Here is a 56659-nt window from a genome sequence, read left to right on the forward strand (position 1 = left end):
GGCCAGCCGGGCTTCGACATCGTCACCTGGTATGCCATCGGCGCCCCCGCCGGCACGCCCGCGCCGGTGGTGGCCCGCATCACCGCCGCGGCGCAGCAGATGCACGGCAATGCCGAGTTGCAGACCCGGCTCGCCGCGCTGGGCCTGACGCCACGCGCCCCTGGCACACCGGAGCAGACCCGTGCGACGGTGCATGCCGAAATGGCCCGCTGGGCCGAGACCGTCGCCCGCACCGGCATGGAGCGGCAGTGACGGCGCCGGCCACGGCCGGCCTGCTTGAAGGATACGATTCTTGACCGACCGCACCGCCCCCGTCGCCCACCCGATCAACAGCCTGATGCAGCAGCGCTGGAGCCCGCGCGCCTTCACCGACGCGCCGGTGACGGCGGCGCAGGAAGCCAGCCTGCTGGAAGCCGCGCGCTGGGCGGCTTCCTGCTTCAACGAGCAGCCCTGGGTCTTCATCACCGCCCGCCGCGACGCGGAGCCGGAGGCCTTCGCCAGGCTCGCCTCGCTGCTGAGCGTGAACAACCAGGCCTGGGCACCGAAGGCCGGTCTGCTGATGTTCTGCTTCCACCGCACCACCTTCGCCGCCAATGGCACGCCCAATGCGGTGGCGATGTACGACCTCGGCCAGGCGGTGGCGCAGATGGCGCTGCAGGCGGTGGAACTCGGCCTCGGCAGCCACCAGATGCGCGGCATCGACCTGGAGCGGGCGCGAACGGAGCTCGGCGTGCCGGAAGGCCATGAGCCGGTCGCCGCCATCGCCTTCGGCACCGTCGGCGCGCCGTCCCTGCTGCCGGAGAAGCTGGCGGAGCGTGAGGTTCTGCCGCGGCTGCGCAAGCCGATCGCGGAATTCGCCCATGCCGGGCAATACGGGACGCCGGTGAAGCTCTGAGGCCGAGCGCCAAGGCCGCCGGCGCGGGCGGCGGCCTTGCCCCGACGCGAAGGCTGGTCGGGGCGGGGGGCTTGCCCCTACCCCACCGCCTCCCGCACCAGCGCCCCGCGGATCTCGCAGAAATCAGCGAAGGCTTCCACGAAGCCGGTGCATTCGGCCTCCCCCACCATCAATGACAGCGCCACCATGCCGCGCCGCGCGATGTAGTAGCCGCGATCCAGCAGGTCGAGGAACAGCAACTCCTTCAACGCCTGGTTGCCCGCGGCGGCCTCCGCGGCGTCACGCGGGGCCTGCGCCATGAAGTGGAAGGCCATCATGCTGCCGCGGCCGGTGACGCAGATCGGCAGGTCGCCGGCCGCTGCCTGCAACGCCGCGCGCAGCGCCTCGCCGCGCGCGTTGTGGGCATGCGCGACCGCCGGCGTGTAGATCTCGCCCAGCGCGGCAAGGCCTGCCGACATGGTCAGGGTGTTGTTGTTGAAGGTGCCGGCATGCGCCACCGCATCCGGCCGGCCGGGGTCGAACATCGCCATGAGGTCGGCACGGCCGCCGAAGGCGCCGAAGGACATGCCGCCGCCGACATATTTCCCCAGCGTCGTCAGGTCCGGCATCACGCCGGTGGCTTCCTGCAGGCCGCCGGGGGCGAGGCGGCTGGTCATCACCTCGTCGAAGATCAGGATCGCGCCGGTCTCCTCCGCCAGGGCGCGCAGCCCTTCCAGGAAGCCCTGGCCGGCCGGGATGCAGCCGCCGCTGCCCAGCATCGGCTCCAGGATGATGGCCGCCAGGTCGCCGGCATGGGCGCGCGCCAGGGCCTGCGCCGCTGCCAGGTCGTTATAGGGCGCCAGCAGCACCGGGTGCGGCACGTTCAGCGGGTTGGCGCCGGGGCCGCCCAGGCCGAAGGTCATCAGCCCGCCATGGTAGCCGCCCTGGAAGCCCAGGATGGTGCGGCGCCGGGTTGCGATGGTGGCGCAGCCGAGTGCCAGCAGATTGGCCTCGGTGCCGGAATTGGTGAAGCGCAGCTGTTGCAGGGCGGGAAAGCGGTCCCGCACCATCCGCGCGAAGCGCGCCTCGAAGGGGTTGTGCGCCGTCAGGTTCACCCCGGTGTCCAGCGCCCGCAGCACGGCGGCGCGGATCGCCGGGTGCGAGTGGCCGAACAGGCCGGCGGTGTATTCGCCGATCATGCTGACATAGCTGTGCCCGTCCAGGTCGCGCAGCCGGCAGCCCTCCCCGCCCTCCGCGGTGAAGGGAAAGGGGCCGTGATAGAGCACGCTGCGGGTATTGCCGCCGGGCATCACCTCCGCCGCCTGCGCGTGGCGCGCGGCGCTGGCGGGGCGGCGGGTGGCGTAGCCTTCCCGCGCCTCGACCAGCGCATCCTCGAGCAGGGCGTTGCGGCCGGACATGGGCGGTCTCCTTGCTTGGCCGCCCAGGCTAGGCGGCCAGCGCCGCCGGCTCAATCCGGCGCCGCAGGCTCAGTCAACGATGAACAGCTTCGCCCCGCCCGTGGTGTGGCTGCGATGCGGCTCGGCATTCTCCGCCACCTGGTAGGAACAGCCGGCGCGCATGGTGAAGACGCGGCCATCGGCCAGCTCCGTCACCAGCTCGCCCTCCAGCACCAGCAGGACATGGCCGCGGGAGCACCAGTGGTCGGCCATGTAGCCGGGCGAATACACCACCATGCGGACGCGGATGTTGCCCACTTCCAAGGTGCGCCACAGTGCGAAGCCGGTCTCCCCCGCATGGCGGGTTTCCGGCCAGCCGGACCAATCCGCCACCTGGAAGGGCACGCCCTCGATGATCATGATTCGCCCCGCCTCCTGAACACCAGATGGATACCAGACGGTTGACGGCGATGCCAGTCAGGGAAACTCTAGGCAGAGACGATGCCAACGAAGCATCGGAACCGGAGTGCTCCCATGCTGCCACCTGGCCTGCGCTGCTTCCTCGCCGTCGCCCAGGCCGGCTCGATGCGGGAGGCCGCGCAGCGCCTGCGCCTGGCCCAATCCGCCATCAGCCGCCGCATCCAGCAGCTGGAGGAGGATCTCGGCGTGCAGCTGCTGGAACGCGGCGCGCGCGGCGTCGGGCTGACGCCAGCGGGCGAGATCCTGCTGCACCATGGGCGGGAAGCGACGCAGCTGACGGAACGGCTGCGCGCCGACCTCGATGCGCTGCGCGGCGTGCGCCGCGGCCATGTGGTGCTGCGGCTGGTGGAAAGCTTCGCCGCCAGCGGCCTGGCCGGCGCCCTGGCGGCCTTCCGCAGCGCCTATCCGGCGGTGACCCTGGATGTGGCGGTGGTGGGGTCGGAGGCGATCCTGGCCGCGCTGCACGACCGCACCTGCCACCTCGGCATCGCCTTCAACCCCGGCGCGGATCCGGAGGTGGAGGTGCTGGCCTCGGCGCCGGAACCACTGGCGGTGATGCTGGCGCCGGGCCACCGGCTGGCCGATGCCGCCAGCCTGACGCTGGCCGATCTGGCCGGCCTGCCGCTGGTGGCGCCGTCGCATCTCGGCAGTTCGCGGGCGCTGTTCGACACCGCCTGCCGCGCCGCCCGGGCGCCGATCCGCCCGGTGCTGGAGACCAATTCCGCGCATGTCGCCGCCGCCTTCGTGGCCGATGGCAAGGGTGTTGCGGTGATGGTGCCGCGGGTGCTGGCGCTGCACCTGGCGCTGGGCAAGGTGCGCGCGGTGCCGCTGGCGGACCCGCTGCTGAATGGCGGCCGTGTCGCCCTGCTGGCGCGGCGCGGGCGGCGCCTGCCTGCGGCGGCGGAGGCGCTTTCGGCCAGCCTGGCGCGGGCGCTGGAACAGGCGGGCTGAGCGGGCGCCGCGCCGTAGCGGATCAGCCGGCGCCCATCGCCGCGGCGAAAGCCTCCCGCTCCGCCGCCGTCATGTGCAGGCCGAGGCGGGAGCGGCGCCACAGGATGTCGTCGGCCGTCATCGCCCATTCCTCCCGCACCAGCCAATCCACCTCGCGCTGCGTCAGCCCGGCGCCATGGTCGCGGCCAAGATCGGCAAGGCTGGCGGCATCGCCGAGCAGCGCCGGCAGGTCGCTGCCATAGGCGCGCACCAGCCGGGCGCAAAGCGGCGCCGGCATCCAGGGGAAGCGGGCCTGCATCGCGGCCTCGAAGCCCGGCAGGTCCAGCCCGCCGAAGGCACCGCCGGGCAGCGCCGCGCTGGCGGTCCAGGCCGGCGCGCTGCGCCCCAGCGTGCCGGCGATCCGGTCCACCGCTTCCTCCGCCAGCCGGCGATAGGTGGTGATCTTGCCGCCATAGATGCTGAGCAGCGGCGCGCCCGCCGCGTCCAGCTTCAGCACATAGTCCCGCGTGATGGCGGAGGGATCGTCCGATCCGTCGTCATACAGCGGCCGCACGCCAGCATAGGACCAGACGATGCCGGCCGGCGTCACGGCGCGGCGGAACTGCCGGCTGACGGCGGCGCAGAGGTATTCGGCCTCCGCCGGCGTGCAATGCGCCGTGGCGGCATCGCCCTCATGCGGCACATCCGTGGTGCCGACCAGGGAGAAGCGCCCCTGGTAGGGGATGACGAAGACCACCCGGCGGTCGTCATGCTGCAGGATATAGGCCTGGTCGCCCGCATACAGCGCGGGCAGCACGATGTGGCTGCCGCGGATCAGCCGGACGCTGCCGGCCCGCCGGGCATGGGTCGCGTCCTGCGCCGCCATCACCCAGGGTCCGGCGGCATTGGCCAGCGCCCGGCAGCGCAGCGTCTCCTCGGAGCCATCCGCGCCACGCAGCCGCACCGTCCAGCCCTCGCCGTCCCGCGCCGCCCCCACGAAGGCGGTGCGGGTGCGGATGGCCGCGCCGCGTCGCGCCGCATCGCGCGCGTTCAGCACCACCAGCCGCGAATCCTCCACCCAGCAGTCGGAATAGGCGAAGCCGGCGGTCAGGGCCGGTGCCAGCGGCGCGCCATAGGGGTGCTGCCGGAAATCCAGCCCCTCCGCCGCCTTCAGGCTGACCCGCCGGGCCAGGTGGTCATAGAGGAATAGCCCGGCGCGGATCATCCAGCGCGGCCGCATCGCCGGCCGGTGCGGCAGCACGAAGCGCATCGGCCACACGATATGCGGCGCGATGCGCAGCAGCACCTCGCGCTCCGCCAGCGCTTCCCGCACCAGGCGGAATGCGTAGTGCTCCAGGTAGCGCAGCCCGCCATGCACCAGCTTGGAGGAGTTGGAGGAGGTGCCGCCCGCCAGGTCGCCGCGCTCCACCAGGCAGACGGACAGGCCGCGCCCGGCCGCATCGCGGGCGATGCCGACGCCATTGATGCCGCCGCCGATGACGAGAAGGTCGCAATCCGCCGTCATCTCAACCGCACCGCCCATCCCCGACCCGCCCCGGGCCGCCGCCGTCCGGATCCCCCCGCTGGGGGATCGCCCGTGCCGGACGACCCGCCAGCGCCGGCGCAACCCCGCGCCCGCGCGGCCGGGTGTGCTACGCGGCGCTGCCGGCGTCCAGTTCCGGCAGCAGCAGCTCCGCCCGGAAGCCGCGCGGCTGGCGGTTGGCCAGGCGCAGCTGGCCGCCATGCGCCCGCGCCACGCCGGCGACGATGGCGAGGCCCAGCCCGTTGCCCTGCGCGCCCCGGCCGGCGGCGCCGCGCTGGAAGGGCCGCGTGGCCAGCGGCAGCTCCGCCTCCGCCATGCCGGGGCCGTCATCCTCCACCGCCAGGCTGATCTGGCCGGGCCGGACCGACAGCAGCAGCCGGGCGCCGCCGGCGTGCTTCACTGCATTGTCCACCAGATTGGCCAGGGCGCGTTCCAGCCCGCGGGGCTGGCCGAGCACCGCGCAGTGGGGCGGGCCCTCGAAGCGGACATCCAGCCCGGCATCGGCGAAGCCGTCGCAGACCGTCTCGGCCAGCACGGCCAGGTCCAGCCGTTCCGCCGCCTCCGGCCGCAATTCCGTCTCCAGCAGGCCGAGGGCCGATTCGACCAGCAATTCCATGGCCCGCACATCCAGCATCAGCCGGGCCCGCAGCGCATCCGGCGGCATCGCATCCACCCGCAGATGCAGCCGCGTCAGCGGCGTGCGCAGATCGTGGCTGATGCCGGCCAGCAGGCGCCGGCGCTCCTCCAGGTCGCGCCGCAACCGCTCCAGCAGCCGGTTGATCGCCGCCGCCACCTGCCGCACCTCCGTGGTCCCGGTCTCCGGCAGCACTGGCGCGTCCGCCCGCCCCTCCAGCCCGACGCTCTCGGCCATCCGCGCCAGGCGGGTCAGCGGGCCGGTGACGCGCCGCGCCGCCCAGAGCGGCACCAGCACCAGCGGCAGCCCGACCAGCAGCAGGAAGGAGGTGGAGGGCAGCAGCGGGCTGGGCCTGGCTTCCGCCAGCCGGGCGCCGGAGATGCCGAAGCGCAGCAGGCTGCCATCCGCCAGTTCCAGCCAGAGCTGCAGCGGCGGCGGCTCCGCGCTGCCGCCCCAGGGCCGGCCTGGCGGCTCCGCGGCGAAGCCGGCGCGCCGCACCAGGCCCTCGCGCAGCAGGGCGCGTTCCAGCCCCTGCCCGATCGGCGAATGCGGCGGATCCCCCGCCGGGGCTTCGGCCAGGGGCAGCAGGTCGAAACCCTGCCGGGCGGCGGCGCGGCGCAGCGCCGGGCGGTCCTCCGGCGCCGCGCCGAGCAGGCCGCGCAGGGTGACGACCACCTCCGATTCCAGCTGCCGCACCGGGCCCGGCAGCAGCCCGGCCGGATCCAGCCAGCGCCAGGCGCCCAGCAGCAGCAGGTTGGACAGCAGCGCCACGGCACCGACCACCAGCGCCACCTGGCGCGCGGTGCTGCGCGGCGCCAGGCGCGCCAGGGCGGCGCGCATGTCAGCCTTCCGCCAGGGCGGTGACTTCGGGCGTGAAGACGTAGCCGCCATGCCGGACGGTGCGGATCAGCGTCGGGTCGCGCGGGTCGGGCTCGATCTTGCGGCGCAGGCGGCTGACCAGGATGTCCATGCTGCGGTCCGCCGGCCCGGCATTGCGGCCATAGAGCTGGGTCAGCAGATGGTCGCGGGAGAGGATGCGCTGCGCCTGGCGGGCGAAGATGCCCAGCAGGCCGAACTCGCCGCTGGTCAGCGGCACGCGGGTGCCGTCCGGCATGTGCAGCGCGTGCCGCCGCAGGTCCAGGCGCCAGCCATCGAAGCACAGGATGCAGGGCGCCACGCTGGCGCGGCGCGTGGTCATGTCCGCCCGGCGCAGCAGGGCGCGGATGCGGGCCAGCAGCTCCGGCGGGCTGAAGGGCTTCACCACATAGTCGTCGGCGCCGATCTCCAGCCCCTTCACCCGGTCCACCTCGCTGCCGAGGGCGGAGACCAGCAGGATCGGCAGCTCCGCCGTCTCCGGCGCCAGCCGCAGGCGGCGGCAGATGGCGATGCCGTCCTCCTCCGGCAGCATCACGTCCAGCAGCAGGACATCGATGCGCTGGCTTCGCAGCAGGCGGTCCAGCTGCCGGGCGTTGCCGGCGCAGGAGACGGTCAGGTTGCGGCTCTGCAGGAAGCCGGCGACCAGGGCGGCGATCTCCCGGTCGTCCTCGACGATCGCGACATGCGGATGGCGGGCCGACGGGCCCGGGGCCTCCGGCGAGCAGGGGTCGAAGGCGGGGTCGGCGGACAGCTCGTTCATGCGCCGAGCTTAGGCGCAACTTGCGTTACGCGCGGCTTGCGGCACGTATCGATTGGTTGCAGCGCGCCGCGCCGCGACACGGTCCAGCCGCCGCGCCGCGACACGGTCCGGCCGCCGCGACACGGTCCGGCCGCCGCGCCGCGGCGGGGCCTCATCCCGGCTCGGGCGGCGGCTCCCCCAGCAGGCGGCCGGCGATGGTGGCCAGGCCGCGCAGCGGCACCGGCAGCCAGGCGGGGCGGTTGGCGATCTCGTAGCCCACCTCATAGGCCGCCTTCTCCAGCAGGAACAGGTCGAGCGCCGCGGCGGCGCCCGCCGGCACCGGCCCGGCCTCGGCCTCCCATGCCTGGTTGTAGGCAGCCAGGAAGGCGAGCTCCGCCGCCTGCCGCCAGCGCCGGATCAGCGCCGCGCGCCGCGGCGTGGGCGCGACGGTGGCGGTGGCCGATTCCTCCGTCGCGGCCGCCACCGCGGCGGCATAGTCCAGGCTGCGCAGCAGCCCGGCGACATCGCGCAGCGGCGAGGATTTGGCCCGCCGCGCCTCCAGCGGCCGCGCCGGCTCGCCCTCGAAATCCAGGATCACCGCATCGCCCGGCGAGACCAGCACCTGGCCCAGGTGGAAATCGCCATGGATGCGGGTGGCGGCCATGCCGTCCGGCAGCGGGGCGGCATGGTCCAGTGCGCGCACCAGGCGGTCGCGCCGCTCCAGCAGCCAGCCGGCGAGGTCCGCCGCCTCCCCTTCCAGGCCCGGCCGGGCCAGCTGGTCCAGGGCGCGGTCCAGCATCGCCCGCGTCTGGTCGATCCAGGCGGCGACCATCGGCCCGTCGGCCGCCTCCGGCGCGAAGTCCGGATCCTCGGAGGGCCGGGCCAGCACCAGATGCAGCTGCGCCAGGCGCCGGCCGACGGCCTCCGCCAGCGGCAGGTAGCCGGCCAGCGGCTCATCCGGCTCCGCCTCGGTCAGCGCGGCCTCGTCCACCGTGCGGGCCAGCCAGTCCAGCGTCCAGCCCCAGGCGTCGCCCTGGTTGCGCACGAAGGCCTGCAGCACCATCAGCGTGTGCGCCAGCCCGTCCTTGTCGGTGCGCACCACCTCGCCCAGCAGCGCCGGCGTGCCGGGATAGCTCTGGTCGGTCAGGTAGCGCGCCATCTCCGCCTCGGGATGGCGCCCGGGCAGCACGCGGCGGAACAGCTTCAGCACCACGCATTCGCCGATGATGACGGTGGAGTTGCTCTGCTCCACGCCCAGCCGGCGCACTTCCGGCACCTCCGCCAGCGCCATCTCGCGCAGCACCGCGGTGGCGGTGAAGCGGATCTCGCCCTGCGGGGTGGCGAGGGACTGGCCCTCGCGGCAGGCCGCGAGCACGGCGCGGACGAAGCCGTCCACCGCCATGGCATCGGTCAGCAGGCCGACGCGCGGCCCCTGGCGAAGCCGCGCCAGGGCCAGCTGGCCGGCAGGCAGCGCCTCCTCCTCCACGCCGATGCGGGCCATCGGCAGCGTCCAGCGCCCGCCGCCCTCCGGCACGTCGAGCTCCGCCATCAGCATCAGCGGCTGCCGGCCGAAGGGCACAGCGTAGACGAAGCGCGGCGGCGCCGCCATGGCGTGGTCCTTCAGGCCGAACCAGCGGCGCCGGCGCAGCCATTCCGGCAGCACCTCACGCTCCAGCACCCGGCGCGCCTCGTCGATCAGCGGCTGGGCGCGCTGGCCGGCCAGGTCCGCCGGCGCCACCAGCGTGCGCAGCTCGGGCAGCGGCTGCGGGGCCGGGCTGTGCCAGGCGGGAAGCTGGGCATCCTCGGCCAGCAGGAACCACAGGAAGCCATAGGGCGGCAGGGTCAGCCGATAGGGCGTGCCGGTGACCGGCGGGAAGGGCGTGCCGCCCAGCATCTCCACCGGCACCCGCCCGGCCAGGCCGGACAGGTCCAGCTCCACCGCCTGCGCGGCGCGGGAGAGGTTGAACACGCACAGCACCACGTCGTGCTCATGTTCCCGCAGATAGGCCAGGACCTTGCGGTTGCCCGGATACAGCAGCCGCATGGTGCCGCGCCCGAAGGCACGCGAGCGCCGGCGCACCGCCAGGATGCGGCGCGTCCAGTTCAGCAGGCTGTGGGAGTCGCGCGACTGGGTTTCGACATTGACGGTCTGGAACCCGTACATCGGGTCCTGGATCACCGGCAGCACCAGCGCCGCCGGATCGACGCGGGAGAAGCCGCCATTGCGATCCGGCGACCATTGCATGGGCGTGCGCACGCCGTCGCGGTCGCGCAGGAAGACATTGTCCCCCATGCCGATCTCGTCGCCGTAGTAGATCACCGGCGTGCCGGGCATCGACAGCAGCAGGCCGTTCATCAGCTCGATCCGCCGGCGGTCGTGCTCCATCAGCGGCGCCAGGCGCCGGCGGATGCCGAGGTTGAGCCGCGCCCGGCGATCCGCCGCATAGACCGACCACAGCGTGTCGCGCTCGGAATCGGTCACCATCTCGAGCGTCAGCTCGTCGTGGTTGCGCAGGAAGACCGCCCATTGGCAGCCCTCCGGGATCTCGGGTGTCTGGCGGAGGATGTCGGTGACGGGAAAGCGGTCCTCCTGCGCCACGGACATGTACATCCGCGGCATCAGGGGGAAGTGGAAGCACATGTGGCATTCGTCGCCATCGCCGAAATAGGCCTGCACATCCTCCGGCCACTGGTTCGCCTCGGCCAGCAGCATCCGGTTCGGATAGGCATCCTCCAGCGCCGCGCGGATGCGCTTCAGGATGTCGTGCGTCTCCGGCAGGTTCTCGTTGTTGGTGCCGTCACGCTCCACCAGGTAAGGCACGGCGTCCAGGCGCAGCCCGTCCACGCCCATGTCCAGCCAGAAGCGCATGACGCGCAGCACCGCTTCCAGCACCCGGGGATTGTCGAAGTTCAGGTCCGGCTGGTGGCTGTAGAAGCGATGCCAGTAGTAGGATTGCGCCACCGGGTCCCAGGCCCAGTTCGACTTCTCCGTATCCAGGAAGATGATGCGGGTGCCGTCATAACGCTTGGGGTCGTCCGACCAGACATAGAATTCGCGCTGCCAGGACCCCTTGGGCGCGTTGCGGGCGCGCTGGAACCAGGGATGCTCGTCGCTGGTGTGGTTGATCACCAGCTCGGTGATCACCTTCAGCCCGCGGGCATGCGATTCCCGCACCAGGCGGCGGAAATCCGCCATGATGCCGTAATCCGGGTGGACATCCGTGTAGGCGCTGATGTCGTAGCCATCGTCCCGCCGGGGCGATGGATAGAAGGGCAGCAGCCAGATGGCATCGGCGCCGAGCCCCGCCACATGGTCGAGCCGCGCGATCAGCCCGGCGAAGTCGCCGATGCCGTCGTCATTGCCGTCCATGAAGGATTTGGGATGGAGCTGGTAGATCACGGCATCGCGCCACCAGAGCGCCTCGCGCTCCGTCCCTGGCTTTCCTGCGCGCCTTCCGTTGGCCATGCCGTTCCCCTTGGTCAAGCGGCGGCAACGCGAGGCCCGCCGCATCGTTCCGCCATGCCGGCCCGCCGGCCACCACGGTGGGCCGGGCCGCCGGGGCCGAACTTCCTGGCGGATGTGTCGCCCCTCGGGCCGGCCACGGCAAGTTTCGGGACCGTGATCAGCCGCCGGCGTCACCGCCAGGGCGGGGCGGGGCGGCGACGAAGCGCCGAAATGTCGTCCAATGTCTCGCTATTCTGGACGGCGCGGGGCAGCCGCGTCAGCTGTTCGGGAAGCCGATGAAGACATAGCCGACCTGGCGGATCGTGATGATGCAGCGCTCACCCAGCTCCGGCGCCAGCTTCTGGCGCAGATGCAGCACGGCATTGTCCACCGCCCGGTCGCCGGGCCGCCAGGCACGGCGGAACACCTGCTGGGTGAGGGCTTCCCGCGTCTGCACCTCCCCCGGCTGGGCGGCCAGCGCCGCCAGCAGGTCGAACTCCGCGCCGGTCAGCTCCAGCAGGCTGCCATCCGGGCGTACCACCCGGCGTTCCACCGGCTGCAGGCGCCAGCGATCGCGCCGCGGCGGCGGCAGGGTGGCATGGCCGGGCCGGCGGATTCGGGCGCGCAGGCGGGCCACCAATTCACGGCCGGAGACCGGTTTCACCAGGAAATCATCGGCGCCGAGTTCCAGCCCCAGCACCCGATCCGTCTCCTCCCGGTTGCCGGTGACGATCAGGATCGGCGCATCGGTGCGCGCCCGCAATTCCGGCAGGTGCGGCAGCGTGTCCACCGGACCCAGCCGCTGGTCCAGGATGATGGCGTCCAGCCGCTGCGTCTCCACGATCGCCAGCGCCGCGGCGAAGGAATTGGCGACCAGCGTGCGCAGGCCGTAGCGCGCCAGATAGGCGGCCATCTCGTCCGTCAGTTCACGCTCGTCATCCGCCAGCAGCACCAGCGGGGTCAGCGCCTGGCCCAGGGCCGGCTCCTCGGCCCGCGCCTCGGTCAGGCCCGGGCGCGCGGCGGATGTCCGCATCGTCATGCTTTGTCTCCCGGGAAGCGCGGCGTTTCCGCAAATGGAGACACGCGCCGACGCAGACATCTACCCGAGGACGCGGCGCGACGTCGAGCGGCAGTCTCAGCAAAAGCGAGATTTGTTACCACCAAACGCGACAACACGACGACGGGTTAACGTTTCATTCATTGGTCCGCCAACACGGGGCGGTCCGATCCTTCGGCTTCCGCCCAACGCCTCGAACCGAGACCTGTAGGACGGAGCCGCCCCCATGAACATGCCGATCGGCCTGCGCAGCGCGACCCAGCCCGGTGCCCTGCGCCTCGACAGCTCCGCCCAGAGCCTGTCCCTGCCCGCCCTCGCCACGCCCTACGCCGTGCTGGTGGTGGATGACGAGGTTGAGGTGCTGGAGGAGCTGGCCAGTTCGCTCGGCCGCCGCGGCCTGACCGTGCTGTCCGCCGGCTCCGCCGATGCGGCGCTGGCGGTGCTGCGGGGCCGGCCGGACATCGCCGCCCTGGTCAGCGACATCCGCATGCCGGGCATGGACGGCCTGGCCCTGGCCGAGGCGGCGCTGCGCGGCCGTGGCGAGGCGGAGGCGCTGGAGGTGGTGCTGGTCACCGGCTACGCGGCCTCGGCGCATGGCATGGCGGCGGCACGCATCGGCGCCTTCGGGCTGCTGCAGAAGCCGATGCGCGGCGCCGACCTGGCGCGCATGGTGCAGGATGCGCTGAGCCGCGCCACGCTGCGCCGCGGCAGCGCCCGCCCCTCCTGGAGCATGCCGCCGATCTTCGGCCTGCCCGACCGCCCCGCCTTCGCGCAGGAGGCGGAGCCGCTGAACCCGACCCGCGCGGCGGAGGCGCTGCTGCACACCCTGGCGCAGCGCCTGGATGCGGCCGGCAACGGCATCGGCCAGATCGCACGGGACCTGCGCGGTCCGCTGGGCGACCTGCTGCGCGCCGCCCCGCAGGTGGAGGCCGCGGCCGGCGAGCCGCGGCGCCTGTTGGCACTGCTGGACGACCTGATGGACATCGCGGCGCTGGAAGCCGGCACCGCCCAGGTCCAGCGCGCCCCGATCTCCGCCCATGGGCTGCTGGGCGCGGTGGCCACGCGGCTCGGGCAGATCGGCCTGCGCTGCGGCCGGCGCATCATCCTGCAGCCGGATGCCGACCCGGCCTTCATGCTGGACGCCAACCGGCTGGTCCGCGCCATGCACCTGCTGGCCGGGCTCGCCATGGGCAGCCAGCCCGCCGCCGCGCTGGCGGATCTCGCCATCGATGCCGGCGGCGGCCAGGCGCGGCTCGATCTGGTGATCCGGCCCGCCGAGCCGGGCCTGCCGCAGATCGACGAGACCGAGACCAGCCAGCGCCTGCCGATCGCCATCGCCCGCCGCCTGGCGGCGCTGCAGGGCGGGCGGCTGGACGCCTGGCCGCTGCCGGAAGGCGGGCTGCGCGCCCGGTTGCTGCTGCGCGGCGGCTGACCGCGGCCCGTTGCTCCGCGGCGGGCCGAGGCCCGCCGCCGGTCCGACCCTCCCCTTTTCGTGGCGCGCGCCCGGCATCCACCAATGCCGGGGATGGCGAGCCCTGCCCTGATGGATGCCCCTGCCATGCTGACCGAATCCAGCTGCCTGCCCGAACCGCACCCCGCCGAGGAAGGCGCCCCCCGCCTGGCCCGGATGGCCCGCCGCACCCTGCTGGCGCTGTCCACCGCCGCCCTGGTGCTCACCCCGGCCTGCGGCGTCGGCACCGGACCCGGCGCGCCGGTCGAGACCTCGGAGGATCCGGCGGTGCAGTGGCGCGCCTTCCGCGACCGCTTCGTGGCGCCGGATGGTCGCGTGGTGGACACCGGCAATGGCGGCATCTCGCACAGCGAGGGCCAGGGCTACGCCATGCTGTTCGCCGAGGCCTTCGAGGACCGGCCCGCCTTCGAGCGCATCTACCACTGGACGCGCACCAATCTGCGCCGGCCGGACGGGCTGCATGCGTGGCGCTATCGCCCCGATGCCCGCAAGCCGGTGGAGGACACCAACAACGCCACCGATGGTGACCTGTACATTGCCTGGGCCCTGCTGCGCGCCGCGGAACGCTGGCTGGAGCCCGGCTGGCGCCGCGAGGGCCAGCGCATGGCACAGGCCATCCTGCAGAAGCTGGTGGTCGAGGTGGATGGCCGCACCCTGCTGCTGCCCGCCGCCTTCGGCTTCCAGCACGCCGACCGCGTGGTGCTGAACCCCTCCTACTACGCCTTCCCGGCCCTCGCCGCGCTCAGCCGCGCCGTGCCGGACCGCGCCTGGGGCCGGGTGATGGATGACGGCCTCGGCGTGCTCCGGGCCACCCGCTTCGGCCGCTGGGGCCTGCCGGCGGATTGGGTGGAGATCGGCCGCGGCGGCAGCACGGTGCAGCCGGCGGAAGGCTGGCCGGCGCGCTTTTCCTTCGACGCGGTGCGGGTGCCGCTGCACCTGGCCTGGAGCGGCCTGACCAACGAGCCGGCGCTGCGGGCCGCGACCCAGTTCTGGAACGACCCCTGGATGCCGGTGCGCCCGGCCTGGACCGACCTGCGCAGCGGCCACCTGGCGCCCTATTCCGCCCCCGCCGGCATCGAGGCGGTGGCGGATGTCGCGACGGCCACCGGCATGAACCGCCTCATGAACCGCCCGCTGCCCGCCATCGCGCGCAGCCCGGACTACTATTCGGCGGCGCTGGCCATGCTGGCCCGGCTGGCGCTGCGGGAGAATCCGCGCGCCCAGTTCGCCACCGCCCAGGGCGCCGCGGCCTGATGCCCGGGGCAGGCCCGCCGCCAAGGCGACGAGGCGGCGAGCCAGGCGCGGCGCCGGCGACTGCGGGCCTGAAGCCGGGCCCTTCAGGCCCCGCGGATCAGTAGATGTCCGGCTCCGGCGTCGGCGCCCCGGCTTCCAGGAAGCGCAGGTCGCAGCCCTCATCCGCCTGGGTCACCTGCTCCAGGTACATCGCCGTCCAGCCACGGGCGTAGCGCGGCGCGGGCTTCTGCCAGGCCGCCCGGCGACGCGCCATCTCCGCCTCCTCCACCAGCAGGTCCAGCCGGCGGCCCGGCACGTCCAGCCGAATCAAATCGCCATCCCGCACCAGCGCCAGGGGCCCGCCGACATGGCTCTCGGGCGCCACATGCAGCACGCAGGTGCCGTAGCTGGTGCCGGACATGCGGCTGTCGGACAGGCGCACCATGTCGCGCACCCCCTGCTTCAGCAGCTTCTGCGGAATCGGCATCATCCCCCATTCCGGCATGCCAGGCCCGCCCTGCGGCCCGCCGGACTTCATCACCAGCACGCTGTCGGCCGTGACCTCCAGATCCGGGTCGTCGAGCCGCTTCTTCAGGTCGGCATAGTTCTCGAAGACCACGGCCGGGCCGGTATGGGTCAGCAGCCGCGGGTCCGCCGCGCTGGTCTTGATGACGGCGCCGCGCGGCGCCAGGCTTCCCTTCAGCACCGCCAGCCCGCCCTCCGCCTGCAACGGGCGGTCGAGCGGCCGGATGATCTCCTCGTTGAACACATCGGCGTCCGCGATGTCCTCCCCCAGCGTGGCGCCGGACACCGTCTTCGCCGTCAGGTCCAGATGCGGGCCGAGCCGGTTGAGGAAGGCGCGCGACCCGCCGGCGAAGAAGAAATCCGCCATCAGCCAGGTATCGCCATTCGGCCGCAGGTTGGCGATCAGCGGCACGCGGCGGCTGATCGCGTCGAAACGCTCGAGATCCAGCTCCAGCCCGGCGCGGCGCGCCATGGCGATGATGTGGATGATGGCATTGGTCGACCCGCCGAAGGCCATGGTGGCGGCCACCGCGTTGTCGATGCTGCCCTGGCTGAGCAGTTTGCCCGGCGTTTCGTCATCCCAGACCATGTCGACGATGCGCTTGCCTGATTCGGTCGCCATGCGCGGATGCGCGCTGTCGGCGGCCGGAATCGAACTGGCGCCCGGCAGGGTCAGGCCCATCGCCTCCACCGCCAGCATCATGGTGGCCGCCGTGCCGGCGGTCATGCAGGTGCCGAAGGAGCGCGCCATGCCGCCCTCCATGTCCTTCCACTGCGCCGGCGTGATCGTCCCCGCCCGCAGCTCGGCATGGTATTTCCAGGCGTCGGAGCCCGAGCCGAGCGACTTGCCGCGCCAATTGCCGCTGTTCATCGGCCCGGCGGGCACGAAGATGAAGGGCAGCCCGGCGGAGAGCGCGCCCATCACCAGTCCCGGGGGCGTCTTGTCGCAGCCGCCCAGCAGCACCAGCCCGTCGCAGGGCTGGCTGCGGGCCAGTTCCTCGGTCTCCATCGCCAGCATGTTGCGGTACAGCATGCTGGTCGGCTTCATGTACTGCTCGGTCACGGGATGCGCCGGCAGTTCTACCGGGAAGCCGCCGGCCTGCCAGACGCCGCGCTTCACCTCCTCCGCCCGGGTGCGGAAATGGAAGTGGCAGGGGCTGAGTTCCGACCAGGTGTTGATGATGCCGATGACCGGCTTGCCGCGGAAATCGGATTCGGAAAAGCCCATCTGCAGCATGCGGGAGCGGTGGCCGAAGGCACGCAGATCATCCACGCCGAACCAGCGGTGGCTGCGCAGCTCCTCCGGCCGTTTCCGCGTGGCACCCGTCCCGCCTGCGCTCATCATCCCGTTCCCTTCCCTGGCCGGCCGCGACCTGGGCCGGCGGCACCTCGCCGGCGGCAAATCTGCCAGCGCCGCGGCGAGGCGAGAAGCCCGCCGGCGGGCCGGCGGGGTGGCCCAGGGGTCGGCTTGACCCCGCTCCGCCGCCACCACAGGGTCATTCCGCCCCGCCGCCGGAGATCCCATGGCCTTGCTGCTGCCGCGTCGCCCGCTCAAGGCGATGTTCATCCACCAGAACTTCCCGGGCCAATACGCCCATCTGGCGCCAGCCCTGGCGCAGCGCCAGGGCGTCAGGGTGTGGGCCCTGGGCGAGAAGACCGGCTACGCCGCGCCGGGCGTGCAGTATGTTCCCTATGGCGCGCCGCGCGGCGCCGGGGAGCAGACGCATCGCTACCTCCGCTCGCTCGAAGCCTCGACCCGCCGCGGCCAGCACCTGGCGAATGCGCTGGTCAAGCTGCGTGACCAGGGGGTGCGGCCGGACATCATCGTCTGCCACCCCGGCTGGGGCGAGGGGCTGTTCCTGAAGGACGTCTTCCCGCAGGCGCGCACGCTGTTCTACTGGGAGTTCTACTACAACTCCACCGGCCAGGACCTCGGCTTCGACCCGGCGCAGGCGGTGGGGCTGGACGACGCGGCGCGGGTGCGGCTGCTGAATGCCACGCAGCTGGTGTCGCTGCAGGCGGCCGATTGGGGCGTCAGCCCGACCCGCTGGCAGTGGAGCCGCTACCCGGACTGGGCGCGACGGCGCATCAGCTGCCTGCATGAGGGCGTGGACACCGACCGCTGCGCGCCGAACCCCGCCGCCGTCTTCCGCACCCCGGAGGGCCGCGAATTCCGCCGCGGCGACGAGGTGATCTCCTACGTCGCGCGCAACCTCGAGCCCTATCGCGGCTTCCCCAGCTTCCTGCGCGCGCTGGTCCGGCTGCAGCGGGAACGGCCCGGGCTGCATGCCGTGGTGGTCGGCGGCAACGAGATCTCCTACGGCAAGAAGCCGGAAGGGGCGGAGAGCTGGAAGGCGAAGATGCTGGCGGAGCTGGAAGGCCAGCTCGACCTGTCCCGCATCCACTTCACCGGCCGTGTCGCGCATGACGCGCTGCACGACCTGTTCCGCGTGACGCGGGCGCATGTCTACCTCACCTATCCCTTCGTGCTGTCCTGGTCGATGCTGGAGGCGATGGCCTGCGGCGCCCTGGTCGTCGGCTCCGCCACCCCGCCGGTGCAGGAGGTGATCGAGGATGGGCGCAACGGCCTGCTGGTGCCCTTCTTCGATCCCGACCGCCTGGCGCGGACGGTGGCGGAGGTGCTGGCCCGACCGGAACAGCATGCCGGCCTCGCCGCCGCCGGCCGCGCCGACATCATCGCCCGCTACGATCTGCGCCGGCACTGCCTGCCGCGGCAGCTCGACCTGGTGGAAAAGCTGGCAGCGGGCGGGGAGCCGGAGCCGGAACAGGAGGCGGCGGTGCCGGCGCGCCTTCCCGGCCGCTCGACCTTGGATTAAGCACAGCCCTGGCGCCAAGCTTCCCCGCCGCACCCGCCCTTCGCCTGAGAGTCTGTGAATGCATGCCCGAAAGCGCCAAGGTCACAGGACGTAGCCCGGCGGTATCGGCGGGCCTCCATGCAGCAACTCGATTCTCCCACACCCTCTGACCAGCCGAGGACCCCCGATGCCGGATGGAGACGCCGAACGGCGCGCGCGTGATCTGCAGGCGCTGGCCGAAAGCGGCGTCTTCGATGCCGGCTGGTATGCCGCCCACAATGCCGACGTGGCCCATGCCGGCGCCGACCCGGCGGCGCATTACCTCGAGCTCGGCTGGTCGCAGGGCCGCGCGCCCTGCTTCTACCTCGATCCCGGCTGGTACCTGGCGGCGCACCCGGATGTGCGGGATGCGGGGTTCGATCCGGTCATTCACTATGTGCTGCATGGCGACCAGGAAGGCCGCCGGCCGAGCCCGCATTTCGACGCCGCCTGGTACCGCGCGCGCCACGGCCTGGCTCCGGCGGAGCGCGCGCTGGCGCATTTCCTGCGCCACCGGGAGCACGGCGCGGCGCCGATCCCGGAATTCGACGCCGAATTCTACCTGGCCACCTATCGCGACGTGGCGCGGGCCGGCGCCGACCCCTACCAGCACTATGTAACGCTCGGCTGGCAGGAGGACCGGGAGCCGGGTCCGGAGTTCGACAGCCGCTACTACGTGCAGCGCCACATGGGCGGCCGCGCGACGGAAGCGCCCTTGCTGCACTGGCTGCGCCACCGGCACGAGCCCGGCGTGCACCCGCGCATGCCGCAGGAGACGCCAACCATCCCGCGCGAGGTGCGGCGCAACACCCGCCCGGCGCCGGAATTCGAGGAGGTGCGGCCCCTGCCCGACGGCGCCCGGCCCCGCGCCCAGGTGCTGGCCTACTACCTGCCGCAGTTCCACGCGATTGCGGAGAACGACGCCTGGTGGGGCCGCGGCTTCACCGAATGGACCAACCTGCCGCGCGCCCTGCCCCGCTTCGCCGGCCATTACCAGCCCCGCGTGCCGCGCGACCTCGGCCACTACACGCTGACCGACATGGCGGTGATGCGCCGGCAGATTGAGATGGCGAAGCGCGGCGGCGTCGGCGGCTGGATCTTCTACTGGTACAGCTTCAACGGCCACCGGCTGCTGGAAAAGCCGGTGGACGCCTTCCTGGCCGATCGCAGCCTGGACATGCCCTTCGCCCTGATGTGGGCGAACGAGAACTGGACGCGGCGCTGGGACGGCGCCGAGAACGACATCCTGATGGGCCAGGATTACCGGCCGGAGGACGAGCCCGTGCTGGTGGCGGAGTTGGCGCGCCACTTCGCGGACCCGCGCTACATCCGCGTGCAGGGCCGCCCGGTGCTGATGGTCTACCGCGCCGGCCTGATCCCGGCGCCGAAGGAAACCATCGCCGGCTGGCGCCGCCGCTTCCTGGAAAGCCATGGCGAGGACCCGGTCTTCGTCATGACCCAGTCCTTCGACGATGTGGACCCGACCGAATTCGGCTTCGATGGCGCCATCGAATTCCCGCCGCACAAGCTGGCCCGCCGCTGCACGCCGATCAGCGCCAGCCTGGACTACCTGGACCCCGACTTCACCGGCACCGTCTTCGCCTATGAGGACGTGGTCCGCGCCTCGCTCGATGAACCGGCGCCGGACTTCCCGCTGATCAAATGCGCCGTGCCGGGCTGGGACAACGACCCGCGCAAGCAGGGGCAGAACACCGTCATCATCCACGGCGCCCGCCCCGCCAGCTACGAGGCCTGGATGGCGGAACTGGTGGAGCGTGCCACCCGGACGCCCTTCTTCGGCCAGCCGATGGTCTGCGTGAATGCGTGGAACGAGTGGTGCGAGGGCGCCTATCTGGAGCCCGACCTGCATTATGGCGGCGCCTTCCTCAACGCCACCGCGCGGGCCGTGGTCGGCGCCCGGCCGGCGGAAGCCCCCGGCCTGCTGCTGGCCGCCGCCGATGCGGAGGAGACGGAGGCGGCGCGAAGGCTGCTGGATGCCGTGGCCGCGTTGCGGCGACAGACCGGGGTGCAGGTGCAGGTGCTGCTGCTGGCCGGCGGGCCGCTGGAGGAGGATTTCGCCCGGCTCGGCCCGCTGACCGTGCTGGCCGGCCCGGCGGAGGCCGAGGCCGCGCTTTCGGCCGCCGCCAGCGAGGGGCTGCGGCGGGCGCTGATGACCACCGCGGCCGCCAGCCGGCTGCTGCCGCTGGCCGAGCCGCGCGGCATCGCCACCACCCTGCTGGTGCAGGAGATGCCGGGCGAGTTGCGCACCCGCGGCCTGCTGGGCGGGCTGCGCGGCCTGCTGCGCCAGGCCGAAGCGGCGCTGGTGCCGGCGCAGGCGGTGCAGGAGGCGCTTGCGGCGGAGTTGCCGGCGGCGCTGGCAGCGCGGCTGCACCTGCTGGAGCCGGGCCTGCCGGTCGGCTTGGCGCCGGCCGGGGCTGCGGCGGAAGCGCGGGCGCAACTCGGCCTCGCGCCGGAGGCACGGCTGCTGCTGGGCGCCGGGCCGGGCGACCTGCAGCATGGCTTCGACCTGTTCCTGCAGCTGTTCCGCCGGCTGCGCGCCGCCGACCCGCAGCTGTCCGCGGCCTGGGTCGGCTCGCCCGACCCGGTGCTGCGCGGCTGGCTGGGCGCGGAGCTGGCGGCGGCACGGCAGGCCGGTTTCCACCTGGTCGAGCACCTGGCCCGCCCCGGCGCGCTGCTCGAAGCGGCGGACCTGCTGGCCGTGACGGCGCGCGAGGCGCCACTGCCCTTGGTGGCGCAGGAGGCGCTGGCCGCCGGGCTGCGGCTGCTGGCCTTCGAGGGCGCCGGCGGGGCGGCCGCGCTGGCGACCGCCTTCGGCGGCGCCGCCGTGCCGCTGGGCGACATGGAGGCGTTCGCCCATGCCGCCGCCGGGCTGCTGGAGACGCCGGATCCGCCGGCGGTACGCGCCGCACGGCGCCAGGCGGCGCGGAAGCGCTTTGATCTCGATGCCTTCGCCGCCGCGCTCGGGGCGATGGTGCTGCCCGGGCTGCCGGACCTGACGGTGGCGATCGCCGGCCATGGCACTGGCCGGATGCTGACCAGCCGGCTGGATGCCGTCTTCCGCCAGGACCTGCCGGTGCGGGCCGTGCTGGTGCTGGATGATGGCGCCGACCCGCGCGTGGCGGAGAGCGCGCTGACCGCGGCCGGGCGCTGGCAGCGGCGGATCCAGCTGGTGCCGGCGGCGCCGGGCGATTGGCGCGCGCAGGCGGCGTCGCTGCTGGCGGCGAGCGAGTCGGCCCTGCTGTGGCTGGCCGATCCCGAGCTCGCGCCCGGTGCCGGCTTCCTCCGCCGCGCGGTGGCGGCGCTGGCGGCGGCGCCGGAGGCCCCCTTCGCCATGGCGCGCGAGGCTGGCGCGGCCCGGCCGGGCGCCACGGTCTGGCGGCGGGAGGCGCTGGCCGCGGCGCTGGGCCGGCCGGCACCGCTCGAGGAGCCGGCCGCGCTCGATCTCCAGGGCATCGCCCTGCTGCGGCTGGCACCCGCGCCGCCGCCGCAGCCGCTGGTTGCACCGGTGGCGAAGGGCGAGGCGGCGCCAGGTGCGAAACCGCGCAACCCGAGCCGCGCAAGGCGACACAAGCTGCGCTGACGCGACGAGTCCGGCGAGAAGAGATTGTCCTTATCGGAAAGAAACGGTGGCCGGCCGCGCTGGCAGGACTGTCTCGCCCGTCTCGTGAGACTGGACAGCCTGGGGAGGATGACGGATCATCGACTCGCGCGCCAGGGTTGAGATCTTGCCGGCGTCGGCGTCCCTGGACGCGGCGGCTGCCATGCCCGGGGCCTGATCGACGCCCTCGGGTTGTGTCATGGATTTTTCCTGTGCACTGCGTCAGGCGTCAAATTTTCGTCTTTTGTTTGTATTTACCGTGGTTTAGAAGGCGATGTTGCGACGTCGTCTGGGATTGCTGCGTAGCCAAATTGGTTGACTTCCGGGCCGTCTAGTTCCTAATACAAGCCGCTATAAACGGGCCGTGTTTGACGGCCCACTCCCCTGCGGAGGCTTTGATGTCCGGCTTCGCTTCGATTTCCGGTGGTTCCGGCGACGACCTGCTTGTCTCCAGCGCTGTGGGCGGCCAAGCCGACCTCATCCGCGGCGAAGGTGGCAATGACACGATCTATGGCCTGGGCGGCGAAGACACGCTCGTCGGCGGTCCCGGCCAGGACGTGATCTATGGCGGTCTCGGCGCCGACCTGCTGCGCGGCAATGGTGGCGCGGACGAGTTGTTCGGTGGCCTCGGGACCGACACGCTGATCGGCGGCGGCGGCGCGGACACGATGGATGGCGGCGGCGGCGCCGACTCCTTCGAGTTCAATGACGGCTTCGGGCACGACCTGATCGTCGGCTTCCAGCTGGGCACCGACACGCTGCAGATCGCCAGCAACATCAACGCCACCGGCGTTGCCGACCCGAACGACCTGCTGCCGCTGGTCTCGGCCGACGGCTTCGGCAATGCGGTGATCACCCTGGGTGGCGACACCATCACGCTGCAGGGCATCTCCGTGACCGACCTGACCAACAATATCGGGTCGATCGTCCAGGTCGTCTGATCGAGGCCCCTTGATCCCGGCCTTCGCCTGAACCCGGCGCGCCCCATCCGGGGCGCGGTTTCCTTTCCGTGCGGCCAATTCGGGCCGCGCCTTGCGAGAATCGCATATGGGGCCGGCCCTCACGTCTGGCGGCCCGGATCCGTCGCCGCAATGGCTTCGCCTCGGCGGCGAGATCCTGGCGATCCTGCTGCCCGAGGCGGGTGCCACCTTGGGCACGGAACTGCGCTTCGGCACCGGGAGCATCTTCCGCCCCCTGTCGCAGCTGCCGCTGCCCGATCGCGGCAGCCTTCTGCTGGCCCGTGACCTGGGCGATGGCGACCTGTTCCTGCGGCAGGGCGAGGCCGCCTTCCAGAAGCTGGGGCCGGCGCAGTCGGCCGGCCATCTCCTGCCGCTGCTGGCCGCGCCCCGGCTGTTGGCGCTGCTGGCCAGCAAGGCCGCCGGCCCCCTGCGCGCCGCTTCCGACCCCGCCTTCGCCCGCGACCTGATCGCCCTGGTGGCCCAGCTGGCGCAGCCCGCGCCGGAGGCAACCCGGCCCGTGGCCCTGCTCGGCCAGGGCCGCGCCCTGTGGCGGCTGGAAGCCGGGGGCTGGCTGCTGACGCCGCAGGGGCTGCTGCGCGCGCCGGACCCGGAAGGCGGCCTCAGCCCCCTGCCCGCCCAGGCCGCCGGCGCGCTGCTGCTGCGCAGCGAAGGCCCGCCGCTGCGCCTGCCCCCGGCGCCGCCGGCGCCGCCCACCCTGGTGGAGATCGCCCGGCGCGAGGCCGGCAGCCGCCGCGGCCTGCTGCAGCAATCGTTGATGGCGCTGCGCCGCCACACCCAGGAGCCCTGGTGTCGCGACACCATCCGGGACGCGCAGGTGCTGGCCATGGCGCCGACCCGCGCGGCGGCGGAGCCCGCCAATGCGGTGGCCGCCGCCGTGGACCGCGCGCTGTCGGACCATGCCGGCGGCGTCTTCCTGATCGGCTGGCTGCACGATCCGCTGCGCCTGACCCGCGGCATGACGCTGCGCGGCCCCTTCGGTGGCACCCTGCTGCCGGCCGAATCGCTGTTCCGCGTCAGCCGCCCGGATGTCGTGAAGCGATTCGAGCAGGCGCCCTTCGGCGGGCCGGACCCACGCCCCGGCTTCGTCGTGCACCTGCCGAGTGCCGGTCCCGGCCCGGTGGCGCAATGGCGGGTGGAACTGGCGCTCGGCTCGGGCGAGGCGATCGAGCTCGTCGCCGGCCCCGCCCTGATCCCCCCGGCCCAGGCGCGGGAGGCCGTGCTGCGCGGCGTCAGCCCGCTCGATGTGGGGCCGGACCTGCTGGACCGCTGCCTGACCCCGGCGGCGGAGCGCCTGCACCGTGCTGCCTCCGCCGAGGCGCTGGAGATCGACGTGGTGCATATCGGCACGCCGGTGGCGGCCCCCACGGTCAGCCTGGTGATCCCGCTGTACCGCAATCTGCGCTTCGTGAAGCACCAGCTGGCCGCCTTCGCGCGCGACCCGGCGCTGCGTGGCTGCGAGATCATCTATGTGCTGGACAGCCCGGAACAGCGCGGCGAGGCCGACCACCTGCTGCGCGGCGTCTGCGGCCTGACCGGCATGGCGGTGACCCTGGTGCTGCATGGCCGCAATGCCGGCTACGCCACCGCCTGCAACAGCGGCGCCGCCCAGGCCACCGCGCCCTTCCTCCTGATGCTGAACTCGGACGTGGTGCCGGACCGGCCCGGCTGGCTGGCGCCGATGCTGGCGCGACTGGATGCCGACCGGCGCATCGGCTGCGTCGGCCCGAAGCTGATGTTCGACGACGGGTCGCTGCAGCATGCCGGGCTGTACTTCGCCCGCGGCCCCGGCGACGACTGGTACAACAGCCACTACTTCAAGGGCTTCCCGCGCCACTACCCGGAAGCCTGCCGGGCGCGGGAGGTGCCGGGTGTCACCGGCGCCGCCATGCTGATGCGCCGCGCCGCCTGGGACGAGGTGGGCGGCTTTTCCGCCGACTACATCGTCGGCGACTACGAGGACAGCGATCTGTGCCTGCGGCTGCGCCAGGCCGGCTTCACCCTGTTCTACGAGCCGGCGGCGGAACTGTTCCACTTCGAGCGGCAGTCGATCGCCCAGCATGGCGGCTATGCCGGCACCGTCGCCGCCGCCTACAACCGGCGCCTGCACCACCGCCGCTGGGCGTCTTCCATCGCGCAGCTGATGGCCGATTTCCCGCGGATCGGGGAGACCTTCGCCGCCGCCTGACGGCCCCGCCGGCAGGACACGCCCCAGAACGGGTGAAGTTTCTGGAATATCGGCCCGAACCGGTGATCCAATCGGCGGGATTGACTATAGCGTAGCGGAGCCATGCGCCTCCTCGTCTTCTGCCATAATCATCCTGACCTGCAGCCGGGCGGCACCGAAGTGGTGGCGCGCGGGCTGTTCCGTGCGCTGCGCGATACCCATGGGGTGGAGGGCCTGTTCCTCGGCGCCGTCACCGCGCATCACCGGGAACGCCGCCCCGGCACGCTGTTCCAGTCCATCGGGGCGCAGCCTGACGAGATGCTGGTCTGGCTCAGCCATTTCGACCGCTTCCACCTCTCGCAGGTGGACAGCTGGGGCCTGCAGGAGCTGGTGGCCTTCGTCACCGACTACCAGCCGGATGTGATCCACTTCCACCACCTGCTGTATTTCGGCATCGAGACGCTGGACATGGTCCGCCGCGTGGTGCCGAAGGCGAAGATCGTCGTCACCCTGCACGATTTCTTCGCCATCTGCCCGCAGGAGGGCCAGTTGCTCACCACCGACGGGCGGCTGTGCAACGGCCCCAGCGCCGATGGCTGCAAGCGCTGCTTCCCCGGCCGCGGCAGCACCGACCTGGTGCTGCGGGAGATTGCGGTGCGCGGCGCCATGGCCGGGGTGGACCTGATCCTGTCGCCCTCCGACTTCCTGCGCGACCGCTTCATCGCCGCCGGCTGGGATGCCGGGCGGATCGAGGTGCTGCGCAACGGCATCGCCGGTGGCCTGGCGGCGCCGCCGCGCGTCACGCCCGATGGCCGGCGCGACCGCTTCGGCTTCTTCGGCCACATCAACCGCTTCAAGGGCGCGCTGATCGCGCTCGGCGCCTCCGCCCGGCTCAGCCGGCAGGGCGTGGCGCATGACCTGGCGCTGCATGGCGGCACCGCCTGGCAGGCGGATGAGTTCCTGGCGGAGTTCAAGGCAGCGCTGGAAGCCGCGCCGGATGCGCGCCACCACGGGCTGTACGGCGCGGCGGAACTGCCGGCGCGCATCGCCGCGGTGGATTGGGTGGTGATGCCCTCCATCTGGTGGGAAAACGCGCCGCTGGTGGTGCAGGAGGCGTTCCGCCACGGCCGCCCGGTGATCTGCGGCCATGTCGGCGGCATGGCGGAATCGGTGCGCGACGGGGTGGACGGGCTGCATTTCCCGGTGGGCGACGCGGTGGGCCTGGCCGCGGCCATGCGGCGCGCGGCGGAGGATCCGGGCCTCTGGGGCCAGCTTTCCGCCGGCATCGCCCCGCCCCGGCTGATGGAGACGGCGGCGGCGGAGCACATGGCACTGTACCAGCGCCTGCTGGGCGAGGTCCCGGCGCTGCCGCGCGGCCGCAGGGCGGAAGGGCGTGCGCGTGTCGGCCTTGGGTGAGAATCGCGCGGCGCCGGACATCCGCGGCTTCGTGGATGGGCTGACCGGCAACCAGATCGATGGCTGGGCCTTCGAGCCGGCGCAGCCGACGGAACGCGTGGTCGTCGAACTGCGCCTGGATGGCGGCACCGTGGCCACCACGGTCGCGGACCGGCACCGCGCCGATCTGATCCGCGCCGGCGTCGGCGATGCCTTCCACGGCTTCCGCTTCCCGCTGAAGCCGGCCTGGGCAGAGCGCCGCGCGGACCTCCAGGTGGTGGCGCGCGGGGCGGAGGGGGGCGAGGTGTCGCTGCCGCTGTTCCGCCGTGGCGCGCCGATGGATGCCCGGGCGGATCCGCGTCCGGCGCCGCCCAGCCCGCAGGTGCTGAAGGCGATCGAGCAGTTGGTCGCCGGGCAGCGGGCGCTGGAATCCCGGCTGCAGGAACTCGCCCTGCGCCCGGCGCCGGAGCCCTATGTGCCGGCGGCGGCGGAACCGGCGGAGGCGGAGCAGCGGCTGGCGGTGCTGGAAGCCTGGGTGGCGCGGCTGGATGAACGCCTCGCCAGCCTGCAGGCCGCGGCGCCGCCGCCCGCGCGGGGCGGCGGCCCGGCCGGGCTGGATACCTGGCAGGTGGTGCTGATGGCGCTGCTCGCGGTCACCGGCCTCGGCGCATTGACCGTCTTCGCCCTGGTCCTGGCGCTGTAGCGCGATGTCGCTCTCCCGCAGCCTGGCCGGCCCCGGGCCGCGCCCCGAGGAGGCAAAGCCGGATCCCATCGAATCCCCGCCCGCCGATGTGCGGGAGGTGGTGGAGGTGGCGCGGGCGGAAATCGCCGCTGCCGCCCGGCTGACCCTGGGGCTGGGGCTGCTGATCAGCCTGGCGACCTTCGGCGTCGTCGCCTCCAAGCTGGTGATCTGGCAATTGGTGCTGCCCACCGGCAATCCCTGGACCCTGGCGGGGCTCGCCATTGCCTTCTGCCTCGCGGTCGGCATCCTGCTGGGGCTCGACCAGCTGCGGGAGCTGGGGCTGCTGGCGGTCTCCCACCGCCTGGCGCGGCGGCTGGCAGCACCCCTGGTGCTGGCGGCGGCGCAGCAGCCGGGGCGGTCGGATCTCGCGGCCGGGCAGGCGCTGCGGGATGTGGAGGAGCTGCGCCGCAACCTCACCGGCCCGGTGCTGACCGGCATCGTCGATGCGGTGCTGGTGCCGACGATGATCCTGCTGCTGCTGTTCTTCCACTGGGGCTTCACCCTGTGGGCGCTGGGCTGCTGCGCCGCCGCCGCGCTGCTGTCCGTGCTGGGCGACCGGCTGACGCGGCGCGCCGTCGTCGCCTCCAACGATTCGCATGCCCGCACCTCCTCCCTGGTGGCAGATGCGATGCGCTGTGCGGAGGCGGTGGAGGCGATGGGGCTGCGTGCACCGCTGGCCGCGCGCTGGGAAGCGCGGATGCAGGAAGGCACCAATGCGCTGCGCGGGGCGCAGGCCGGCGCGCGCTGGGTGGGCGCGGGGCTGGCCACCATCCATGGCATCGGCTCCGGCGGCGCGCTGGTGGTGGGCACGCTGCTGGCCGCCGCCGGCGCCGATGTGGGCTATGGCATGGTGGTGGCCATGCTGGTGACGGGGCAGATCATCACCCCCTTCGCGCGGATCGGCGGCGCCAGCCATGAATGGGGCGCGGCGCTGGCCGCCTGGCGCCGGCTGGGCGAACTGGTGCGCGGGGACCGCAGCGCCGATAACGCCATCGCCTTCCCCTGCCGGGAGGCGCGGCTGGTGCTGGACCGCGTCAGCTTCGCCCATCGCGGCGCGCCGCGCGCCCTGCTGCGGGAGGTTTCGCTGCAGGTGGCGCCAGGCGAGGTGGTGGCGCTGGGCGGCACGGCGGGGGCGGGCAAGACCACGCTGCTGCGCATCGCCATGGGCATGGTGCGGCCTTCCGCCGGCGGCTGCTTCCTGGATGGCCAGGCGACCTGGCAATGGGCGCGGGAGGATTTCGCCCGCCATGTCGGCTACCTGCCGCAGGACCCGCTGCTGACCGACGGTACGGTGGCGGAGGCGATCGCACGGCTGGGCGTGCCGGACATGCCGGCGGTGCTGGAAGCCGCGCGGCTGGCGGATGCCCACGGGCTGATCGCCGGCCTGCCCGCCGGCTATGCCACGCCGATCCGGGCGGAGGGGCCGCTTTCCGCCGGCCAGCGGCAGCGCGTGGCGCTGGCCCGCGCCCTGTATCACCGGCCGCGCCTGCTGGTGCTGGACGAGCCCGCCGCCTTCCTGGATGCGGCCGGGGAACAGCGGCTGGTGCGGTTGCTGCGGCAATTGGCGGCGCAGGGGGTAGGGGTGCTGTTCACCTCCCACCGCCAGGCGCTGCTGGCCGCCGCGGACCGCGTGGTGATGCTGCGCGGCGGGCAGCTGGGCCAGGCGCCCGCCGGCCCCGTCGCCCTGCCGGCGCCCCAGGGCCGCGCGGCATGAGCCGCGCCCGGGTCAGGTCGGCATGAGCCGCGCGCAGCACCGCGCCGGCCTGCGCCCGGCCCCGGACCAGGCCAGCCCGGGCCGCCTCCAGGCGATGATGGCGGCGCTGCGCCGGGCGCCACGCTTCCGCGGCGTGCTGGGGCTGACTCTGGCCATGTCGGTGGCGCGGCAGGCGGCGCTGCTCGGCATGCCGCTGCTGACCATGCACATCTTCGACGGCGTGACCGAGGGCCACAACCTGGACACGCTGATGGTGCTCTCCTTCACCTTCGTGGTGGCGCTGTGCATGGCCGGCGCGCTGCGCGCCCTGCGCGCCGCGCTGATGGCGGCGCTGGCCGAGGACATCGCCCGGCGGCTGAGCCTGGAGGCGCTGCAGGCGGCCGTGCGCAGCGCCCTGCTCGGCAGCCGCCGCCCCGGCCTCGCCGCGCTGCAGGACACGGCGGAGCTGCGCCGCTTCCTGGGCGGCAACACGCTGGCGGATCTGTTCGACATGACGGCGGTGCCGGTGGCGCTGGTGGTGCTGCTGCTGCTGCACCCGGTCTATGCGCTGGTGGTGGGTGCCGCCTGCGCCATGATGGGGCTGCTGGGCGTGGTGCTGGACCGCACGACGCGCGGCCTGGTGCGCGGGGCCTCCGAGAAGCAGCTGAAGAATGCCGGCGAATTGCAGGGCAGGCTGCGGCAGTCGGACATGCTGGAAGGGCTCGGCATGCTGGCCGCCGTGGTGCGGCGCTGGGAGCCGGCGCAGGCCGGTGCGCTGGCGGAAGGCGACCGCGCCCAGGCCCGGGCGCGGGCGGTGCGCGGCGTGACCGAATTCGCCTCCTACATGGCGCAGGGCGCGGTGGTGGTGGTGGGGGTTGTGCTGGCGCTGGGCAACCAGGCCTCGCCGGGGTCGATCATCGCGGCGATGATGCTGGCCGGCACGGCGACCCAGCCCATCGCCCGCATCGTGCTGGCCTGGCGCGAATGGGCCTATGCAAGCCTGGCCTGGCAGCGGTTGCAGGAGCTGTTCGCCGACCACGCGGCGCCGGCGCCGCAGGCGGCGGACCCGGCCGGGCCGCCCGGCCTGTGGCTGCAGGCCGTGCGCTGGGCGCCGCCCGGGGCGGCGCAGCCGGTGCTGGCGGATGTGACGCTGTACTGCCCGCCGGGAACCGTGACGCTGGTGGTGGGGCCGAACGGCGCCGGGAAGTCCAGCCTGCTGCGGCTGGCGCTCGGCCTGATGGCGGCGGAAGGCGGCGGCGTGCTGCTGGATGGGCAGGATACGCGGCGGGTGGACCGCGCGGCGCTCGGCCCGCGCATCGGCTTCCTGCCGCAGGATGTGCAATTGCTGGATGGCACCGTGCTGCAGAACATCGGCCGCTTCGGGCCGGAGGATGCGGCCGGCGTGGTGGATGCGGCGCGCATGGCCGGCGCGCATGAGATGATCGGCCGCCTGCCGCAGGGCTATGCGACGGAAGCCGGGCCCACCGGCGGCCTGTCCATGGGCCAGCGGCGCATGGTCGGCCTCGCCCGCGCCCTCTATGGCAGCCCGGCCCTGCTGGCGCTGGACGAGCCGGAGGCCGGGCTGGACCAGGCGGGGCGCGAAGCGGTGCGCGCCGCGGTGATGGCGGCCCGCGAAGGCGGCGCCGCCTGCCTGCTGGTCAGCCACGAGCCGGCGCTGTGGGCCGGGCATGTGGACCAGGTTCTGCGGCTGGCACCGGGCGGCCACTGGTCCGCCGAAGCCCCGGGGGAGATTGCCGCATGAGTGCCGAGACCCGGGGCCAGCCGCGCCTCGGCGCGCCCCGCGCCATCCCGCTGAGTTTCGCCGAAGCCGAGGCCGCCGCCGCCACGCCGGATGTGCGGCGGGTGATGCGCGCCGCCCTGCTGCTGCTGGTGCTGGGCTTTGGCGGCCTGCTGGGCTGGGCCGCCATCACGCCGATCGAGCGCGCGGTGGTGGCGCGCGGCGCGCTGGTGGCGGAAGGCCGGCGCAAGACCATGATCCTCAGCGAGCCCGGCATCCTGCAGGAATTGCTGGTGCGGGAAGGCCAACGGGTGGAGGCCGGCCAGGTGCTGCTGCGGCTCGATCCCACCACCGCGGAAGCCACCGCCGAGCAGGTGCGCTCCCAGGCCCGCACGCTGGCCGTGCGCGTCGCGCGCCTGCGGGCGGAACAGGCGGACCAGCGCAGCTTCGAGATCCCGGCGGAAATCCGCCAGGCCGCCGGCAGCGACGCCGCCCTGGCCGCCATCCTGTCCACCGAGACGCGGCTGTTCCGCGCCCGCTGGGAAGCCTTCGACAGCAACCTGAACGTCTACCAGCGACGCACCGCGGTGCCGCGCGAGCAGCTGCAGGCCGCCGGCGCGCAGCGCGCTTCCGCCGCTTCGCGCATGGCCTCCGTCCGCGCCGACCTCTCCGGCCTGCGCCCCCTGGCGCAGCAGGGCTTCGCCCGGATGCGGGAGGTGCGGGAGCTGGAGCGGCTGGAAGCCCAGGCGCGGGGCGACATGGGGCTCTATGCGGCGCAGGAGGCGCAGTTCCGCCAGGCCATCGCGCAGGCGGAGGCGGAGCTCGCCAGCTTCCGCCTGACCCGCGCCCAGGACATCGCGCGTGAATTGCAGGAAGCGCAGGAACAGCTGGTGGAGGCCGAGCAACGACTGCGCTCGGCGGAGAATGTGCGCGCCCGGCGCGACCTGGTGGCGAGCGAGCCGGGTATCGTCACCGACATCCGCTTCGTCACCCCGGGCAGCAGCATCACCGATGGCCAGCCGGTGCTGGACCTGGTGCCGCTGGACGACCGGCTGGTGGTGGAGGCGCGGGTCTCCCCCACCGATGTGGAGCAGTTGCAGATCGGCCAGCCGGTGAATGTCCGGCTGAGCGCGCTGCGCCAGCGCACCACGCCGCTGCTGGCCGGGCGGCTGACCTATGTCTCCGCCGACCAGCAGGTGGATGCGCAGGGCCTGGCCTTCTTCCTGGCGCGGGCCGAGATCGGCGCGGCGGAGCTGGAACGGGTGCCGGGGCTGCGGCTGACAGCGGGCATGCCGACCGAGATCTTCGTGCTCGGCGAGACGCGCAGCGCGCTGAGCTACCTGGTCTCGCCGATCCGCGATTCGATGCGCCGCGCGCTGCGTGACTGAACGCCCGTCCCCGGCTGGCGGGCGGCCGCGCCGGGGCTATGCTGCGGCGGCCTCGGCAGCTTCGGGAACCGCGCGACCATGAACGACAAGGACCGCCGCATCGCCATCGTCGGCGCCGGCCCGGTGGGGCTGGTGCTGGCCCTGCGGCTTGCCACGCTGGGCCTGCCGAGCCTGGTGCTGGAGGCGGAGGCCGACATCTCCGAGGCGTTGCGCGCCTCCACCTTCCACCCGCCCTCGCTCGACATGCTGGACACGCTGGGCCTGGCGGCGCCGCTGATCGAGCAGGGGCTGGTGACGCCGAGCTGGCAGATCCGCCGGCACGAGGACGGGGCGCGGGCGGTGTTCGACCTTGGCGTGCTGAAGGACGATACGGCGCACCCCTACCGCCTTCAGGCCGAACAATGGAAGCTCTCCCGCCTCATCCTGGCGAAGCTGGCGGCGGAGCATGCCGGGACGGTGGAACTCCGCTTCGGCGCCCAGGTGGACACGGTGGTTCACGGCGCCGACCATGTGGCGCTGTCCGGCACCGGCTTCGACCCGGTGGAGGTGCCCTACGCGGTGGGCTGCGACGGCGCGCGCAGCGTCATCCGCCGCGCCATGGGGCTGGACTTCCCGGGCGACACCTACCCCGAGACCACCATCCTGGCGACCACGCCCTTCCCGTTCCACGAGGTGTTCGAGGGGCTGTCCAACGTCAACTACGTCTGGACCGAGCATCCGGCCTTCGCCGGCACCTTCTCGCTGCTGCGGGTGCCGGGGAAGTGGCGCGCCAGCCTGTACCCGGCGCCGGGCGAGAGCATCGAGCAGGCGCTGGAGCCGGCGGCGATCGAGCGCAAGCTGCAGGCGATCCACCCCAAGGCCACGCCCTACGAGGTGCCGGATTTGCGCCCCTACCGCATCCACCAGCGCATCGTGGACAGCTACCGGGTGGGGCGGCTGCTGCTGGCCGGCGATGCGGCGCATCTGAACTCGCCTTCCGGCGGCATGGGCATGAATGGCGGCATCCACGACGCCATGGAACTGGCCGCGACGCTCGCCCCGGTCTGGCGCGGCGAGGCGGAGGGCGACCTGCTGGATCGCTACACGCGCCGCCGCCAGCCGGTGGCGAAGCGGGAGATCATCGCCCAGGCGGACCGCAACCGCGCCCGGATGCGGGAGCGCGACCCGGCGCGCCGCGCCGTGCTGCTGGCGGATCTGCAGGCCACCGCAGGCGACCCGGTGAAGGCGCGGGAGCATCTGCTGCGTTCCTCCATGATCTCGGGATTGCGCGGCGCGGCGGCGGTGGATTGAAGCCGCGCTTCATCGTTCCGTCACTTTTCTGTAAACCGACCGCAACGCTGGCCAGTTAGGTGGCGCGCTGGGTTTCACTCCCATGGGAGAACACGCGCATGTTCCGCCGCACCTTCGCCACCGGCGCCGCCAGCGCCGCCGCGCTGGCCGCCCTGCCCGCCGCCCCCGCCCGGGCGCAGCAGCGCATCGACATTAATTTCTGGTACGGCCTCGGCGGCGCGCTCGGCGAGGTGGTCGAGGGCCAGATCGCCCGCTTCAACCAGAGCCAGAGCCGCTTCAACGTGATCGGCGCCTTCCGCGGCAGCTATGTCGAGGTGATGACCTCCGCCATCGCCGCCTGGCGCGCCGGCAACCCGCCGCACATCGCCCAGGTCTTCGAAGTCGGCACCGCCACCATGATGGGTGCCGGCCCGGCGATCCGCCCGGTGCACCAGCTCTTCGCCGATGCCGGCATGCCGCTCGACGGCTCCCGCTACCTGGCCGGCGTGCGCGGCTACTACAGCGACACGCAGGGCCGCCTGGTGTCCATGCCGCACAACTCCTCCTCCGCCGTGATGTGGCTGAACCTGGACGCCTTCGCCAAGGCCGGCCTGTCCACCACGGACCTGCCGAAGACCTGGGCGCAGGTGCGCGCCGCGGCCGAGAAGCTGAAGGCGGCGAACGCCACGCCGGTGCCGATGACCACCGCCTGGCCGACCTGGGTGATGTTCGAGCAGATGGCCTCGATCCACGACGTGCCCTTCGCCACGCTGGCGAACGGCTTCGGCGGCCTGGGCACCGAGCTGCAGCTGACCGGCGACTTCTTCCAGAAGCATGTGAACTTCCTGCTCGACCTGCAGAAGGCGGGCCTGTTCCGCTATGCCGGCCGCGACAGCGCCGGCGACCCGCTGTTCCCCTCGGGCGAGGCCGCGATCTCCTTCAACTCCTCGGCCGGTCGCGCGCGCATTGTGCGCGAGGCGAAGTTCAACTGGGCCTCGGTGCCGCTGCCCTACCATGACGACGTGATCCAGGCGCCGAAGAATGGCGTCATCGGCGGCGCCAGCCTGTGGCCGTTGACGGCGCGCAACCGCAGCGCCGACGAATACCGCGGCATGGCCGAGTTCTTCGCCTTCATCAGCCAGGCGGAGCAGGACAAGTGGTGGCACCAGCAGACCGGCTACGTGCCGATCACGCAGGGCGGCTACCAGGCGGCGCAGGCCGAGAACTACTACCAGCAGAACCCGGGCGCCGACGCCGCCATCATCCAGCTCTCCCGCGCCGAGCCGACGCCGAACAGCCAGGGCTTCCGCCTCGGCGGCTTCGTCGAGATCCGCAACATCATCCAGGAGGAGCTGGAGCGCGCTTTCCAGGGCCAGCAGAACGCGGCCCAGGCGCTGACCAACGCCAACCGCCGCGGCAATGTGGTGCTGCGCAACTTCGAGCGCGCGAACCGCGGCTGAAGCAAACGGGGCGGGCGGGCCTCAGGGCCCGCCCCCTTTCCGGAACGGGCGGGGCATGCAACGCAAGACGATCTTCCCGCAGAAGGGCCTGCCCTATCTGCTGCTGGCCCCGCAGCTGGCCATCACGGCGGTGTTCTTCTTCTGGCCCGCCGGCCAGGCGGTCTGGTACGCCTTCCTGCGCCAGGACGCCTTCGGAATCCGCACGCAATTCGTCGGATTCGAGAATTTCGCCGACCTCTTCGCTGACCCCTACTACCTGCAGGCGATCTGGACGACGGTGTTCTTCTCGGTCTCCGTCACCGTCCTGTCCATGTCCGTGGCGCTGTTGCTGGCGGCGCTGGCGGATCGCGAGATCCGCGCCGCCGGGCTGTACCGTACCCTGCTGATCTGGCCCTACGCCATCGCCCCGGCGATCGCCGCGGTGCTGTGGTTGTTCCTGTTCCACCCCTCCATCGGCCTGCTCGGCCGCGGCCTGAACGCGATGGGCGTGGCCTGGGACTACCGGCTGAATGACGGCCAGGCGATGCTGGTGGTGATCCTCGCCTCCGCCTGGAAGCAGGTCTCCTACAATTTCATCTTCTTCCTGGCCGGGCTGCAGGCGATTCCGCGCGCGGTGCTGGAAGCGGCGGCCATCGACGGGGCGCGGCCGATCCGCCGGTTCTGGACCGTGGTCTTCCCGCTGCTTTCGCCCACCGCCTTCTTCCTGCTGGTGGTCAACATCGTCTACGCCTTCTTCGACACCTTCGGCATCATCGACGCATTGACCAAGGGCGGCCCGGGCAAGGCGACGGAGACGTTGATCTACCGCGCCTATCTCGACGGCCGCGTGAATCTCGACCTCGGCATGTCCGCGGCGCAGTCGGTGGTGCTGATGATCATGGTCATCGGCCTGACCATCGTGCAGTTCCGCTTCATCGAGCGCCGGGTGCACTACTGATGCAGGCCGCCCCCCCGGCCGACCGCCGCCGCCGCCGCGCCGACCTGCTGACCCACATCGTGCTGATCCTCGGGGTGCTGCTGTTCGCCCTGCCGGTCTGGATCGTGCTGATGGGCTCGACGCATGACGGCGCCGCGATCGGCCGTGGCGAGGTACCGCTGCTGCCCGGCGCGCAGGGCCTCGATGCCTATCGCCGCGCCTGGACCGAGGGCGCCGTGGGCACCACCCGCGTGCCGGTGGCGCTGATGCTGTGGAACAGCTTCGTCATGGCGATGCTGATCGCGCTCGGCAAGATCGCCATCTCCCTCACCTCCGCCTATGCCGTGGTGTTCTTCCGCTTTCCCGGCCGGATGCTGGCCTTCTGGGCGATCTTCATCACGCTGATGCTGCCGGTGGAGGTGCGGATCTTCCCGACCTTCAAGGTGGTCTCCGACCTCGGCATGGTGAACACCTATGCCGGGCTGATCATCCCGCTGATCGCCTCCGCCACCGCGACGCTGCTGTTCCGCCAGTTCTTCCTGACCATCCCGGACGAATTCGTGGAGGCGGCGAAGATGGACGGCGCCGGGCCGCTGCGCTTCTTCCGCGACATCGTGCTGCCGCTGTCGCGCACCAACATGGCGGCGCTGTTCGTCATCCTGTTCGTCTATGGCTGGAACCAGTACCTGTGGCCGCTGCTGGTCACCACCTCGGCGGATGTCGAGACCATCGTGATCGGCATCGTGAAGATGATCGGCACCGAATCGAACATCGACTGGTCCGTGGTGATGGCGACCACGGTGCTGGCGCTGCTGCCGCCGATCGCGGTGGTGGTGCTGATGCAGCGCTGGTTCGTGCAGGGCCTGACCGATACCGAGAAGTAGTGGGAACCGAGACGTCATGGCCACCCTGTCGCTCAGCGGCGTCCGCAAGCAGTTCGGCACCACGCCGGTCCTGCACGGCATCGACCTCGACGTCGCGGATGGCGAGATGATCGTCGTCGTCGGCGCCTCCGGCTGCGGCAAGTCCACGCTTCTGCGGATTGTCGCGGGGCTGGAGACCGCCAGCGCCGGCAGCGTGCGCATCGATGGCCGCGACGTGACGGGGCTGGAGCCGGCGGACCGCGACATCGCCATGGTGTTCCAGAACTACGCGCTCTACCCGCACATGACGGTCTTCGAGAACATGGCCTATGGCCTGAAGATCCGCGGCATGAAGCTGCCGGACATCCGCCGCCGGGTGGATGAGGCGGCGCAGATGCTGGAGATCGGGCCGCTGCTGGACCGCAAGCCGCGCCAATTGTCGGGCGGCCAGCGCCAGCGCGTCGCCATGGGCCGCGCCGTGGTGCGGGAGCCGAAGCTGTTCCTGTTCGACGAGCCGCTGTCCAACCTGGACGCCAAGCTGCGGGTGCAGATGCGCGCCGAGATCCGCCGCCTGCAGAAGCGCCTCGGCGTCACCTCCCTGTTCGTGACGCATGACCAGGTGGAGGCGATGACGCTGGGCGACCGGCTGGTGGTGATGCACCAGGGCCGCGCCGCGCAGGTCGCCTCCCCCATGGAGGTCTGGGGCCGGCCGGCGGACACCTATGTGGCGGGCTTCATCGGCTCGCCGGCGATGAACTTCCTCGCCGCCACCCTGCTGGAAGGCGGCGGCGCGGCGATGCTGCGGGCGGGGCCCGTCATCGGCTTCGCGCGGGCCGTCAGCGCCGCTGCCGCCGGCACCGCGGTGACGCTCGGCATCCGGCCGGAACATGTGGAGCCGGCCGAGGGCGGCCTGCCGCTCGCCATCGACCTGGTGGAGCCGCTGGGCTCGGAGACCGTCATCCATGGCACCCTGCCGGGCGGCGAGGTGCTGACCGCGCGCCTGCCCATCCCGGCCAGCGGCATCGGCGCCACCATGCCCCTGCGCCTGCCGCCCGAGGCCTTCCATGTCTTCGAGGGGGCCAGCGGCCGCCGCCTCGATTGAAGCCCGGCGCGGCGCCGCCTACACAGGCGCGATGCAGGACGAGCCGGCGCCAGAGCCCCCCACCCCCGAGGACATCCGCGCCCGCGCCGATGCCCTGCGCGACCAGAAGCGCTGGGCGGAGGCGGAGGCCGCCTATCGCGAATACCTGGCGGAACGGCCGCGCCACTGGCAGATCCATGTCCAGCTTGGCCACACCCGCAAGGAACAGGGCGACCCGGAAGGCGCCCTGCCGCATTACCGCCGCGCCGCCCTGCTGGCGCCCGACGACCCCGACCCGATGCTGCAGGCCGGCCATGTGCTGCGCCATCTGGGCCGCGGCGGGGAAGCGGCTGAGGCGCTGGGCCGCGCCCTGGCCCTCGCCCCGGAAAGCCCGGATCTGCGCCATGTCGTCGCCCTGCTGCGCCACCGCACCCTGCCGCCGCCGGAAGGCCCCGCCCTGCCGCCGCCGCCGCGCCCCGCGGGCAAGCCGACGCAGATCGCCTTCGACGTGACGGACCTGCTCGACTACCTGCGCGCCGCCCGCACGCCGACCGGCATCCAGCGCGTGCAGATGGGCATCCTTGGCGCGCTGCTGGCCGCGCCGGGCCGGCCGGCCAACCTGTTGCTGGTGGGCTTCGAGGGCGCCACCTGGCGCTGGTGGCATGTGGACGAAGCCGCCTTCCGCCACGTCCTGGCCCTGGCCCGGATCGGCGGGCGGGAGGATGACCCCGCCTGGCGCAGCGCCGTCGCCGCCCTGGTGGCGCCCGATGCGCGGCCGGACGCGCCCTTCCTGGCCGGCGGCACGCTGTGCTCGCTGGGCAATGCCTGGGGCGTGCAGGAATACTTCCGCGGCCTGCGCCGGCTGCGCGCCACCACGCCGCTGCGCTACGTCGCCTTCGTGCATGACTGCGTGCCGCTGGCGATGCCGGAGCACTGCCTGGACCTGACCGTGCGGCTCTATGCCCGCTGGTTCGCCGCGCTGTCGCTGCACGCCGATGGCATCCTGGCCAATTCGCGCGCCACCATCGCCGATTTTGCCCGATTTGCCGCGCCCCTCGCCAAGCCCGCGCCGGCCGGGCTGGTGCGGCTGGCCGCCGAGGCCGGCGCCTCCCCCGTCGCCGCATCCGCCGCCGCCGATGCCCTGCCGGCGCCACGCCCGGGCGAGGAATTCGTGCTGTTCGTCGCCACGCTGGAGTCCCGGAAGAATCACCTGATGGTGTTCCAGGCCTGGCTTTCGCTGATCCGCAAGCTGGGGCCAGAGCGGGTGCCGCGGTTGGTCTGTGTCGGCCGTCCCGGCTGGCGCGCCGATGCGGCGCTGGCGCTGCTGGCGGGTTCGCCGGCGTTGCGGCGCAAGGTCACGGTGCAGTCCGGTGTCTCCGACCTCGCGCTGGCCGGGCTGTATGATCGCTGCCTGTTCACCGTCTACAACTCCTACCATGAGGGCTGGGGCCTGCCGGTCAGCGAAAGCCTGGCGGCCGGCAAGCTGGCCGTGGTGCCGGCGCATTCCGGCCTGCTGGAAGCCGGCGCGCCCGGCGCCGTGTTCTTCACGCCGCAGGACGAGCCGGACCTGGTGGCGAAGCTCGAGGCGCTGCTGACCGAGCCGGGCCACCGCATCGCGCTGGAAGCCCGCATCGACCGCGCCGCCGCGCGGCGGGACTGGCCGGATGCGGCGCGGGAGGTGCTGGAGGCGCTGGCCAACCCGGCCGAGGCCACGGCGCCGCCGCAGCCCCTGCCGCTCGGCCGGCACCTTGCCATGGGCTGGCGCGGCGAGGGCCGGCCCTCGCCCGACATGGCCTGGGCGGAGCGGGTGCGGGACGGGCTGGCCTGGTGGTGGCAGGAGGAGTGGGGCGTCTGGACGAGGGACGGCATCGCCACCCTCACCCTGCCCGCCAGCCTGCCGGCGGGGACCCTGCTGCGCGTGGTGCTGGAACTGCGCGGCCCGCCGCGGCCGCTGGCGCTGCGGCTGCGCGCCCGCGGCGCCCGGGCGGAGGCCTGGCGCGGCCTCACCCTGCAAGCGGGGGAGACGCTGCGCTGCGTGCTGCAGGCCGAGGCCGGGCCGGGCGGGCTGGCGGTGGACCTCGATTCCGGCGACGGCGTGCCGCTGGGCGATCGGTTCAAGCGCGTGGTCGGGGTCGGGCTGCTCGGCGTGATGCTGTGCCGGGAGGATGACCTGGCGGCGCGGCTCGGTGCCCTGGAACGCGCCGAGGGCTGAGGAGTCACCTGCCTGCGGCCGGCGATCCTGACCCGACAGTCGACAAAATACTTTATTGTTCTTTCATCGGACTGAATCGGCCGCGTGGGTGCGGTGCCCCGCCCCTTGCCGTATCCTGAGCCGCGAATCGGTTAAAGCGCCGCGGTCCTGCGCCAGGCGCGGCGGCTGGCCGCAGGGCCTGCTCATCCTCGGCGAAAGGGCTCGTTTCATCATCCGCACGCGGCAGCCCATGGCAGGAGGAGCCGGCACCAGGCGATTGGGCCGGGCCGCGCTGCTGGGCAGCGTGCTGGCCGGTGGCCTGGGCTGGGCGGGTGCCTTCTGGTTTGCCGAGCAGCGCCAGCAGGCCGCCGATGCCGCGGCATTGGCCAGCGCCATCCGTGCGGCGGAGGCCGCGCGTGGCCTGGTCGCCGCTCCGCTGGATGCCGCGGCGGAGGCGCTGCACGCCGCCGCCCGCCGCCGCCCGCCCTTGCCCGGCGCCGACCAGGCGATGGCGGAAGCGCTGGCCGGCCGGCTGGGGCGGGAGGGGCTGCAATTCGCCGCCCTGACCGATGCCGCCGGCCGCATCCTGTGGTCCAGCCACGCCGCGCTGCTGGGGCTCTCCCTGGCCGATCGCCCCGCCTTCGCGCGGCACCGCGCCGGGGCGGCGGAGCTGCTGCTGGCGCCCGCGCTGCTGGACCTGCCCGGCGGGCCGCGCAGCCTGCTGGCCAGCCTGCCGCTGAGCGATGCCCGCGGCGGCTTCGCCGGCATCGCCGTGGTGGCGATCGACCCGCGCCGGCTGGACCGCGCCCTGAGCGATGCCGCGCTGCTGCCGGGGCTGAGCCTGGCGCTGCTGCGGCCGGACGGCACGCCGCTGGCCAGCGGCGGCACCCCCCTGCCCCAGGCCGCCTGGCCCACCCCACCGGCGCGACCGGAGTTGCGGCTGCCGGTGGATGGTGCACCGGCCCTGGCGCTGGCCGGTGCCCCGCTGGCGGGGGACCTCTCGCTGCTGGCCGCCTATGACCCCAGCCTGCCGCGCCGGACGGCGCAGGAGGCGGCGCTGCTGGCCTATCTGTCGGCGCTGCTGCTGACCGGCCTCGCCATCACGCTGCCGCTGCTGCCGCGCGGCCGCGCCGCCCCGCGTGCCGGCCTGCCGCTGGAGGAAGCGCTGCCGGCGGTGGGCTATCGCGGCCTGATCGAGCCGGGCGGGGCGCTGCGCATCACCGAGATCGGCCCGGGGGTGGAACGCCTGACCGGCTGGACGCCGGAAGCCGCCATGCGCCCGGGCTGGCGCCAGCGCGGCATCGACCCCGCCAGCTCCCCGGTGGGGCCGGAGCCCGAGGATCGGCTGCGACGCGAGGCCAATGCCACCAGCGAATTCCGCTTCCGCCGCGCCGATGGCGCCTGGATGTGGCTGCGGGAGACGCTGCGCGTGCTGGGCCGGCAGCCGGAGGGAATCCTCGTCGCCGGGGCGCTGGAGGACATCTCCGCCGAGCGCGAATTGGCGCTGCAGGCTGCGACCTCCGCCAAATTCGCCACGCTGGGGGAGATGGCGGCCGGGCTGGCGCATGAGCTGAACCAGCCCATCGCCATCATGTCCCTGGCGGCCGAGAACGCCGCGGAGGCGCTGGAAGCCGGCGAGGACGGCGTGGAGGAGGCGCTGACGCGGCTGCGCCGCATCATGGCCCAGGCGGACCGCGCCAAGGCCATCGTCACCCAGCTCCGCGCCTTCTCCCGCGTCGATGTCTCGGCGCTGGAGCCGGTGGATCTCGGCGCCGCGGTGCAGGGGATGATGGTGCTGGCCGGCCAGGCGCTGCGCGATGCCGGCATCCAGGTGCAGCTGCGCCTGCCGGACGTGCTGCCGCCGGTGGTCGGGCAGATCATCCTGGTGGAGCAGGTGCTGCTGAACCTGGTGCTGAACGCCCGCGACGCGCTGCTGGAACGCCCGCCGGAACGCCGCCGGCTGCGGCTGGAGGCGGAAGCCGGGCCGCAGGCGGACATCGTCACGCTGCGGGTGCTGGACACCGGGCCGGGCCTGTCGGCGGAGGTGCAGGAGAAGCTGTTCGAGCCCTTCTACACCACCAAGCCGCCCGGCCTCGGCACCGGGCTGGGACTTTCCATCTCCCGCACCATCATGCGCGGCCTGGGCGGGCGGATCCTCGCGGCGAATGCGCCGGAGGGCAGCGACATGGGCGCGGAGTTCACCCTGGTGTTCCGCCGCGCCCCCCTGGTGCCGGTGCCGGAGCCGGAGGTGCGCAACGCCGCGCCGGCGCCCGCCCCCCGCTGGCCGGCGGCGACCTGAGCAGGCCAGCGGCCGAAGGGCCCGGCTGGCGACCACGGGCAGCGGCTTGGACCGGCCGCCCCGGTCCGGCCGCCAGCCCGCCTTCGGCGGGCGCAGCCCCCACCCAACCCACCGGGCATGGCGTCCCCGGGTCTCATCCCTGGCGCACCAGGTTCCAACCCGCGGCCCGCCCGGCGCTTGAGGCACATGACGGTGAAACCCTCATGCGCCGGCTCTCAGACGGCGCAGAGCCGGCCCAGCATCGCGGTCAACTCGCTCGGGTCATAGGGCTTGGCCAGCACCATGGCGTGCTGGTGCCCGGCCGGCAGGCCGGAGGCGCCATAGCCGGTGGCAATCACATAGGGGATGCCGCGGGCCGCCAGCAGATCCGCCACCGGGGTGGAGGTCTCGCCCGCCAGGTTGAGGTCCAGCACCACGACATCCGGGCGCTCGGCCGCCAGGAACTGCATCGCCTCCTCCACCGTTGCGGCGGGGCCGATCACCTGGAAACCGGCATCCAGAAGGGCGTCCTCAACCAGCATCGCCACCAGTGCCTCGTCTTCAACCACGAGGACCTTGCGAACACCCGACATATCAATCCCCCCGTGGCCACCACTGTTTGAACGCGGTGATCGCAGCATTGTTCCATCATGCACGCCCTGCGCGAAACTGCGCCAGCAACAAGAACGCCACGGCGACGCTCACTTTCCCGCGCGCTACCCACCGTGATGCGCCAGCCCGGGCCGCGCCATCCACGCCCAGGCGCGCAGCCGCCCGGCTGGCCGGCCCCCGGGCCAGCGCAGCAGGGTGCAGCGCCGCAGCGCATAGGCCGAACCCTCATAGGCCACCAGCCGGCGCAGCGCCGCGCCACGCAGCCGCACCACCAGCCCCCGCACTGCGCCGCCGCGCGCCCGCAGCAGCATCGGCCAGGGGCCGGCGCGCAGCCTTACCCGCCGCCAGCCCGGCAGCAGCGCCGGCACCGCGCGCCGCGCCAGGCCCCGCCGGCCGGATCGCGCGGCCAGCACCGCCGGATCCAGCAGCGAGCCATAGAGGAAAACCTCAATGCCCGGCGTTGGCACCGGAGAAATCCGGCACCGGCAGGCCGGATTCCTGGAGCTGCCGCGCGATATCCGCCTTCAGCCGGTCGAGCCCCGCCTCGGAGGACGCCTCGGCGCGCGCCACCAGCACCGCCTGGGTGTTGGAGGCGCGCAGCAGCCACCAGCCATCCTCGGTCAGCACCCGCACGCCATCCACATCCTGCACCCGGGCGCCCTCGGCGGCGAGGCGCTGCTTCACCTCGGTGATGACGCCGAACTTGCGGGTGTCGGCGCAATCGAAGCGCAGCTCCGGCGTGTTGATCACCTGCGGCAAAGCGGCGCGCATCTGGCCCAGCGTCTCCGCGCTGCGGGCGATGATGCCCAGCAGGCGCAGCGCGGAATAGGGGGCGTCGTCGAAGCCGTACCATTTGTCGGCGAAGAAGATGTGGCCGGACATCTCGCCGGCCAGCGGGCTGCCGGTCTCGGCCATCTTGGACTTGATCAGGCTGTGGCCGGTCTTCCACATCAGCGGCGTGCCGCCGGCCCTGGCGATCTCGTCGAACAGCACCTGGCTGGCCTTCACATCGGCGATGATGACGCCGCCCGGCTTCGCCTTCAGGACGTCCCGGGCCAGCACCACCAGAAGCTGGTCGCCAAACAGGATGTGGCCCTCGCCATCCACCACGCCGATGCGGTCCGCATCGCCATCGAAGGCGATGCCGAGGTCGGCGCCCTGCTTCGCCACCTCCGCGATGATCTGTTCCAGGTTCTTCGCCACCGTGGGGTCCGGGTGGTGCGCCGGGAAGGTGCCGTCGATGCTGCCGTTGATGATGTAATGGGTGCCGGGCAGCTGCGCCGTCAGCCGCTTGACGATCTCGGCGCCGGATCCGTTGCCCGGGTCCCACACCACCTTCAGGGCACGCTCGCCGCCGTCCCAGTCCTGCATCATGCGGGCGACATAGCGTTCGGAGACATCCACCGGCGCATCGGTGCCCACGGCATTGGGCACCACGTCGCCCTCCGCCGCCATGCGGCCGATTTCCTGGATCTGCGCGCCGTAGAAGGGCTTGCCGCCCAGCATCATCTTGAAGCCGTTGTAGTCCGGCGGGTTGTGGCTGCCGGTGACCATGATCGCGCCATCCGCCTTCAGGGCGTAGGAGGCGAAGTAGAGCATCGGCGTCGGGCCGCAGCCGATCCGCGCCACTTCCAGCCCGCAGGCACGCAGCCCGGCGACAAGCTGCGCCTCCATCTCCGGCGAGGACAGCCGGCCGTCATAGCCCACCGCCACCTTCGTGCCGCCGGCACGCGAGACCATGGAGCCGAAGCAGCGGCCGATGGCGAAGGCGTCCTCGGGGTGCAGGGTCCGGCCGACGACGCCGCGGATGTCATATTCCCGCAGCGAGGTCGGGTCGAAGCGGTGGTTGAAGGCGGTCATCGGCGGCGTTTCTCCCGCAGGCCTGGCGTGCCTGTTACTGCGCGTACTTCTTCAGGATGCCCTGCATGGCAGGCGCCATGTCCGGGCGGGCCAGGGCGAAGGCCACCTGGGCTTCCAGATAGCCGGCCTTGTCGCCGCAGTCGAAGCGGCGGCCTTCATACAGAACGCCGTGGAACGGTTGGGTTCCGATCAGCTTCGCCATGCTGTCGGTCAGCTGGATCTCGTTGCCCGTACCCCTCTCCTGCGTCGCCAGGTGGCCCATGACCTCCGGCATCAGCACGTAGCGGCCGATGACGGTGAGGTTGGAGGGCGCCTTGTCCACCGGCGGCTTCTCCACCAGGCCCTTCACCTCGACGAGGTTGCCGCTGGTGGCACCCGGGTCGATCACGCCATAGGAGGACACACGCTCCTTCGGCACCGTCTCGATCGCCACCACATTGCCGCCGGTCTCGTTGTAGGCGTCCACCAGCTGCTTGGTGCAGGAGACGTCGCACAGCATCAGATCGTCCGGCAGCAGGATGGCGAAGGGCTCATCCGCCACGAAGGCGCGGGCGCACCAGATGGCGTGGCCGAGGCCGAGCGGCACCTGCTGGCGGGTGGAGACGACGGAACCCGGCGGCAGCGCCTGGGCGTGCAGCATCGCCAGTTCCTTGGTCTTGTTGCGCTCCACCAGCGTGCGCTCCAGCTCGTAGGCGACATCGAACTGGTCGACCAGCATGGTCTTGCCGCGGCCGGTGACGAAGCAGAACTGCTCGATGCCCGCGGCACGGGCTTCCTCCACCGCATACTGGATCAGCGGCTTGTCGACGACCGGCAGCATTTCCTTCGCCATCTGCTTGGTGGCGGGCAGGAAGCGCGTGCCGAGACCGGCGACGGGGAGGACGGCCTTGCGGAGCGGCTTGCGCACGGGTTGTATTCCCTCGGGCAGGTTGAGGCCGGCAGGGATGCCATGCCGTGCCAGCCCCGTCCACACTCCACCTCTGTGAACATTACGGCAGCAGCGTATCGCGCGCCTGGTTCAGCCGCGCCGCCAGCCAGTCCGATCCGCCCTGGTCGGGATGGGCCGTGCGCATCAGCCGGCGATGCGCGGCGCGGATGGCGGCCTCGTCGGCGCCCTCGGCCAGGCCCAGCACCGCCAGCGCCTCGGCCCGCGTCATCGGGCCGCCGCCGGAGGCCGGTGGCGCGGCCGCTTCCTCCCGCCAGGCCGGATGCGCGCGGTCCAGCCAGGCTTCCAGCAGCGGCACGCCCTCCGGGTCCAGCGCGGCGAGTTCGGCCAGCAGCCCCAGCAGGTCCGGCAGGTCCAGGGCCCCGAGGTCCGCGCCCTGCCAGCGGCCGGCCTTCACATGGCCGGTCATCGCGCCGGTCTCGTGGTCGAGCCCCATGGCGAGATGCGCCGTCTCCACATCCGTGGTGCCGCCGGGGCTGGCGGCGCCGCCACGGGCGAAGGTGGCGGCGGCGCGGCGCCCCTGCCACCAGCGCCAGGCCATGGGCCCGAACAGCGCCAAGGCCCAGAAGGCCTGCCCGGCGCGGCCGGAGGCCAGCAGCACGAGCATCACCACCGCGCCCAGCCCGCCGGCGAACCAGACCAGCGACTGGCGGATCTGCGCCGGCCTGGCTTCCGTGAACAGCTTGGCCAGGCCGAACAGGCCCAGCAGCAGCAACAACCCGAGTGCGATCCAGCCCATGCCTCAGGCGCCGCGCGGCGCCGGCAATTGCCCGGCGATGCCGCGTGCCGCCGCCCCCGGCAGGCGCGCCAGGGCCCGCCTGCCACCGGCGGCGAACACGGCGACGGCGCGCAGCAGGTCGCGCAGCGCGGTGGCGCTGGCCGCGTCGAAGGGCGCCCAGGCGCCGCCGGACAGCCGCGCCACCTGGCGCAGCGCGTTGCGCGCCAAGGGGTTCTCGCCTTCCTGGAAGCAGAACACCGGCGTGCCGCGCAGGCCGAGTTCGCCGGCCACATGGCAGGCGGCGTCCACATCCTCCTCGAAGGCATCGCCGATGAAGACCAGCGCATTCACCTTCTGCCGCTGCGTCTCCGCCAGGGTGTGGCGCAGCAGCCGCTCGACCTGGGTCTGGCCGCCGAGGCAGGTGACGGCGGTCATGCGGCGCGCGAGGTCGGGCGCATTGGTCAGGAAGGGCGTCGCGGCGAATTCCCGGAAGCCGCGGAAATAGGCCAGGCTGACGGCGAGCCCGCCAATCTCCCGCACCGCGCCGAACATCTCCGCCTGCAGATGGCAGGCGCGGTCCCAGCTCGGCTGGCGGCTGGCGGTGGCATCCATGGCGAAGACCAGCCGCCCGACCGCCCCCGGCGCCGGCGTGGCGGCGGGCAGCCGCGACAGCCGGTCGAGGAAGGCGGCAACCGCGGTGGAGCCGGGTTTGTCCGGGACATTGGCCATGCCGTTGAAATGGGTCGGCCGTGGGCGGATGGCTAGAGCGATAGCGTTCAAGCGAACGCATCCCGGCCCCAACTGTCCGTACGACCTAGGGTGTCACCTCCGCCACCAGCGGCAGATGGTCCGAGGCGCGGCGCGCGGCCGGCGTGTCGTGGACCCGCAGGCCGGAGAGCATCGCGGAAGGCGACGCCAGGATGCGGTCCAGCGCCAGGCAGGGGCGGAAGGCGGGGAAGGTCGGCACGGGCGCCGGCAGGTCGAAGCGCGCGGCCAGCACGGCAAGGGCGGCGCCCTGCGCCCGCCATTCGTTGAGGTCGCCCAGCAGCAGCACCGGCAGGGCGGGCGGGGCGAAAGCGGCGTCCAGCAGCAGCCGCGCCTGCGCCGCGCGGCGCGCGCCGGTCAGGCTGAGATGCGCCGCCAGCAGCCGGAACGGGCCCTCGCCCAGGTCAATCTCGGCGCAGATCGCCCCGCGCGGCTCCCAGCCGCCGAGCGGCACGCCGCGCGCGCTGGCCCGGCGCAGGCGATCCTGGCGCAGCAGCACCACGCCGCTGCGCCAGCCCTGCTGGTCCGCCACCACGCGCAGCGGCACCAGCCCGGCCTCGGCCAGCGAAGCCTCCGCCAGCATCGGGCGGCGGCGGGCGAAGAAATGCTGCGCCTCCTGCAGGGCGATCAGGTCGGCATCCAGCGCCGCCAGCACGGCGGCGATGCGGTCCGGCCGGAAGGGCGCGAGGCTGCCGCGGCCGCGATGGATGTTCCAGCTGGCGACGCGCATCGCTCAGCCCGGCGCCGGGCGGCGGGGTGCCGCGCCCCAGACGTTGCCGAAGGCCGCGCCGGCGGTGGTCAGCACGATGTCGGAGACGGTATCGCCCGCACTGCCGATCAACCCGGTGGCGGCCTCGAACGCCTCCCACGCCACGGCGAGGCCGAGCCCGAAGCCGAGGCCGAGCAGCGCCAGCCTGCCGCGTGGGCGCGGCCTGCCATCGGTGTGCAGCAGCCCGGCGAGGACGGCGCCGGCCAGGATGCCGCTCAGCAGGTGCACCACCTCGTCGTAAGGGTTGGCGCCATGGAACCAGTTCAGGCCATAGCCGGGGGTGCTCAGCAGTGTCGCCAGCACCGGCGCCGCGTCCAGCCGACGCGGCAGGCGGCGCAGCCGGCCGGGCAGCACAGCCATGCGTTCCCGCGGCGGCAGGATCAGGCCGAGACAGCCGGCCATCGCCGCCAGCGTGCCAAGCGCCGCACCACGCCTGTCCAGCAGCCACAGGCAGCCCGCCACCAGCAGGACCAGGCCGAGGCAGGCCCAGGCCAGACGCGATTGCCGTCGCCAATCCGCCCGTGTCAGCAGCGCCAAGCCGTGCCCTCCCCCTATCCTGCCTGCTTCGGGCAACGCGCGCTGGGCGGTCGGGTGGCGCGGCGGCGCGGATTTACCGTGCCGGCCTCAGCAGGCACGATGCCGCAATGAGTGCATGGCAGAAGGTGGATCGGGCGACGGCCGAATCGCACAGGCTGTTCGGGCTGCGCGGCTGGCTGCGCCTGCCCTCCCTGCCGCTGGCGCTGGTGCTGCCGGGCGTCGTGCTGTCCCTCGCCCTGGGTCTCGCGCTGCCGCTGGCGCAGGGACTGCCGCCTTTGATCGGCCTGGCGGATGGCCTCGACGCGGCCCTTCTCCTTGCCGTGTCGGTGCTGTGGTTCCGCCGCTGGCGGCACTTCCGGCCCGCCTACCTGGCCTTCTCCCTGGCCACCTCGGTGCAGGAGGGCTTCGACCTGGTGAGGGAGGCGCCGCTCGCTGCCGATCCGGGCGGCGAGGTGGCGCTGTTCGTCATCTTCCTGGCGCTCGACATCGCCTTCCTGCTGGCGATGCAGCGCAGCCGCCGCTTCCGGGTGACCTTCGAGCACCGGGTGCGGGCGGACCTGCCGGGCGAGGTCGCCCTCACCCCACCGGCAGCAGCCCATTCGCCTGGGCTGCCGCCAGCGCCGTCATGTTGACGATGCCGCGGGCGGTGACGCTCGGCACCAGCACATGGATGGGCTTCGCCATGCCCAGCAGGATGGGCCCCACCTGAAGCCCCTCGCCCGCCGCCTTCAGCAGGTTGAAGCTGATATTGGCGGCGTCGAGCGTCGGCATCACCAGCAGGTTGGCGGCATCGGTCAGCGGGCTGTCGGCCACGGCGCGGGCGCGGATCGCCTGCACCAGCGCGGCATCGGCGTGCATTTCCCCATCCACCTCGAAGTCGGGCGCGCGGGCGCGCAGCAGGCGCAGCGCGTCGCGCATCTTGCGGGCCGAGGGCGCGCCGGAAGCCCCGAAGCTGGAATGGCTCAGCAGCGCGGCCTTGGGCGCCAGGCCGAAGGCGCGGATCTGCTCCGCCGCCAGCAGCGTCATGTCCACGATCTGCTTCGCGGTCGGGTCCACCGTCAGGTGGGTATCGACGAAGAACAGATGGCCGTTCGGCACGATCAGCGCGGACAGCGCATAGACGCGGTCCACCTCCTCCCGCTTGCCGATTACGTCGAAGGCGTGATGCCAGTGGCGGAACCAGTCGCCGGTACCGCCACAGAGGCAGGCATCGGCCAGCCCCGCTTCCAGCAGCAGCGCCGCGGCGACGGTCGGCCGGTTGCCGACGCGCCGCGCCGCCGCATCCGGCGGAATGCCGCGGCGCCCCACCTTGGCCTGGTACAGCGCCACCAGCGGCGCGAAGGCGGCCTCATCCGCCGAGGGGTCCATCACCCGCACGGAATGGGCGAAATCCATGCGCAGGCCCATGGCGCCGGCCTTGGCGGCGATCACGTCCCGCCGGCCGATCAGGATCGGCTCCGCCAGCCCATCGTCCAGCACGGTCTGCACCGCGCGCAGCGTGCGTTCATCCTCGCCCTCGGCATAGACAACGCGGGCCAGGCGCTTGCGCGCCGCCTCGAACACCGGGCGCATCAGGTTGCCGGAGCGGAAGACGAAGCGTTCCAGCTCGTTGCGGTACTTCGCCATGTCCGCGATCGGGCGGCGGGCGACGCCGGTCTCCATCGCCGCCCGGGCGACGGCCGGCGCCACTTCCAGGATCAGCCGCGGGTCGAAGGGCTTCGGGATGATGTAGTCCGGGCCGAAGGTGGGCGCGGCGCCGCCATAGGCCGCGGCCACCACCTCGCTCGCCTCCATCCGCGCCAGGGCGGCGATGGCGTCCGCCGCGGCCACCTTCATCGCCTCGTTGATCGTGGTGGCGCCGGCATCCAGCGCGCCGCGGAAGATGAAGGGGAAGCAGAGGACGTTGTTGACCTGGTTCGGGTAGTCCGTCCGCCCCGTCGCCACGATGGCGTCCGGCCGCACCGCGCGCACGGCTTCCGGCAGGATCTCCGGCTCCGGATTCGCCAGGGCGAGGACCAGCGGCTTCGGCGCCAGCAGGGGCAGCCATTCCGCCTTCAGGATGCGCGGGGCGGACAGGCCCAGGAACACGTCGGCGCCGGGCAGCACCTGCTCCAGCCTCCGCGCCTCCGTCTCCTGCGCATAGGCCGCCTTGAAGGGGTCGGTGTTCGGGCGGCCCTTCCAGACCACCCCGTCGATGTCGCAGATGGTGACGTTGGCCCGGTTCAGCCCCATCGCCACCAGCAGGTCCAGGCAGGCGATGGCCGCGGCGCCGCCGCCGGTGTTCACCAGCCGCACCTCCTCCAGCCGCTTGCCCTGCAGCAGCAGGCCGTTGCGCACCGCGGCGGCGACGATGATGGCGGTGCCGTGCTGGTCGTCATGGAACACCGGGATGTCCATGCGGGCGCGCAGCGCGCGCTCGATGGCGAAGCATTCCGGCGCCTTGATGTCCTCGAGGTTGATGGCGCCGAAGCTCGGGCCGAGCGCGGCCACCGCCTCCACGAACTTGTCCGGGTCGCGCTGGTCGATCTCCAGGTCGATGGAGTCGATGCCGGCGAACTTCTTGAAGAGCACCGCCTTGCCCTCCATCACCGGCTTGCTGGCCAGCGCCCCGATGGCCCCCAGGCCGAGCACGGCGGTGCCGTTGGTGATGACGGCGACCAGGTTGCCGCGCGCCGTGTAGTCCCAGGCGGCATCGGGGTTCCTGGCGATTTCCTCGCAGGCCGCGGCGACGCCCGGCGAATAGGCCAGGCCGAGGTCGCGCTGGGTGGCCATGCGCTTGGTCGGCTCGACGCTGAGCTTTCCGGGCCGCGGCAGCCGGTGGTAGTCGAGCGCGGCCTTGCGGAAATCTTCGTCCATGCTGCAATCCCCTTGGAGGTTCCTTCTAGCGGAGCGCGGGGCGGAACGGCAGGGGCCGATGGCCCGGCCGCCCGGCAGGCGGCCTGCCACGCGCGGCCATTAGGAAGGCCGCAAGGTCCCTGCTGCACAATCCCGCGCCAGTTGCAGGGAAACGCAGCCATGGGATTCTTCACGAACAAGCGGACCGACGACCTGCGCGAGCGCGCGGAGTGGCTGGAGGTGCTGTCCGGCCATGCCGGAGTCGGCCTGTGGGACGCCATCCTGCATGAGGGCGACGCCATGCACCCGAAGGCGCGCTGGACCTGGTCCGCCGAGTTCCGGCGCCTGGTCGGCTTCAGCTCGGTGGAGGAATTCCCCGATGTGGTGCAGTCCTGGTCCGACCGGCTGCACCCGGAGGATGTGGACCGCACCTTCGCCGCCTTCGGCGGCGCGCTGGCCACCGGGGCGCGCTACGATGTCACCTATCGCCTGAAGGTGAAGGATGGCAGCTACCGCTGGTTCCGCGCCACCGGCGGCGTGATCCTGGACGAGGCCCGCAAGCCGCGCCGGGCCTGCGGCAGCCTGGTGGATGTGGACGATGTGAAGCGGGCCGAGGCGGCGCAGAAGGCGGCGACCGAGGCCACCGCGAAGCGCTTCGAGGCGGAGATCCTCGCCGCCGTCGGCACCGTCGCCGCCGCCGCGGACCGCCTGGGGAGCGAGGCGGAGGTGATGGACAAGGTGGCGCGGGAGACCTCCGACCGCTCCGGCAGCGTCGCCGGCGTCTCGGCCGAGGCCAGCGCCAATGTCGCGAGCGTGGCGGCGGCGACGGAGGAGGTGACGGCCTCGATCCACGAGATCGGCCGGCAGGTCATGCGCTCCACCGCCGCGACAGGCACCGCGACCGGTCAGGCGCAGACGGCGACGGAGGTGGTGCGCGGCCTGGTGGCCGATGTGCAGAAGATCGGCGACGTGGTGAAGCTGATCAGCGACATCGCCGGCCAGACCAACCTGCTGGCCCTGAACGCCACCATCGAGGCCGCCCGCGCCGGGGAGGCCGGGAAGGGCTTCGCCGTCGTGGCCTCCGAGGTGAAGACCCTGGCGGCGCAGACCGCCAAGGCGACGGAGGAGATCACCGCGCGCATCGGCGCCGTGCAGACCGCGACCGGCGGCGTGGCCCAGGCGATCGACGCGGTGGCCGGGACGATCGGGGAGCTGAACGACGTCGCCTCCGCCATCGCGGCGGCGGTGGAACAGCAGGGGGCCACGACCTCGGAGATTGCGCGCAACGTCCAGCAGGTGGCGCGCGGCACGCAATCCGTCTCCTCCAACATCGAGGGGCTGAGCGAATCCGCGGCGCGAACCGGGCAGATCACCGGCCGCATCGCCGATTCGGCGCGCAGCCTTTCGGGCGAGGCGCAGATGATGCGGGACAAGGTGACCCGCTTCCTGTCGGATCTGCGCGCCGCCTGAGGGCGCGGTTCAAGGGGCCTGGCGCGCCGGCGGGGCGCGCCGGGCGCCGGATGGTGCGGTCGAGAAGATTCGAACTTCCACGGGGTTGCCCCCACCAGCACCTCAAGCTGGCGCGTCTACCATTCCGCCACGACCGCATATCGGGTAGAGGGCCGGCCTATAGCCGATGACGCAGCACCCGACAACGCCCCTCCCCGCCAATCCCGAATGGTCCGTCGCCGAGGGCCGCATGCCCTATGCCCTGGCGCTGGAGACGATGGCCGCGCGCGTCGCCGCCATCCGCAACGGCCAGGCGGCCGAGGCGGTGTGGCTGGTGGAGCATGAGCCCACCTACACCGCCGGCACCTCCGCCAGGCCGGAAGACCTGCTGGAGACGCGCTTCCCCGCGGTGGCGGCCGGGCGCGGCGGGCAATGGACCTATCATGGCCCCGGCCAGCGCACCGCCTATGTGATGCTGGACCTGACGCGCGACCACGGCACGGTGCGGGCGCGCGACGTACGGGATTACGTGCGGGGCCTGGAGGAATGGCTGATCCGCGCGCTGGACCGCTTCAACATCCGCGGTGAGCGGCGGGCGGGGCGCGTCGGCATCTGGGTGGCCGACCGCGCCCGCGGGACGGAGGAGAAGATCGGCGCCATCGGCGTGCGGGTGACCCGCTGGGTGTCCTGGCACGGGGTGGCGCTGAACGTGGACCCGGACCTCAGCCATTTCGGCGGCATCGTCCCCTGCGGCATCGCGGAACACGGCGTGACCAGCCTGCACCGGCTGGGGGTGCTGGCGACGATGGAGGAAGCGGACGCGGCGCTGATGGCGGCCTGGGCGGAGGTGTTCGGGTAAGCTGGCGGTCCGCTAAGGCCCGTCCTCCTCCACCTCCCAGCCCTGCGCCAGGAATCGCGCCAGGACCGCCTCGTGCTGGTCGTCCTTGTAGGACTCCAGCACCTCGTCTTCCTCATCCAGCACCTCGGTGCCGGATGCGGTGGTGACGATGACCCGCGTGGCCATCTCACCCTTCATCAGCACCGTCTCGCGCATCGCCGGAAAACCTCAGCGGCCGCGCAGGAAGGCCGGTGCGGCGCCTTCGCGGAAGTCGCCGTCGCGCCAGTTGCGGTCCTTCTGGCCCGCGGCGGAAGCCGCCGCCGGGCGGCGGGCGGGCTGGTCGCCGCCGCGCGGGGCGCTCGGCGCATTGCCGCGCGGGGCGCCCTGCGGCTGGCCGCCGCCCTGCCCTTCGCCGCCGCGCTGGCAGGTCTGGCCGCGGTGCCGGTGCTGGCGCGCGGCGGCACGGCGGATTGGCTGGCGGCGGCGCTGCCGCTCGGCCTGCTCTGGGCCGGCGCGGCGCTCGACCGCTCGCGCTGAAGCGGGCCGCGCCGGGGCGCCTTCAGTCGAACAGGAAGTCCTTCACCAGCGCCGCCGTCGCATCGGGGTCGGAAGCGGCGACGTGGTAGCTGTCATTCTCCATGACCACGAGGCGGGAACCCGCGATCCGTTCCTGCCAGGCCCGCACCTCCGCCACCGAGCCGAGCCCGCTGCCGGTGGTGGTCACCACCAGCGTCGGCGCGCGGATCCGCCCGACCTCCGCCGTCACATCGACGCTGGGCACCATGCGGAGGAAACCCTCCAGCGTGGAGGCGGCGGTGCGGCCCATCATCTGCGTCCACCAGGCCAGGGCCGCTTCCGGCATCCGCGTGCCCATGCGCCCGGCGTTGGAGGCCGCGACCCAGGCGGGCACGCCTTCCGCCGCGATCTGCGCCCGCCAGGCCGGGGTGCGCCCCGACATGTTGGTCAGCGAGGCCGGGCCGCCGAGCACCGCCAGCCTGTCCACCAGCGCCGGGTGCCGCGCCGCCAGCGCCATGGCAATGGTGCCGCCGATCTTGCCGCCCACCACATGCGCCCGCGCCAGGCCGAGATGCCCGAACAGCGCCACCACATCCGCGATCAGCCGGTCGAAGCGCCATTCATGGTCGGCCGGCATCGGCGTCGACTCGCCGTAGCCGCGCAGATCCAGCCGCACCACGCGGGCCTGGCGCGCCAGCGCCGGGACGAAGGCGCGGAAGGCCTCGCCGCTTTCCGCCAGGCCGTGCAGCAGCAGCACGGTGGGCGCCGGCAGCCAGGGGTCGGTGAAGTCGTCCACCGTGTAGGCCAGGCGGATGCCGGGCGAGACCTCGAAATGCGGCATGGGGGGCCTCCTCAGATGCAGCGGGTGCCGCCGCCGTCAATGTCGATGTTGGTGCCGGTGATGAAGCCGGCGCGGTCGGAACACAGGAAGGCCACCAGGCCGGAAACCTCCTCCGGCGTGCCCAGCCGGCCGAGCGCCACGGAGGCGATGGCCGCCGCATTCTCCGCCGACGTGTCGCGCCCGCTGCCGGCCGCGCCCTGGGCCACCAGCGCATCCCAGCGCGGCGTCGCGATCGGGCCGGGGTTCACGCCGACGACCAGCACGTTGTCCGGCGCGCAATCCTGCGCCAGGGCGTGGGTGAAGGCGAGCAGCGAGGCATTGACGCTGGAGCCGACAATGTAGGTGGCGCGCGGCTGGTGGCCGGACCGGCCGATGATGTTGATCACCCGCCCCCAGCGCCGGGTGCGCATCGGCGGCACCAGCAGCCGGGCGCAGCGCATGTAGCCGAGCAGCTTGAGCTCCAGGGATTTGCGCCAGGTGGCGTCGTCGCTCTCGGCGATGCGGCCCATCGGCGTGGCGCCGGCATTGTTCACCAGGATGTCGATCGGGCCCAGCGCCGCTTCCGCGCGCGCGATGGCGGCCTCCAGCGCCGCCGCGTCGGCCAGGTCGACGGCGATGGGGATGGTGCGGGCGCCGGTTTCCGCGGCGATGGCGGCGGCGGCTTCCGCGAGGCGGTCCGCGCCGCGCGCCAGCATGGCCACCGCCACGCCTTCCGCCGCCAATTCCCGGGCGATGGCCCGGCCGATGCCCATGGAGGCGCCGGTGACCAGCGCCGTCCTGCCCTTCAGGCCGAGTTCCATCCCCACCCCATCCGCCATGCACCCTGCCGCCACTGGCCGCCGGATGCGGCGGATGTCAACTGGTTGCGCGGCGGCACCCGGCACCTGACATGCGGAGGAAGATGCCGATCCTGAAAGCCGCGCTGGCGCTGTTCGCCCTGTTCTACCTGCTGCCGCTCGGCCTCTCCGCCGGGCTGTACCAGCGGGATGGCATCGGCGCGGGCTGGCGCCAGGCCGATCGCGGCAGCACCGGCCTGCTGCCGGACGCCGCCGGCCACCCCGCCGCGGTGGTCCGCGTCTTTGCCGCCCCCACCGTGCGCTGGCGCGGCATCTTCGCGGTGCATTGCTGGGTGGTGCTGAAGCCGGAAGGTGCCACCGCCTATACGCGCTACGACTACACCGCCTGGGGCGACCCGGTGCGGGTGAACGGCTTCGTCGCCGATGGCCGCTGGTTCGGCCGGGTGCCGGAGGTGGTCTTCGCCGCCGATGGCACGGCGGCGGAGGCCATGATCCCGCGCATGCAGGCGGCGATCCGGGGCTATGCCTGGCGCAACCGCGGCGACTACCGGGTCTGGCCCGGCCCCAACTCCAACACCTTCGTCGCCGCCGTGCTGGATGCGGTGCCGGAGGCGCAGGTGGCGCTGCCGCCGAACGCCATCGGCCGGGACTACCCGCATGACGGGCGCTGGCTGCGCGCCACCCCCTCCGGCACCGGGCTGCGGCTGAGCCTCGGCGGCTATGCCGGGGTGACGTTGGGCTGGGTGGAGGGGGTGGAGGTGAACATCCTGGGCGCCGTCGCCGGGCTCGACCTGCGGCGGCCGGCCCTGAAGCTGCCGGGCCTGGGCCGCATCGGCCTGGATGCGCTGGCGGCACCGGCGCGGGCCGAGGCCCCCGGCTGATCCGGCAAGGCCCAAGCCGCGGGCCGGGGTGCAGGGAACGAAGCGGCCGCGGCCGGCGTTGTCACCGGGATGCTTCGCGCCCGGGCCGCCTCGCCGAGGGGCGTGGGCAGGGGCTGCCGACGCCATTCCGAAGGAAGGATACGACCATGCGCCTTGTGGCCACCGCAGCGCTTCTGGGCCTGCTGGGCACCACCACGGCCTTCGTCCCCCCCGCCGCCGCGCAGGGGCCGCGCGACGGGCGCGACTCCGAGGCCAGCGTCACCGACCATGTGCGGACCGTGTCCGACCTGGCGGCGGTCTGCGACCCGCGGGTGCGTGGGATGCGGCGGCTGGAGGCGATCGCCTATTGCCAGGGCTTCCTGACCGCGGCCGGGCAGTACCACGCCATGATGTTCCCGCAAGGCGGGCCGGTGCGGCCGCTGTTCTGCGTACCGGGCCGTGGCCCCTCCATCGCCGAGA

At 72.9% G+C, this 56659-nt stretch carries 46 protein-coding genes and 1 tRNA gene (2 of these 47 running past the window's edge); 26 read left to right on the plus strand and 21 right to left on the minus strand.

Annotation, left to right across the window (positions count from 1 at the left end):
• Together HEQ75_RS00510 and HEQ75_RS00515 are read left to right on the plus strand one after the other, a co-directional pair.
• A protein-coding gene (locus tag HEQ75_RS00510) for a Bug family tripartite tricarboxylate transporter substrate binding protein (protein ID WP_168026950.1) crosses the window boundary here: on the plus strand, positions 1-252 show its 3' end. 762 nt of this gene lie to the left of the window's left edge; only the last 252 of its 1014 coding nucleotides appear in the window; its start codon lies off the left edge, out of view; the stop codon is at positions 250-252.
• A 40-nt stretch (positions 253-292) separates the two neighbouring features.
• Positions 293-895, plus strand: a complete 603-nt coding sequence (locus tag HEQ75_RS00515) for a nitroreductase family protein (protein WP_209318276.1) — start codon at positions 293-295, stop codon at positions 893-895.
• Positions 896-972: 77 nt separating this feature from the next.
• On the opposite strand, the gene HEQ75_RS00520 is transcribed toward HEQ75_RS00515, so the two are convergent.
• Positions 973-2292 carry an aspartate aminotransferase family protein gene (locus HEQ75_RS00520; RefSeq protein WP_168026951.1) on the minus strand — a complete coding sequence of 440 codons (1320 nt, stop codon included), beginning with the start codon at positions 2290-2292 and terminating at the stop codon, positions 973-975.
• Between the two features lie 69 nt (positions 2293-2361).
• Entirely contained in the window at positions 2362-2691 is a 330-nt protein-coding gene (locus tag HEQ75_RS00525) for a DHCW motif cupin fold protein (protein ID WP_168026952.1), read from the minus strand.
• A gap of 114 nt (positions 2692-2805) precedes the next feature.
• Between HEQ75_RS00525 and HEQ75_RS00530 the strand changes: the two genes are divergently transcribed.
• Positions 2806-3702, plus strand: a complete 897-nt coding sequence (locus HEQ75_RS00530; protein ID WP_168026953.1) for a LysR family transcriptional regulator — start codon at positions 2806-2808, stop codon at positions 3700-3702.
• Between the two features lie 22 nt (positions 3703-3724).
• On the opposite strand, the gene glpD is transcribed toward HEQ75_RS00530, so the two are convergent.
• From glpD to HEQ75_RS00555, 5 genes are all read right to left on the minus strand, one after another.
• Entirely contained in the window at positions 3725-5224 is a 1500-nt protein-coding gene (gene glpD, locus HEQ75_RS00535; RefSeq protein WP_168026954.1) for a glycerol-3-phosphate dehydrogenase, read from the minus strand.
• 109 nt (positions 5225-5333) lie between these two features.
• The gene (locus tag HEQ75_RS00540) at positions 5334-6698 is read right to left on the minus strand and encodes a sensor histidine kinase (protein ID WP_168026955.1); all 1365 of its coding nucleotides are present in this window, start codon (positions 6696-6698) and stop codon (positions 5334-5336) included.
• 1 nt (position 6699) lies between these two features.
• Positions 6700-7494, minus strand: a complete 795-nt coding sequence (locus HEQ75_RS00545; RefSeq protein WP_168026956.1) for a response regulator — start codon at positions 7492-7494, stop codon at positions 6700-6702.
• Between the two features lie 151 nt (positions 7495-7645).
• On the minus strand, positions 7646-10939 hold the full coding sequence (gene treS, locus HEQ75_RS00550; RefSeq protein WP_209318277.1) for a maltose alpha-D-glucosyltransferase: 3294 nt from the start codon (positions 10937-10939) through the stop codon (positions 7646-7648).
• 256 nt (positions 10940-11195) lie between these two features.
• Complete coding sequence (locus HEQ75_RS00555) at positions 11196-11957, minus strand: response regulator transcription factor (protein WP_168026958.1); 762 nt, start codon at positions 11955-11957, stop codon at positions 11196-11198.
• Between the two features lie 244 nt (positions 11958-12201).
• Here HEQ75_RS00555 and HEQ75_RS00560 point away from each other — a divergent pair, with 244 nt between their 5' ends.
• Entirely contained in the window at positions 12202-13407 is a 1206-nt protein-coding gene (locus HEQ75_RS00560) for a response regulator (protein ID WP_168026959.1), read from the plus strand.
• Between the two features lie 126 nt (positions 13408-13533).
• Positions 13534-14700, plus strand: coding sequence for a glycosyl hydrolase family 8 (locus tag HEQ75_RS00565; protein ID WP_235961155.1), 1167 nt, complete (start codon positions 13534-13536; stop codon positions 14698-14700).
• Positions 14701-14797: 97 nt separating this feature from the next.
• Here the strand turns inward: HEQ75_RS00565 and araD are convergent, their stop codons facing one another.
• Positions 14798-16546: an L-arabinonate dehydratase gene (gene araD, locus HEQ75_RS00570; RefSeq protein WP_168026960.1), complete on the minus strand. Its 1749-nt coding sequence runs from the start codon at positions 16544-16546 to the stop codon at positions 14798-14800.
• 181 nt (positions 16547-16727) lie between these two features.
• On the opposite strand from araD, the gene HEQ75_RS00575 reads away from it, so the two are divergent.
• The 16 genes from HEQ75_RS00575 (at position 16728) to HEQ75_RS00650 (ending at position 41857) form a co-directional block, all read left to right on the plus strand.
• Complete coding sequence (locus HEQ75_RS00575; protein WP_168026961.1) at positions 16728-18041, plus strand: glycosyltransferase family 4 protein; 1314 nt, start codon at positions 16728-16730, stop codon at positions 18039-18041.
• A gap of 166 nt (positions 18042-18207) precedes the next feature.
• The gene (locus HEQ75_RS00580) at positions 18208-21660 is read left to right on the plus strand and encodes a glycosyltransferase WbsX family protein (protein WP_168026962.1); all 3453 of its coding nucleotides are present in this window, start codon (positions 18208-18210) and stop codon (positions 21658-21660) included.
• Positions 21661-22076: 416 nt separating this feature from the next.
• Positions 22077-22619: a calcium-binding protein gene (locus tag HEQ75_RS00585; RefSeq protein WP_168026963.1), complete on the plus strand. Its 543-nt coding sequence runs from the start codon at positions 22077-22079 to the stop codon at positions 22617-22619.
• 106 nt (positions 22620-22725) lie between these two features.
• Positions 22726-24843 (plus strand): glycosyltransferase family 2 protein, encoded by a 2118-nt coding sequence (locus HEQ75_RS00590; RefSeq protein ID WP_168026964.1) that lies wholly within the window; start codon positions 22726-22728, stop codon positions 24841-24843.
• 102 nt (positions 24844-24945) lie between these two features.
• Complete coding sequence (locus HEQ75_RS00595) at positions 24946-26238, plus strand: glycosyltransferase family 4 protein (RefSeq protein ID WP_168026965.1); 1293 nt, start codon at positions 24946-24948, stop codon at positions 26236-26238.
• Positions 26222-26920, plus strand: a complete 699-nt coding sequence (locus HEQ75_RS00600) for a hypothetical protein (protein WP_168026966.1) — start codon at positions 26222-26224, stop codon at positions 26918-26920. Before HEQ75_RS00595 ends, HEQ75_RS00600 begins: the two co-directional genes overlap by 17 nt.
• 4 nt (positions 26921-26924) lie before the next feature.
• The gene (locus HEQ75_RS00605) at positions 26925-28673 is read left to right on the plus strand and encodes an ATP-binding cassette domain-containing protein (RefSeq protein ID WP_168026967.1); all 1749 of its coding nucleotides are present in this window, start codon (positions 26925-26927) and stop codon (positions 28671-28673) included.
• Between the two features lie 22 nt (positions 28674-28695).
• Complete coding sequence (locus tag HEQ75_RS00610) at positions 28696-30414, plus strand: ATP-binding cassette domain-containing protein (RefSeq protein WP_168026968.1); 1719 nt, start codon at positions 28696-28698, stop codon at positions 30412-30414.
• Positions 30411-31778 carry an HlyD family type I secretion periplasmic adaptor subunit gene (locus HEQ75_RS00615; RefSeq protein WP_168026969.1) on the plus strand — a complete coding sequence of 456 codons (1368 nt, stop codon included), beginning with the start codon at positions 30411-30413 and terminating at the stop codon, positions 31776-31778. The genes HEQ75_RS00610 and HEQ75_RS00615 overlap by 4 nt, the downstream gene beginning before the upstream one ends.
• A 78-nt stretch (positions 31779-31856) precedes the next feature.
• A complete protein-coding gene (locus HEQ75_RS00620) occupies positions 31857-33068 on the plus strand; it encodes an FAD-dependent oxidoreductase (protein WP_168026970.1) in 1212 nt (403 codons plus the stop codon).
• Between the two features lie 98 nt (positions 33069-33166).
• Positions 33167-34507, plus strand: a complete 1341-nt coding sequence (locus tag HEQ75_RS00625; RefSeq protein ID WP_168026971.1) for an extracellular solute-binding protein — start codon at positions 33167-33169, stop codon at positions 34505-34507.
• Positions 34508-34562: 55 nt separating this feature from the next.
• Positions 34563-35444 carry a sn-glycerol-3-phosphate ABC transporter permease UgpA gene (ugpA, locus tag HEQ75_RS00630; RefSeq protein WP_168026972.1) on the plus strand — a complete coding sequence of 294 codons (882 nt, stop codon included), beginning with the start codon at positions 34563-34565 and terminating at the stop codon, positions 35442-35444.
• Positions 35444-36307 carry a sn-glycerol-3-phosphate ABC transporter permease UgpE gene (ugpE, locus tag HEQ75_RS00635; protein ID WP_168026973.1) on the plus strand — a complete coding sequence of 288 codons (864 nt, stop codon included), beginning with the start codon at positions 35444-35446 and terminating at the stop codon, positions 36305-36307. Before ugpA ends, ugpE begins: the two co-directional genes overlap by 1 nt.
• Before the next feature lie 16 nt (positions 36308-36323).
• The gene (gene ugpC / locus HEQ75_RS00640; RefSeq protein ID WP_168026974.1) at positions 36324-37388 is read left to right on the plus strand and encodes a sn-glycerol-3-phosphate ABC transporter ATP-binding protein UgpC; all 1065 of its coding nucleotides are present in this window, start codon (positions 36324-36326) and stop codon (positions 37386-37388) included.
• A gap of 31 nt (positions 37389-37419) precedes the next feature.
• Positions 37420-39579, plus strand: a complete 2160-nt coding sequence (locus HEQ75_RS00645) for a glycosyltransferase (RefSeq protein WP_168026975.1) — start codon at positions 37420-37422, stop codon at positions 39577-39579.
• Positions 39580-39808: 229 nt separating this feature from the next.
• A complete protein-coding gene (locus tag HEQ75_RS00650; RefSeq protein WP_168026976.1) occupies positions 39809-41857 on the plus strand; it encodes an ATP-binding protein in 2049 nt (682 codons plus the stop codon).
• Between the two features lie 215 nt (positions 41858-42072).
• On the opposite strand, the gene HEQ75_RS00655 is transcribed toward HEQ75_RS00650, so the two are convergent.
• The 8 genes from HEQ75_RS00655 to HEQ75_RS00690 all read right to left on the minus strand — a co-directional run bounded on the left by HEQ75_RS00655 (position 42073) and on the right by HEQ75_RS00690 (position 48043).
• Positions 42073-42429 (minus strand): response regulator, encoded by a 357-nt coding sequence (locus HEQ75_RS00655; RefSeq protein ID WP_168026977.1) that lies wholly within the window; start codon positions 42427-42429, stop codon positions 42073-42075.
• Positions 42430-42552: 123 nt separating this feature from the next.
• Complete coding sequence (locus HEQ75_RS00660) at positions 42553-42915, minus strand: gamma-glutamylcyclotransferase family protein (RefSeq protein ID WP_168026978.1); 363 nt, start codon at positions 42913-42915, stop codon at positions 42553-42555.
• Entirely contained in the window at positions 42896-44308 is a 1413-nt protein-coding gene (gene pgmG, locus HEQ75_RS00665) for a phosphoglucomutase/phosphomannomutase PgmG (protein ID WP_168026979.1), read from the minus strand. The genes HEQ75_RS00660 and pgmG overlap by 20 nt, the downstream gene beginning before the upstream one ends.
• Positions 44309-44342: 34 nt before the next feature.
• A complete protein-coding gene (locus HEQ75_RS00670) occupies positions 44343-45215 on the minus strand; it encodes a UTP--glucose-1-phosphate uridylyltransferase (protein ID WP_168026980.1) in 873 nt (290 codons plus the stop codon).
• A gap of 82 nt (positions 45216-45297) precedes the next feature.
• Positions 45298-45993, minus strand: a complete 696-nt coding sequence (locus tag HEQ75_RS00675) for a J domain-containing protein (protein WP_168026981.1) — start codon at positions 45991-45993, stop codon at positions 45298-45300.
• Positions 45994-45996: 3 nt separating this feature from the next.
• A complete protein-coding gene (locus tag HEQ75_RS00680) occupies positions 45997-46701 on the minus strand; it encodes a VWA domain-containing protein (RefSeq protein WP_168026982.1) in 705 nt (234 codons plus the stop codon).
• An 85-nt stretch (positions 46702-46786) separates the two neighbouring features.
• The gene (locus HEQ75_RS00685; RefSeq protein ID WP_168026983.1) at positions 46787-47467 is read right to left on the minus strand and encodes an endonuclease/exonuclease/phosphatase family protein; all 681 of its coding nucleotides are present in this window, start codon (positions 47465-47467) and stop codon (positions 46787-46789) included.
• 3 nt (positions 47468-47470) lie between these two features.
• Positions 47471-48043: a hypothetical protein gene (locus HEQ75_RS00690; RefSeq protein WP_168026984.1), complete on the minus strand. Its 573-nt coding sequence runs from the start codon at positions 48041-48043 to the stop codon at positions 47471-47473.
• Positions 48044-48150: 107 nt separating this feature from the next.
• Between HEQ75_RS00690 and HEQ75_RS00695 the strand changes: the two genes are divergently transcribed.
• Positions 48151-48675, plus strand: a complete 525-nt coding sequence (locus tag HEQ75_RS00695) for a hypothetical protein (protein ID WP_168026985.1) — start codon at positions 48151-48153, stop codon at positions 48673-48675.
• Here the strand turns inward: HEQ75_RS00695 and HEQ75_RS00700 are convergent.
• Positions 48620-50899 (minus strand): NADP-dependent malic enzyme, encoded by a 2280-nt coding sequence (locus HEQ75_RS00700; protein WP_168026986.1) that lies wholly within the window; start codon positions 50897-50899, stop codon positions 48620-48622. The two genes, HEQ75_RS00695 and HEQ75_RS00700, sit on opposite strands and share 56 nt — an antisense overlap.
• A 159-nt stretch (positions 50900-51058) precedes the next feature.
• On the opposite strand from HEQ75_RS00700, the gene HEQ75_RS00705 reads away from it, so the two are divergent.
• Positions 51059-52348: a methyl-accepting chemotaxis protein gene (locus HEQ75_RS00705; protein WP_168026987.1), complete on the plus strand. Its 1290-nt coding sequence runs from the start codon at positions 51059-51061 to the stop codon at positions 52346-52348.
• Between the two features lie 51 nt (positions 52349-52399).
• On the opposite strand, the gene HEQ75_RS00710 is transcribed toward HEQ75_RS00705, so the two are convergent.
• Positions 52400-52485, minus strand: a tRNA-Leu gene (locus HEQ75_RS00710).
• Positions 52486-52514: 29 nt separating this feature from the next.
• Here HEQ75_RS00710 and lipB point away from each other — a divergent pair.
• A complete protein-coding gene (gene lipB, locus HEQ75_RS00715) occupies positions 52515-53186 on the plus strand; it encodes a lipoyl(octanoyl) transferase LipB (protein WP_168026988.1) in 672 nt (223 codons plus the stop codon).
• 12 nt (positions 53187-53198) lie between these two features.
• Here lipB and HEQ75_RS00720 read toward each other — a convergent pair whose 3' ends face one another.
• The 3 genes from HEQ75_RS00720 to HEQ75_RS00730 form a co-directional block, all read right to left on the minus strand.
• Positions 53199-53381, minus strand: a complete 183-nt coding sequence (locus tag HEQ75_RS00720; RefSeq protein ID WP_168026989.1) for a hypothetical protein — start codon at positions 53379-53381, stop codon at positions 53199-53201.
• Positions 53382-53724: 343 nt separating this feature from the next.
• Positions 53725-54522, minus strand: coding sequence for an alpha/beta fold hydrolase (locus HEQ75_RS00725; RefSeq protein WP_168026990.1), 798 nt, complete (start codon positions 54520-54522; stop codon positions 53725-53727).
• Between the two features lie 11 nt (positions 54523-54533).
• On the minus strand, positions 54534-55340 hold the full coding sequence (locus HEQ75_RS00730; protein WP_209318278.1) for an SDR family NAD(P)-dependent oxidoreductase: 807 nt from the start codon (positions 55338-55340) through the stop codon (positions 54534-54536).
• Between the two features lie 83 nt (positions 55341-55423).
• On the opposite strand from HEQ75_RS00730, the gene HEQ75_RS00735 reads away from it, so the two are divergent.
• Both HEQ75_RS00735 and HEQ75_RS00740 read left to right on the plus strand, forming a co-directional pair.
• On the plus strand, positions 55424-56200 hold the full coding sequence (locus tag HEQ75_RS00735; protein WP_168026991.1) for a DUF3750 domain-containing protein: 777 nt from the start codon (positions 55424-55426) through the stop codon (positions 56198-56200).
• Between the two features lie 146 nt (positions 56201-56346).
• Positions 56347-56659, plus strand: partial view of a Rap1a/Tai family immunity protein gene (locus HEQ75_RS00740; RefSeq protein ID WP_168026992.1) — the 5' portion only. The gene runs 137 nt beyond the window's last position; 313 of the gene's 450 nt are visible here — the first part of the coding sequence; its start codon is at positions 56347-56349; its stop codon lies off the right edge, out of view.

The sequence above is a fragment of the Falsiroseomonas selenitidurans genome (genome assembly GCF_012103215.1).
GTDB classification, from domain to species: Bacteria; Pseudomonadota; Alphaproteobacteria; order Acetobacterales; family Acetobacteraceae; genus Falsiroseomonas; species Falsiroseomonas selenitidurans.

Excerpts from the sequence above, each read along its gene's own strand:
- HEQ75_RS00520 (WP_168026951.1), bottom strand. The coding sequence starts at position 2,292 with ATGTCCGGCCGCAACGCCCTGCTCGAGGATGCGCTGGTCGAGGCGCGG.
- HEQ75_RS00525 (WP_168026952.1), bottom strand. The coding sequence starts at position 2,691 with ATGATCATCGAGGGCGTGCCCTTCCAGGTGGCGGATTGGTCCGGCTGG.
- HEQ75_RS00530 (WP_168026953.1), top strand. The coding sequence starts at position 2,806 with ATGCTGCCACCTGGCCTGCGCTGCTTCCTCGCCGTCGCCCAGGCCGGC.
- glpD (WP_168026954.1), bottom strand. The coding sequence starts at position 5,224 with ATGGGCGGTGCGGTTGAGATGACGGCGGATTGCGACCTTCTCGTCATC.
- HEQ75_RS00540 (WP_168026955.1), bottom strand. The coding sequence starts at position 6,698 with ATGCGCGCCGCCCTGGCGCGCCTGGCGCCGCGCAGCACCGCGCGCCAG.
- HEQ75_RS00545 (WP_168026956.1), bottom strand. The coding sequence starts at position 7,494 with ATGAACGAGCTGTCCGCCGACCCCGCCTTCGACCCCTGCTCGCCGGAG.
- treS (WP_209318277.1), bottom strand. The coding sequence starts at position 10,939 with ATGGCCAACGGAAGGCGCGCAGGAAAGCCAGGGACGGAGCGCGAGGCG.
- HEQ75_RS00555 (WP_168026958.1), bottom strand. The coding sequence starts at position 11,957 with ATGACGATGCGGACATCCGCCGCGCGCCCGGGCCTGACCGAGGCGCGG.
- HEQ75_RS00560 (WP_168026959.1), top strand. The coding sequence starts at position 12,202 with ATGAACATGCCGATCGGCCTGCGCAGCGCGACCCAGCCCGGTGCCCTG.
- HEQ75_RS00565 (WP_235961155.1), top strand. The coding sequence starts at position 13,534 with ATGCTGACCGAATCCAGCTGCCTGCCCGAACCGCACCCCGCCGAGGAA.
- araD (WP_168026960.1), bottom strand. The coding sequence starts at position 16,546 with ATGAGCGCAGGCGGGACGGGTGCCACGCGGAAACGGCCGGAGGAGCTG.
- HEQ75_RS00575 (WP_168026961.1), top strand. The coding sequence starts at position 16,728 with ATGGCCTTGCTGCTGCCGCGTCGCCCGCTCAAGGCGATGTTCATCCAC.
- HEQ75_RS00580 (WP_168026962.1), top strand. The coding sequence starts at position 18,208 with ATGCCGGATGGAGACGCCGAACGGCGCGCGCGTGATCTGCAGGCGCTG.
- HEQ75_RS00585 (WP_168026963.1), top strand. The coding sequence starts at position 22,077 with ATGTCCGGCTTCGCTTCGATTTCCGGTGGTTCCGGCGACGACCTGCTT.
- HEQ75_RS00590 (WP_168026964.1), top strand. The coding sequence starts at position 22,726 with ATGGGGCCGGCCCTCACGTCTGGCGGCCCGGATCCGTCGCCGCAATGG.
- HEQ75_RS00595 (WP_168026965.1), top strand. The coding sequence starts at position 24,946 with ATGCGCCTCCTCGTCTTCTGCCATAATCATCCTGACCTGCAGCCGGGC.
- HEQ75_RS00605 (WP_168026967.1), top strand. The coding sequence starts at position 26,925 with ATGTCGCTCTCCCGCAGCCTGGCCGGCCCCGGGCCGCGCCCCGAGGAG.
- HEQ75_RS00610 (WP_168026968.1), top strand. The coding sequence starts at position 28,696 with ATGAGCCGCGCGCAGCACCGCGCCGGCCTGCGCCCGGCCCCGGACCAG.
- HEQ75_RS00615 (WP_168026969.1), top strand. The coding sequence starts at position 30,411 with ATGAGTGCCGAGACCCGGGGCCAGCCGCGCCTCGGCGCGCCCCGCGCC.
- HEQ75_RS00620 (WP_168026970.1), top strand. The coding sequence starts at position 31,857 with ATGAACGACAAGGACCGCCGCATCGCCATCGTCGGCGCCGGCCCGGTG.
- HEQ75_RS00625 (WP_168026971.1), top strand. The coding sequence starts at position 33,167 with ATGTTCCGCCGCACCTTCGCCACCGGCGCCGCCAGCGCCGCCGCGCTG.
- ugpA (WP_168026972.1), top strand. The coding sequence starts at position 34,563 with ATGCAACGCAAGACGATCTTCCCGCAGAAGGGCCTGCCCTATCTGCTG.
- ugpE (WP_168026973.1), top strand. The coding sequence starts at position 35,444 with ATGCAGGCCGCCCCCCCGGCCGACCGCCGCCGCCGCCGCGCCGACCTG.
- ugpC (WP_168026974.1), top strand. The coding sequence starts at position 36,324 with ATGGCCACCCTGTCGCTCAGCGGCGTCCGCAAGCAGTTCGGCACCACG.
- HEQ75_RS00645 (WP_168026975.1), top strand. The coding sequence starts at position 37,420 with ATGCAGGACGAGCCGGCGCCAGAGCCCCCCACCCCCGAGGACATCCGC.
- HEQ75_RS00650 (WP_168026976.1), top strand. The coding sequence starts at position 39,809 with ATGGCAGGAGGAGCCGGCACCAGGCGATTGGGCCGGGCCGCGCTGCTG.
- HEQ75_RS00655 (WP_168026977.1), bottom strand. The coding sequence starts at position 42,429 with ATGTCGGGTGTTCGCAAGGTCCTCGTGGTTGAAGACGAGGCACTGGTG.
- pgmG (WP_168026979.1), bottom strand. The coding sequence starts at position 44,308 with ATGACCGCCTTCAACCACCGCTTCGACCCGACCTCGCTGCGGGAATAT.
- HEQ75_RS00675 (WP_168026981.1), bottom strand. The coding sequence starts at position 45,993 with ATGGGCTGGATCGCACTCGGGTTGTTGCTGCTGCTGGGCCTGTTCGGC.
- HEQ75_RS00680 (WP_168026982.1), bottom strand. The coding sequence starts at position 46,701 with ATGGCCAATGTCCCGGACAAACCCGGCTCCACCGCGGTTGCCGCCTTC.
- HEQ75_RS00685 (WP_168026983.1), bottom strand. The coding sequence starts at position 47,467 with ATGCGCGTCGCCAGCTGGAACATCCATCGCGGCCGCGGCAGCCTCGCG.
- HEQ75_RS00695 (WP_168026985.1), top strand. The coding sequence starts at position 48,151 with ATGAGTGCATGGCAGAAGGTGGATCGGGCGACGGCCGAATCGCACAGG.
- HEQ75_RS00700 (WP_168026986.1), bottom strand. The coding sequence starts at position 50,899 with ATGGACGAAGATTTCCGCAAGGCCGCGCTCGACTACCACCGGCTGCCG.
- HEQ75_RS00705 (WP_168026987.1), top strand. The coding sequence starts at position 51,059 with ATGGGATTCTTCACGAACAAGCGGACCGACGACCTGCGCGAGCGCGCG.
- lipB (WP_168026988.1), top strand. The coding sequence starts at position 52,515 with ATGACGCAGCACCCGACAACGCCCCTCCCCGCCAATCCCGAATGGTCC.
- HEQ75_RS00720 (WP_168026989.1), bottom strand. The coding sequence starts at position 53,381 with ATGCGCGAGACGGTGCTGATGAAGGGTGAGATGGCCACGCGGGTCATC.
- HEQ75_RS00725 (WP_168026990.1), bottom strand. The coding sequence starts at position 54,522 with ATGCCGCATTTCGAGGTCTCGCCCGGCATCCGCCTGGCCTACACGGTG.
- HEQ75_RS00730 (WP_209318278.1), bottom strand. The coding sequence starts at position 55,340 with ATGGCGGATGGGGTGGGGATGGAACTCGGCCTGAAGGGCAGGACGGCG.
- HEQ75_RS00735 (WP_168026991.1), top strand. The coding sequence starts at position 55,424 with ATGCCGATCCTGAAAGCCGCGCTGGCGCTGTTCGCCCTGTTCTACCTG.